This is a genomic window from Dyadobacter sp. CY261 (assembly GCF_021440085.1).
In the GTDB taxonomy this organism is placed as follows: domain Bacteria; phylum Bacteroidota; class Bacteroidia; order Cytophagales; family Spirosomataceae; genus Dyadobacter.
In genome coordinates, this window is sequence record NZ_JAKCPW010000005.1 from 1 (window position 1) to 57,671 (window position 57,671).

At 47.1% G+C, this 57,671-nt stretch carries 45 protein-coding genes and 2 tRNA genes (1 of these 47 running past the window's edge); 28 read left to right on the top strand and 19 right to left on the bottom strand.

The window, feature by feature from the left end; genetic code table 11:
* Positions 1-823: 823 nt before the first annotated feature.
* The 4 genes from LZD49_RS36075 to LZD49_RS15135 all read right to left on the bottom strand — a co-directional run bounded on the left by LZD49_RS36075 (position 824) and on the right by LZD49_RS15135 (position 5,079).
* Positions 824-1,057, bottom strand: a complete 234-nt coding sequence (locus LZD49_RS36075; protein WP_409021327.1) for a transposase — start codon at positions 1,055-1,057, stop codon at positions 824-826.
* A gap of 945 nt (positions 1,058-2,002) precedes the next feature.
* Positions 2,003-2,545: a hypothetical protein gene (locus LZD49_RS15125; protein WP_234668415.1), complete on the bottom strand. Its 543-nt coding sequence runs from the start codon at positions 2,543-2,545 to the stop codon at positions 2,003-2,005.
* 1 nt (position 2,546) lies between these two features.
* A complete protein-coding gene (locus tag LZD49_RS15130; protein WP_234668416.1) occupies positions 2,547-3,251 on the bottom strand; it encodes a TIGR04255 family protein in 705 nt (234 codons plus the stop codon).
* A gap of 622 nt (positions 3,252-3,873) precedes the next feature.
* Positions 3,874-5,079 carry a site-specific integrase gene (locus LZD49_RS15135; protein ID WP_234668417.1) on the bottom strand — a complete coding sequence of 402 codons (1,206 nt, stop codon included), beginning with the start codon at positions 5,077-5,079 and terminating at the stop codon, positions 3,874-3,876.
* A gap of 156 nt (positions 5,080-5,235) precedes the next feature.
* On the opposite strand from LZD49_RS15135, the gene LZD49_RS15140 reads away from it, so the two are divergent.
* The 3 genes from LZD49_RS15140 to LZD49_RS15150 all read left to right on the top strand — a co-directional run bounded on the left by LZD49_RS15140 (position 5,236) and on the right by LZD49_RS15150 (position 10,379).
* Positions 5,236-5,315: transfer RNA gene (locus LZD49_RS15140), tRNA-Leu, on the top strand.
* A 164-nt stretch (positions 5,316-5,479) separates the two neighbouring features.
* A complete protein-coding gene (locus LZD49_RS15145) occupies positions 5,480-7,237 on the top strand; it encodes an ATP-binding protein (RefSeq protein ID WP_234668418.1) in 1,758 nt (585 codons plus the stop codon).
* Positions 7,238-7,436: 199 nt separating this feature from the next.
* Entirely contained in the window at positions 7,437-10,379 is a 2,943-nt protein-coding gene (locus LZD49_RS15150; protein ID WP_234668419.1) for a DEAD/DEAH box helicase, read from the top strand.
* Positions 10,380-10,515: 136 nt separating this feature from the next.
* Here LZD49_RS15150 and LZD49_RS15155 read toward each other — a convergent pair whose 3' ends face one another.
* The 3 genes from LZD49_RS15155 to LZD49_RS15165 all read right to left on the bottom strand — a co-directional run bounded on the left by LZD49_RS15155 (position 10,516) and on the right by LZD49_RS15165 (position 14,805).
* Positions 10,516-11,811 (bottom strand): adenylosuccinate synthase, encoded by a 1,296-nt coding sequence (locus LZD49_RS15155; RefSeq protein WP_234668420.1) that lies wholly within the window; start codon positions 11,809-11,811, stop codon positions 10,516-10,518.
* A 77-nt stretch (positions 11,812-11,888) separates the two neighbouring features.
* Positions 11,889-12,389, bottom strand: coding sequence for a Fur family transcriptional regulator (locus LZD49_RS15160; RefSeq protein ID WP_234668421.1), 501 nt, complete (start codon positions 12,387-12,389; stop codon positions 11,889-11,891).
* 127 nt (positions 12,390-12,516) lie between these two features.
* On the bottom strand, positions 12,517-14,805 hold the full coding sequence (locus tag LZD49_RS15165) for a bifunctional (p)ppGpp synthetase/guanosine-3',5'-bis(diphosphate) 3'-pyrophosphohydrolase (protein ID WP_234668422.1): 2,289 nt from the start codon (positions 14,803-14,805) through the stop codon (positions 12,517-12,519).
* A gap of 168 nt (positions 14,806-14,973) precedes the next feature.
* On the opposite strand from LZD49_RS15165, the gene LZD49_RS15170 reads away from it, so the two are divergent.
* Positions 14,974-15,055, top strand: a tRNA-Leu gene (locus tag LZD49_RS15170).
* 165 nt (positions 15,056-15,220) lie between these two features.
* Complete coding sequence (gene tig, locus LZD49_RS15175; RefSeq protein WP_234668423.1) at positions 15,221-16,573, top strand: trigger factor; 1,353 nt, start codon at positions 15,221-15,223, stop codon at positions 16,571-16,573.
* 51 nt (positions 16,574-16,624) lie between these two features.
* Here the strand turns inward: tig and LZD49_RS15180 are convergent, their stop codons facing one another.
* On the bottom strand, positions 16,625-17,002 hold the full coding sequence (locus LZD49_RS15180; RefSeq protein WP_234668424.1) for a helix-turn-helix domain-containing protein: 378 nt from the start codon (positions 17,000-17,002) through the stop codon (positions 16,625-16,627).
* Between the two features lie 249 nt (positions 17,003-17,251).
* Between LZD49_RS15180 and LZD49_RS15185 the strand changes: the two genes are divergently transcribed.
* The 5 genes from LZD49_RS15185 to LZD49_RS15205 all read left to right on the top strand — a co-directional run bounded on the left by LZD49_RS15185 (position 17,252) and on the right by LZD49_RS15205 (position 22,418).
* Entirely contained in the window at positions 17,252-17,926 is a 675-nt protein-coding gene (locus LZD49_RS15185; RefSeq protein WP_234668425.1) for a ClpP family protease, read from the top strand.
* 249 nt (positions 17,927-18,175) lie between these two features.
* Positions 18,176-19,420 (top strand): ATP-dependent Clp protease ATP-binding subunit ClpX, encoded by a 1,245-nt coding sequence (gene clpX, locus LZD49_RS15190; RefSeq protein WP_234668426.1) that lies wholly within the window; start codon positions 18,176-18,178, stop codon positions 19,418-19,420.
* Between the two features lie 110 nt (positions 19,421-19,530).
* Positions 19,531-20,223 carry an SDR family NAD(P)-dependent oxidoreductase gene (locus LZD49_RS15195; RefSeq protein WP_234668427.1) on the top strand — a complete coding sequence of 231 codons (693 nt, stop codon included), beginning with the start codon at positions 19,531-19,533 and terminating at the stop codon, positions 20,221-20,223.
* Positions 20,224-20,327: 104 nt separating this feature from the next.
* Positions 20,328-21,287, top strand: coding sequence for a 1-phosphofructokinase family hexose kinase (locus LZD49_RS15200; protein WP_234668428.1), 960 nt, complete (start codon positions 20,328-20,330; stop codon positions 21,285-21,287).
* 69 nt (positions 21,288-21,356) lie between these two features.
* Entirely contained in the window at positions 21,357-22,418 is a 1,062-nt protein-coding gene (locus LZD49_RS15205) for a 6-bladed beta-propeller (protein ID WP_234668429.1), read from the top strand.
* A 45-nt stretch (positions 22,419-22,463) separates the two neighbouring features.
* On the opposite strand, the gene LZD49_RS15210 is transcribed toward LZD49_RS15205, so the two are convergent.
* Positions 22,464-23,189, bottom strand: a complete 726-nt coding sequence (locus tag LZD49_RS15210) for a hypothetical protein (RefSeq protein WP_234668430.1) — start codon at positions 23,187-23,189, stop codon at positions 22,464-22,466.
* Between the two features lie 193 nt (positions 23,190-23,382).
* Between LZD49_RS15210 and LZD49_RS15215 the strand changes: the two genes are divergently transcribed.
* Positions 23,383-25,713: a TonB-dependent receptor gene (locus LZD49_RS15215; protein WP_234668431.1), complete on the top strand. Its 2,331-nt coding sequence runs from the start codon at positions 23,383-23,385 to the stop codon at positions 25,711-25,713.
* A gap of 58 nt (positions 25,714-25,771) precedes the next feature.
* Positions 25,772-26,320: a hypothetical protein gene (locus LZD49_RS15220; protein WP_234668432.1), complete on the top strand. Its 549-nt coding sequence runs from the start codon at positions 25,772-25,774 to the stop codon at positions 26,318-26,320.
* Positions 26,321-26,358: 38 nt separating this feature from the next.
* On the opposite strand, the gene LZD49_RS15225 is transcribed toward LZD49_RS15220, so the two are convergent.
* On the bottom strand, positions 26,359-26,769 hold the full coding sequence (locus LZD49_RS15225; protein ID WP_234668433.1) for a Fur family transcriptional regulator: 411 nt from the start codon (positions 26,767-26,769) through the stop codon (positions 26,359-26,361).
* A gap of 191 nt (positions 26,770-26,960) precedes the next feature.
* On the opposite strand from LZD49_RS15225, the gene LZD49_RS15230 reads away from it, so the two are divergent.
* The gene (locus tag LZD49_RS15230; protein ID WP_234668434.1) at positions 26,961-27,356 is read left to right on the top strand and encodes a MerC domain-containing protein; all 396 of its coding nucleotides are present in this window, start codon (positions 26,961-26,963) and stop codon (positions 27,354-27,356) included.
* Here LZD49_RS15230 and LZD49_RS15235 read toward each other — a convergent pair whose 3' ends face one another.
* On the bottom strand, positions 27,357-28,616 hold the full coding sequence (locus tag LZD49_RS15235; RefSeq protein WP_234668435.1) for a serine hydrolase: 1,260 nt from the start codon (positions 28,614-28,616) through the stop codon (positions 27,357-27,359).
* Positions 28,617-28,721: 105 nt separating this feature from the next.
* On the opposite strand from LZD49_RS15235, the gene LZD49_RS15240 reads away from it, so the two are divergent.
* Both LZD49_RS15240 and LZD49_RS15245 read left to right on the top strand, forming a co-directional pair.
* The gene (locus tag LZD49_RS15240) at positions 28,722-30,440 is read left to right on the top strand and encodes an IlvD/Edd family dehydratase (RefSeq protein WP_234668436.1); all 1,719 of its coding nucleotides are present in this window, start codon (positions 28,722-28,724) and stop codon (positions 30,438-30,440) included.
* A 53-nt stretch (positions 30,441-30,493) separates the two neighbouring features.
* Positions 30,494-31,291: an SDR family NAD(P)-dependent oxidoreductase gene (locus tag LZD49_RS15245; protein ID WP_234668437.1), complete on the top strand. Its 798-nt coding sequence runs from the start codon at positions 30,494-30,496 to the stop codon at positions 31,289-31,291.
* Positions 31,292-31,293: 2 nt separating this feature from the next.
* Here LZD49_RS15245 and LZD49_RS15250 read toward each other — a convergent pair whose 3' ends face one another.
* The 4 genes from LZD49_RS15250 to LZD49_RS15265 all read right to left on the bottom strand — a co-directional run bounded on the left by LZD49_RS15250 (position 31,294) and on the right by LZD49_RS15265 (position 35,652).
* Positions 31,294-32,001 (bottom strand): hypothetical protein, encoded by a 708-nt coding sequence (locus LZD49_RS15250; RefSeq protein ID WP_234668438.1) that lies wholly within the window; start codon positions 31,999-32,001, stop codon positions 31,294-31,296.
* A 74-nt stretch (positions 32,002-32,075) separates the two neighbouring features.
* On the bottom strand, positions 32,076-32,669 hold the full coding sequence (gldD, locus tag LZD49_RS15255; RefSeq protein WP_234668439.1) for a gliding motility lipoprotein GldD: 594 nt from the start codon (positions 32,667-32,669) through the stop codon (positions 32,076-32,078).
* A gap of 129 nt (positions 32,670-32,798) precedes the next feature.
* The gene (glmS, locus tag LZD49_RS15260; RefSeq protein WP_234668440.1) at positions 32,799-34,640 is read right to left on the bottom strand and encodes a glutamine--fructose-6-phosphate transaminase (isomerizing); all 1,842 of its coding nucleotides are present in this window, start codon (positions 34,638-34,640) and stop codon (positions 32,799-32,801) included.
* A gap of 205 nt (positions 34,641-34,845) precedes the next feature.
* Positions 34,846-35,652 carry a glycogen/starch synthase gene (locus LZD49_RS15265; RefSeq protein ID WP_234668441.1) on the bottom strand — a complete coding sequence of 269 codons (807 nt, stop codon included), beginning with the start codon at positions 35,650-35,652 and terminating at the stop codon, positions 34,846-34,848.
* 206 nt (positions 35,653-35,858) lie between these two features.
* Between LZD49_RS15265 and panC the strand changes: the two genes are divergently transcribed.
* Complete coding sequence (gene panC / locus LZD49_RS15270) at positions 35,859-36,701, top strand: pantoate--beta-alanine ligase (protein WP_234668442.1); 843 nt, start codon at positions 35,859-35,861, stop codon at positions 36,699-36,701.
* Positions 36,702-36,756: 55 nt separating this feature from the next.
* Here the strand turns inward: panC and LZD49_RS15275 are convergent, their stop codons facing one another.
* Positions 36,757-38,235 carry a Gfo/Idh/MocA family protein gene (locus LZD49_RS15275; protein ID WP_234668443.1) on the bottom strand — a complete coding sequence of 493 codons (1,479 nt, stop codon included), beginning with the start codon at positions 38,233-38,235 and terminating at the stop codon, positions 36,757-36,759.
* 303 nt (positions 38,236-38,538) lie between these two features.
* Between LZD49_RS15275 and panD the strand changes: the two genes are divergently transcribed.
* The 4 genes from panD to LZD49_RS15295 all read left to right on the top strand — a co-directional run bounded on the left by panD (position 38,539) and on the right by LZD49_RS15295 (position 41,219).
* On the top strand, positions 38,539-38,889 hold the full coding sequence (gene panD, locus LZD49_RS15280; RefSeq protein WP_234668444.1) for an aspartate 1-decarboxylase: 351 nt from the start codon (positions 38,539-38,541) through the stop codon (positions 38,887-38,889).
* A gap of 42 nt (positions 38,890-38,931) precedes the next feature.
* Positions 38,932-39,969 carry a lysylphosphatidylglycerol synthase transmembrane domain-containing protein gene (locus LZD49_RS15285; protein ID WP_234668445.1) on the top strand — a complete coding sequence of 346 codons (1,038 nt, stop codon included), beginning with the start codon at positions 38,932-38,934 and terminating at the stop codon, positions 39,967-39,969.
* Positions 39,970-40,047: 78 nt separating this feature from the next.
* Positions 40,048-40,536 (top strand): D-glycero-beta-D-manno-heptose 1-phosphate adenylyltransferase, encoded by a 489-nt coding sequence (rfaE2, locus tag LZD49_RS15290; RefSeq protein WP_234668446.1) that lies wholly within the window; start codon positions 40,048-40,050, stop codon positions 40,534-40,536.
* Between the two features lie 8 nt (positions 40,537-40,544).
* Entirely contained in the window at positions 40,545-41,219 is a 675-nt protein-coding gene (locus LZD49_RS15295; protein ID WP_234668447.1) for a zinc metallopeptidase, read from the top strand.
* Positions 41,220-41,328: 109 nt separating this feature from the next.
* Here the strand turns inward: LZD49_RS15295 and LZD49_RS15300 are convergent, their stop codons facing one another.
* Complete coding sequence (locus tag LZD49_RS15300) at positions 41,329-42,504, bottom strand: VCBS repeat-containing protein (RefSeq protein WP_234668448.1); 1,176 nt, start codon at positions 42,502-42,504, stop codon at positions 41,329-41,331.
* 159 nt (positions 42,505-42,663) lie between these two features.
* Here LZD49_RS15300 and gcvT point away from each other — a divergent pair, with 159 nt between their 5' ends.
* From gcvT to LZD49_RS15335, 8 genes are all read left to right on the top strand, one after another.
* The gene (gcvT, locus tag LZD49_RS15305; RefSeq protein ID WP_234668449.1) at positions 42,664-43,746 is read left to right on the top strand and encodes a glycine cleavage system aminomethyltransferase GcvT; all 1,083 of its coding nucleotides are present in this window, start codon (positions 42,664-42,666) and stop codon (positions 43,744-43,746) included.
* A 33-nt stretch (positions 43,747-43,779) separates the two neighbouring features.
* Positions 43,780-44,490, top strand: a complete 711-nt coding sequence (locus LZD49_RS15310; RefSeq protein WP_234668450.1) for a 2-phosphosulfolactate phosphatase — start codon at positions 43,780-43,782, stop codon at positions 44,488-44,490.
* A 23-nt stretch (positions 44,491-44,513) separates the two neighbouring features.
* Entirely contained in the window at positions 44,514-46,487 is a 1,974-nt protein-coding gene (locus tag LZD49_RS15315) for a hypothetical protein (protein ID WP_234668451.1), read from the top strand.
* A 9-nt stretch (positions 46,488-46,496) separates the two neighbouring features.
* Positions 46,497-48,326 (top strand): two-component regulator propeller domain-containing protein, encoded by a 1,830-nt coding sequence (locus LZD49_RS15320; protein ID WP_234668452.1) that lies wholly within the window; start codon positions 46,497-46,499, stop codon positions 48,324-48,326.
* A gap of 49 nt (positions 48,327-48,375) precedes the next feature.
* A complete protein-coding gene (locus LZD49_RS15325) occupies positions 48,376-49,020 on the top strand; it encodes a uridine kinase (RefSeq protein ID WP_234668453.1) in 645 nt (214 codons plus the stop codon).
* Between the two features lie 29 nt (positions 49,021-49,049).
* Complete coding sequence (locus LZD49_RS15330; RefSeq protein WP_234668454.1) at positions 49,050-49,763, top strand: hypothetical protein; 714 nt, start codon at positions 49,050-49,052, stop codon at positions 49,761-49,763.
* Positions 49,764-49,894: 131 nt separating this feature from the next.
* Positions 49,895-50,047: a lasso RiPP family leader peptide-containing protein gene (locus tag LZD49_RS36080; protein WP_409021328.1), complete on the top strand. Its 153-nt coding sequence runs from the start codon at positions 49,895-49,897 to the stop codon at positions 50,045-50,047.
* A 32-nt stretch (positions 50,048-50,079) separates the two neighbouring features.
* On the top strand, positions 50,080-52,014 hold the full coding sequence (locus LZD49_RS15335) for an asparagine synthase-related protein (protein WP_234668455.1): 1,935 nt from the start codon (positions 50,080-50,082) through the stop codon (positions 52,012-52,014).
* Between the two features lie 10 nt (positions 52,015-52,024).
* Here the strand turns inward: LZD49_RS15335 and LZD49_RS15340 are convergent, their stop codons facing one another.
* Together LZD49_RS15340 and LZD49_RS15345 are read right to left on the bottom strand one after the other, a co-directional pair.
* A complete protein-coding gene (locus LZD49_RS15340; protein ID WP_234668456.1) occupies positions 52,025-55,375 on the bottom strand; it encodes a C25 family cysteine peptidase in 3,351 nt (1,116 codons plus the stop codon).
* Between the two features lie 13 nt (positions 55,376-55,388).
* Positions 55,389-57,671, bottom strand: the 3' portion of a protein-coding gene (locus LZD49_RS15345; protein WP_234668457.1) for a C25 family cysteine peptidase. It continues 672 nt past the right edge of the window; the window shows 2,283 of its 2,955 coding nt (coding positions 673-2,955); the start codon falls outside the window, past its right edge; it ends in the stop codon at positions 55,389-55,391.

The following is a 57,671-nucleotide window of genomic DNA, read 5'->3' on the forward strand; positions in this document are numbered from 1 at the left end:
ATAGGCCGCAGAAAACCAATGAATCTTTACCTGAATGCTGCTTAATTTTAATCAATCATAGCCAACTGCTGGCCTTAAAAATAGGGAGTACTTCAATCTCTCAGCCAAAATGCCACATTAAAGAGAGCGATTAAGGCTGACACTTCAACAAGCCATCCAACCACGCCGACAAATGCCTTCGTGGTATTAATCTTAAATATGCCTATAGCGACGGCAATCGGGAGTTCGAAGTTGTTACCCGAGGCGGTAAACGCGATGGATGCATTTTGCGAATACCCCCCCCAATCGATTAAACTCGCCAGAAACATGACCACAAAGTAGATTGCAAGAGGTATCGCCATCAAAAGCACATTGCCGGGCGATTGAACAATAGACTTCCGTTGAGAGTAAGCATCAAGATAATGGTAGCGACGAACGCAACAAATGGGATCGGTGAAATGAAGGCTATAAGTTAGCCTAATACCACTCCTGTCCCTTCAGAGCAGTAAGCCTAAGACGACTTAATATCCCCGCAGCGAAACGTACCCATGTGGATGTTCGAAAAAGGAACGATAGATATGCTCATTTTTTCTCCAGAAGATATTATCATCTCTCTTGTGGTTATTTTTAGATCATGATTTACGTGAGTAAATGGCACTTCCGCGCGTGCGGATTTCGCCACGTGGTAAGCTCTATTGTACAACGTCGATACCTATGGATGCTGTAAAACGACTGAAAGGCATGGCCGCGTGAGAAGTTATATGGTAGACCTAACGCCCTTTTTAGATCTCGCGGTCGGTTTTTAAGCGCTCATTTTCAGCATGGAGCTTAGCAACTTCCGCAATTAGCTTAGCTGCTTTATCGTTGCCACTTTCGCCGCTATTCGATTTTGTCTTTTTGTTGCAATTCGTCTCCAACGATAGAGAACATTTTCAGTTATTCCAAAAGCCTCCGAGGTTTCCCTGACACTTCTGCCCGCGACGAGCATTCTAATTACTTCTTGTTTAAACTCAGCATCGTAACTCCGACGAGGTTTACCGATTTTTGGTCTTTCATTTTGCGCTATGTCAGAAAACACCTTATGTACAATTTGTCTCTAAGGCAAATTTCCATTTGAAAGGGATAATGCTATAAATGGTGAAAATTTAGGGGCATGTGATAGCCAAGCGGGAAACCTGTCTAGCAATTTCCCTAAACTGAATAGGCATCAGGATGACTGGAACTTGAAATTTCCACAGCAGTATTCCACTTATACACATGCCAATGCAAAATTAAGTTTAAGATGAGCTGACCAATCAGATACTAAATTGCCTCAACACATTTATCATTCGCAAATTCCAATGCTAATTAATTTATCTGAAACACTATACATTACATTTAACATGCTGCTAGCATCATCTTATTCGGCATAGACGTTGTAAGCAGATTCATCTATCGATTGATATATTGGTTCAGTTATTTCAGCTCTCTCACAGATAAAACTTCGCATATTTGCTTTCATTCGCCTCATTCGACCCTTATTCCACGATTCACTTCCTTCTTCATTGTAGTACCATCGCAAAGAGCAGTGCCAGAAATTAGACCGCGTAGGCGTGTGGAGAACCTTACAGAATATTTCCGCCTCACCTTCAATCTGGTTGATTGCTTTGAACGATACTAAATGACAATCCGCGATTGGCAAAAAAATGCATGCTCTCTGCTCCACTATCTCGCAATGCTCATCAACCGGGATAAGTGGCTCACTTCCAATATCCCAAAGTGCAAAGTACTCCTCGTTGTTTCTTATCGTGACATGGATATCCTCTACTTCGAAAACCCCCAAAAGGTTTGTCGAAAAATCTCGCAGGTGATTGTAACTTTCATCTGTTGAAACAACTTCGGGCCGAAGAAGTCCCTCGCCATCTGAAATATCTGTCGCATCAGTGTGTCTGACAAGATATCGGAGACTTGTATTGGTAGAATTGAAGTCTATTATATTAAAATGACGCTGAGGGAGAAGGCGTTCAGGGTATACCATGCACTATTAAAAGACAAAATTCTGCTCGGATTTGATCGCGTTAGTCAATGAGGCAACAACAAAATCAACGTCTCCTGAAATAGATATTTGAGGCACCTTTTCTTCATAAACATTGCATATTAACTCATATCCGTCATCTAACTCTTCGTCAATGGTAACTTCGAAATAGACACTTTTATATCTGGTTTTTCCTTTAATTAAGATACTTTGATCACGAGTTTCAACAACAATCACGCTAGACAAATCTACCTCTTGTCTCAAAAGGAAACCAATAATACCAACAATAACTTTCGAATGTGTTTTCATTGGTAGATCTGGCAATGACTCCGAGCGAGCGACTTTCAAATATTTGGATATTAACTGAAAAATATCGCTGTTAGCAATCTTCTGAATTATTTCCCAAAATTTGCCAAAACTTCCCGTATCTTGAACTGATTTGGAATCACTCTTATCGTTATAATAACTATAAGAGTTACTAATATACTTCGCCGCTAGTTTAGATCCAGATATCGGAAAATTTATCCGTTTGATATTTAATTGCTCCATCATATCAATATACTGGGTTGAGTGACTTTATAAAATCTTCCTTGAGCAACGAAAAAAACACCTCCTTCTGTTCATTGTGACATTCGTTCAGCTTCAACATAACTGCATCAACTGAAAACAAACTAGATCTGAAAGGACTTGAAGTATCAATATCTACCACTGAGAACATTACATTGTTTGACCCATCAATTTGCCTTGTGATCGAGTTTAACAACGTTACAACTACTTTGTGTGGCGAGCGATCCAGCTCGATCGTGAATTGAGCATTCTTTGCTTCCTGGCTCAACGGACTAAAGCTGATCACGGGAGTTATGTTGTTGAAGATCGGCGTCTCGTCGAAGATACTGATGTACCGCACCCCTAAAGTACTAAGTTCACTGTAATGACCCTCATCAAGCAAGCATCGGATGGTCTTTTTAATGAAAGCTGAATATTGGTACCAACCTACGTACCCATTGACGATGTTAAAAGAGATTGCCTTGTCGGTCAGAACTAAACGATATTTCCCCTCCTTATGGATGTAAACTTTGATAAACTCCTTGTTTCCAGCACTAATTTCAGCAGCTTCTGGGACTTCAATTTCCTGAAAATCAGTACCCATCTGTTCAGCGAAAGTGGCAGACACTTGTTCCACCTCACCGACCTTCTCAAATCGTAATTGAATGATAGCGTCCTTCAGACGGTCATCAATTTTACGAGGGATTTTCATTAAGATTAAGGCTATTAGTGTACTTGACGCAAAATGTAAAATAAATTTCTCAATTTCAAAGAGATCACATCTCTATAACAAAATTTATTCCAAAAGTTGCTTAGCTAGCTAAAAAGTTACGTTGCTTAGTGATACAGGCGTGAGCTTCGACACCCAATCCCTGCTTACGTTTCGATGATTTCCATCCAAAGAACGGTCGGGTTTCTACACCTGCACGACCTCCGCCCATATATGAAATTAGGGAAACAATCATTACAAACACTTGGCACATTCGCACACAGTGAGTCGATATAAAAGCATATACCGCCTAACTTAGATGGCCTCGACCACTATTACGAATTGCTATGAAGCACATTTAATTCGAAATGTACCTTCGCGTCGTCAATTATTTGTAAATTTGACCACGTGAAGGTATGTAGGTTAAGAATTTTGACATTGATACTGTCGCTTACGAATTGTTTACGACCGGCTTGATTAATCATTTATCCACCCAAGTAAACAACTGATTAATAGACAATTAACATCAAAATCATGACCCATATTCATTATAAATAAGGATACATTACCCTTTTCCTGCATTCTGCCGCTCAATTTCGTCCATTACAGCCAGGCAGTTAGTATCCTAAATGTTGATCACCGCATCAAGTGCGTCATCCGTAGCTTTGTTGATAAAGTTGCTCTGATAGCCCATGGTCGTCTTGATATCGGAATGACGGTACAGTCGTTGCAGAATGTTCACAGGTATTTTATCTGATGAAATTTGAGCAAATGTATGCCGCGCAATATGCATTGTTAGTGGCTTAGAAAAACCAAGGCCTTCCGCGATCTGCTTCAAATAGTCATTACAACTCTTTACCCTCGTCTTAATATAACTTTGCACGGCGTTGGAATTATTAAGACTAACCAGTCTGCCCAGATCCGGAAATACAAGATTGTGGGCACTATCCCTCGAGTACTGTTTCAAAATCTTCATCGCCTTTTCTGGCACTTTTAAAGATCCGGCTTTCAGGTTCTTTCCCATGGAATAGTATAGCCGGTCGTTCTGAAAATCCGACCACTTCAATCGCAGAACATCCGAGACCCGCATTCCAGCAAAGTAGAATGATATTAACCAGAGATTCCTAGCGTGATGCTGGCCAGCAGTCAATTCGGCATCTTCCAAGAGCTTCACCTCTTCCGCTGTCAATCCAATCCTAGCACTATCAGGGAATTTGATTGCAATCTTTCCTTTACCGAAAGGATAGTGCTTTGAGTCTGCAACTCCTGCGGTGATCGCCTGATTGAACACCGTCCTGATCACTACGAGATGGTTGACCACTGTCCTTTCCGTCACCTTACGCTTGCTGCGAAGATAGGCTTGAAATTGCCGTAAAAGTCCGGGATTGATATCCGCAAAACTGATCTCATTCCCCTTCAAAAACTCTTTAAAGCGGTTGATACGCGGCAAATCAGCCGACTTACGATTGAACTTGCCATTCTTTTCCAGTTGGTCAGTGTAAATTTGTGCCTGAGCGAAGAATCCAATACCGACGTCCCTCTTGATTGTTTTTCTGACGACCGCGGCAGTTGTATCTTTCTTTTGAGTCGCCAGTTGCAAAATCTGATCATTAACCTCTGCCTTTCTCGCCAGGATCAGGTTATTAAGCCAGACTGAGTTCGGATGGGACTTTTTAACTCTTTCACTAGCCGTGTCCCATTCGCCTTCTTTCAAATATTGTTTTAGGTAAATGTAAGTGGATGTACGACCCGTTGTAACACGCAATGCAAGCGGATAACTTCCGTCCTCGCGCTTCTTCTTGCGTAAAACTACCTTAACTGTAGAGTCCATGAAAGTTGTTAGATATTGGTTCAGAGGGCCTAAGGTAAGTATATTCTATCGCAAATTGGTACAACATAGGTACAACAAATGCCGGTTTTTCTTGGTCTTACAAAATTTCTAATTTTGTTAAATAGCTGATTATCAATAATAATAAGACCACATGACACCATATGAAACCAAAAATCGCAGGACTTAAAATCCTGTGGGCCGAAACGCCCGTACGGGTTCGATTCCCGTCCCCGGTACTGAATTTCAAGCAGTTATAAACTTTCGTTTGTAACTGCTTTTTTGTTGGTATAGCATAGGTACGACATACATTCCTGCCATTTCCGAAAAAATAAGACCACCAGTTTACAAATAATTCGAGCTTTCAAACTATGTTAGAAATTAGGATTCAACTGGTCAGCTCATGCAGGAAATTTTAAAGGACTTAAGGAATAAGTATCCCGAATACTGGCAGGAATCGGCTGCCATCGAGCACATCAGAAAAAAAACACTCCAATTTTTATTAATTGCCTATTGCGGAATGGGCGTGGTGTTGTCGGTATTCTATTTCTATCAACAAAGAAATTTCCTGTTGTGGAGGGTCCTTTTCTTTTCTGCTTTATCCTTGGCAGGTTTTCAAATGCTCCGTCGCGGAGTAGCACTGCAACAGGTAGGACACTACGCTTTAAGCTGCCTCACATTAATAATCCTGTCAACTGCATTATTATATAAGCAAGGGCACTATCTGGTCACGTTTCAGTTCATTTTTATTATTCTTTGTTCTGGCTTCTATATACTGGGCGCCGGATGGGGACTGTTTTATTCGCTTCTCAACATCTTCGTTATTGGACTGGTCACAATTCTCACCCAATATTTAAAGATTAAAATCTCTTTTCAGACCTACACGGCCGATCCTAACGCGCTTGCTTTCACGGTGCTTTATAACTACGCCATGCTTTTATACGTACATTTCTTTTTCTTCAAAGAATCCGAGTTGGCAAATGCGAAAGAGAAGACCCTCTTAAAGGAGTTAAAGATTGCCGCCGTTCAGGCCCAGGATCTGGCAGACTACAAAACGAACTTCCTGATTACCATGTCGCATGAGATACGAACGCCGCTGCATGCTATCATCGGAGGTCTCGATCTGATCATCTCTGAAAAACCCCGACCCGATCAGAAAAATAATCTGGAGTCCGTCAGGTTTTCCGCCGACGTCCTCAAATCAATTATTGATGATCTATTAAACCTGAACGACTTAGAGGGCAACCAGACTGAGCTACGCAGGGAAATCTTTCAACCTGTTGCGACAGTGGCCGGGATATTCCATTCATTGAAGGCGACTGCAGGCAAAAAAGGCTTGACGCTATCACTTAGTACTTCTCAGGAACTTAGCGAGTTTTGGGTCATCGGTGACCCTGTACGCCTTGCGCAAATAGTGATGAACCTGATTAATAACGCTATCAAGTATACCGAACAAGGTTCTGTTGAGGTAACGATGCAAACCAAACGAATTACCGACGATCTGGTAGAGATTTTTTTTAATGTATCGGATACAGGGATTGGTATTCCGACGGAAGTGCGTCCATATATTTTCGAGCCATTCAAGCTCATTAATTCCGGCACAAAAAAACAGTACCATGGCACCGGCCTGGGATTACGGCTCATTCAGCGACTTGTGCACCTGCTTGGGGGAAAACTTGAGTTTACCAGTCAGGAAGGGGTTGGCTCGTCGTTCTTTTTTGACATTCCTTATCCGTTGGCCCAGATAAAAATCCCCGTACAAGAATCTGCTCCGGAAAAAGTGTTAGCTCCACTTCAAATAACTGTTCTGGTCGCTGAGGATGATCAGATGAATGCGTTGATCCTAAAAAACTTCCTAAGAAAATGGGGTGCTGAATTCGATTTTGTTGAAAACGGTCTTGCGGCTATCGAATCCATGAAAAACAAAAATTACCACGTGGTGTTAATGGACATCAATATGCCTGTCATGGACGGCATCGAAGCGACTCAAAAAATCAGGGCATTTAAAGACCCGGAAAAAGCAAATGTTCCAATCATAGCACTTACTGCTGCGAACAAAGAATCCCTCGAATCAAGCGGTATCCCGGCGTTATTTGATGATTGGATAGCCAAACCCTTTCACCCGCACGTGTTGCATGGAAAGTTGGCTGCACTAATCTAACATAACCAGGTTGTCGAACTTCCTGGCCCCATCAAGCTACCCAAACTTATTCTACAATATTTTTCAGGGAACGGCGTGGTGCCTCTTTCTTTTCGCCTTCATTTAATTTATATTTGAAGTTTCCCAAATCGAAAGAAACCCTGCTGATTTCCGGGAGGGCTCCTTCGCATCAACACGAATCTCAGCCAACGATATACTGATGAAAGTTTCTCCCTCAGAGCCATTTAAAATTGTCTATTCAATTCTTAACCATGAGTATCTGGGGTATATCTTCGAAGCCTTTGTCGTCCAGCTCACCAGTCAGGGCGACTTTTCGTTTCAGATCCAGAACATTTCCTCCAAAAACAGCAAGGAGTTCCGCTCAGGCCTCGATGCCAGGGACTTCGAGCTTGTCAAACTCATCGACGATATTCAGCAGGATGCGGTCCTCAAAAAATATAATCCAAAGAAAATCAACGCGGTAGACTTTTTCCTAAAAGTCTACGACCCGCAAAAAGGCGATAAGGCCATTCAGGAAACGATCGCCGGCTATCTCGAAAACTGCAAATCACGTATTCTGGAACGACTCGCCGGGAAGGACATCTTCATTATGGGCAACGATGGCAACCCATTGTGGAAACCGGTGGTTTGGGAGGACGCAAAAGCGACAATCCGCTTCCACTTCGTCAGGAATGAGGACAATACGCATTACTTCCCCACAATCAGACATAAAATGCAAAAACTGGAATTCCAGTACAAAAATGCATTCCTGATCTGCGAAGATCCTGCCTGGCTGGTACTTGACGGCCATCTATATCATTTCGAAGGAAATGTCGACGGAAAGAAGATCAAACCTTTCCTGGCGAAGAAGTTCATCGCTATCCCTGGCCAGGTCGAGGAGCAATATTATGGTCGTTTCGTGGCGCCATTGATCGCTTCATATGATGTGGTGGCACGCGGTTTTGAGATCAGAAATGTCTCGTCGGTCCCCAAAACGATCCTTACGATTTCGGAATATTCGTCGAATCCAAAAAAATCAACAGTACTCTTCCAGGACAACGAGGATGTAGAGGTAATGGAAGAAGAGGACAACGACGTTGCATTCGAGCTTTCCTTCCAATATGCCGGTTTCTCCTTTCATTACGACAGTTTTGCGCATGCATCAAGTGTGCATATGGAAAAGAAGGGCAATGACTATTTTTTCAATAAAGTCAAAAGGAGCATAGACGTCGAAGGCCAGCATGTGCGTACACTAAAAGAAATGGGACTGAACATCCGCAACGGCAAGGTTCAGATGCCTAAATCGGAGGCATTTGGCTGGCTCCAAAGTAATGCGATCGCATTGGAAGAGAAGGGCATTAGCGTCCGTCAGAATACCGCTGACACGAAGCGCTACTTTCTGGGTTATTCTTCTTTGGATATTTCGATTCAGGAAGGACGGGACTGGTTTGATATCAATGCAAAGGTGCGCTTCGGCGAATTCGAAATACCTTTTATACAGCTTCGCAATTACATTCTAAATCGTAAGAAGGAGTTTATCCTGCCAAATGGTGAAATAGCAGTGATCCCCGAATGGTGGTTTACCAAGTATTCGGAATTCTTTTCTTTTACCGAAAACGGTCATGAGGATGATCAACTGCGCCTCAGGATGCATCACCTAGCTTTGGTGCAGGAATTGAATGAGGAAAATCTGGCAACGGCAGTGATCAGCCGGAAACTTGAAAACCTGCGTAATTTCCAGCAAATCGAGCCCGCCGAATCACCACTGCATTTCCAGGGCGTGTTACGGCCTTATCAAAAGACCGGTTACGACTGGTTGCGTTTTTTAAAACAATACCGCTTCGGCGGCTGCCTGGCCGACGATATGGGTTTGGGAAAAACCGTGCAAACGCTCGCATTGCTTCAGTCGGAGAAGGAAGGCGGTGCCGAAAAGCCGTCGATCCTGATCATGCCCACATCGCTACTTTATAACTGGCAACTCGAAGCAAGCAGGTTCACGCCTGATCTGCGGGTGCTGCTGTACACAGGGACAAACCGCGAGAAAGACACGGCACAGTTCGACAATTATGACCTGATATTGACATCATACGGCATTATTCGTCTCGATATCGATATTATGGAGGATTACCGGTTTAATTATGTCATTCTCGACGAATCACAAGCTATTAAAAATCCTTCCTCGATCATTACGAAGGCCGTCAGACGGCTCAACTCTGCGCAAAGGCTGGTACTGACAGGCACGCCAATTGAAAACAACACGCTCGATCTCTGGTCGCAAATGTCGTTTGTAAATCCTGGCTTGCTGGGCACACAGGCATTTTTCAGGGATGAATTTCAGATTCCGATCGAGAAAAAGGGCGATGACGAAAAGGCCAAACGGCTTTATAACCTGATCAAGCCATTCATTCTGCGCAGATTGAAGTCGCAGGTCGCGACAGACCTTCCCGAAAAGGTGGAAAGCATTCAGTATTGCGACATGTCGAATGAGCAGGAAAAGACATACGAGGAGGCGAAGGCCTATTACCGCAACCTGATCCTTCAAAGTATCGACTCGGAGGGTATTTCAAAATCACAGCTGGTCGTACTACAAGGTTTGACGAAGCTCCGTCAGCTTGCGAATCATCCGGTAATGGTGGATCCCGAGTATGCATATGATTCGGGCAAGTTTGAAGACGTGCTCTACAAGCTGCAAACCGTTATGAGCGAGGACCACAAAATTTTAATTTTCAGTCAGTACATTAAGCACCTTGATCTCTTCCGGCATTATTTGGATGAAAAGGAAATAAGCTACGCCTACCTTGACGGCGCCACCCGTGACCGTCAGGAGCAAGTCGAGTCCTTCCAGAATAACGAAAACATCAAAATATTCCTCATTTCGCTGAAAGCTGGCGGATTAGGTCTAAACCTTACAGCCGCAGACTACGTATTCATCCTTGACCCATGGTGGAACCCGGCTATTGAAGCACAGGCGGTTGACCGCGCGCACCGCATTGGACAAGACCGGACGGTATTCACCTATAAGTTTATTACCAAAAATTCGGTTGAAGAGAAAATCCTCGCTTTACAACGCTCTAAAAAGCAGTTGGCAGATGATTTGATTTCGAGTGAAGAAGGGTTTATCAAATCGCTTACGCGGGATGATGTGTTGAATTTGCTGTCTTAATAGCGATTAAATCTAATAGATACCTTAAAAAGACTGTCACCCTGAGCGAAGTCGAAGGAAAATGCATCACGCAAACACCCTTCGACTTCGCTCAGGGTGACAATAACGTTTGTACACTCCTGATTTTCAATCAATATCAAGCTTCCGCAGCGGCGGCCTCACGGCTAATCAGCGCTTCGCGATCGGGGCCGGTTGAAATGAATGTAATCGGCAGATTCAACTCTTCTTCCAGAAACTTCACATACGCATTCAGTTCCGCCGGGATCGCGTCGAAGTCGCGAACGCCGTCCAATGAAGTTTTCCATCCTTTGAATTCTTTGTAAACCGGTTCAACCACTTCGTCACAAAGATCGTATGGAATCTGGTCGGTCAATGTTCCATCGGCAAGGCGATATTGAGTACATACTTTAATACTGTCGAAAATCGTAAGCACATCCACTTTCATCATGATCAGCTGCGTTACGCCATTGATCATAATCGCATATTTCAATGCAGGCAGATCGAGCCAGCCGGTGCGGCGAGGGCGACCCGTGGTGGCACCGAACTCCCGGCCTTCCTTACGGATCTCTTCACCTACTTCATCATTCAGCTCAGTCGGGAACGGACCGCTTCCTACCCTTGTGCAATACGCTTTGAAAATACCGAAAACTTCGCCGATCTGACGAGGTGCGATGCCCAGCCCGGTTGAAGCGCCGGCAGTCATCGTAGTCGAGCTGGTCACGAATGGGTAAGACCCAAAATCGATGTCCAGCAACGAGCCTTGCGCACCTTCGGCGAGTACCGTTTTGCCTTGGGCTAATGCGTCATTCACCACATACTCACTGTTCACCAGCTTGAATTGCTTCATAAATTCCACTGCATCGAAGAATTTCTCTTCGGCAGTAGGCAAAGTCTCGGAGTAATCGAACGAATAAAAATCAAGGATTACCTTGTGCGCATCGACGAGTTTATTGTATTTGACCGCAAAATTGGGAGAAAGAATGTCTCCTACGCGCAAGCCAAGGCGCGCCACTTTATCCTGGTAGGCCGGGCCAATGCCGCGCAAAGTCGAGCCAATCTTGGAATCGCCTTTCGACCGCTCGTAAGCCGCGTCGAGCAAAGCGTGGGTCGGGAGGATCAGAGAAGCTTTTTTCGAAACAAACAGGTTGCTGATCAGTTCCAGGTTATATTTTGCAAGACCTTCGATTTCCCTTTTAAATACCACCGGGTCGAGCACTACGCCATTGCCGATAATATTCTGAATATCGCTTCGAAAAATCCCGGACGGGATCTGGTGCAGAACGTGTTTGATACCGTCAAACTCCAATGTGTGCCCGGCATTAGGCCCACCTTGAAAACGGGCTACAACCTGATAGCGTGGCGCCAGGACATCCACAATTTTTCCTTTTCCCTCGTCTCCCCATTGAAGACCAAGTAGTACGTCAACTTTCATTCAAATATTGGATTACTGAAACTTATTATGGTGTAAGCGGCCCGGGAATGTAACATTACCGGGCCTTGTCTTGATTATTATCTGTCTTCATAAACGGCCACTTCGCGTGGTGCTTCGGCGCGATTCTGGCAGTTTTCCTTATTGCAGTTTCCGTAGAAAATAAGCGAGTGGTGCATCACGCTGAAATTCAGCATTTCCCCAACCATATTCTGGATCGACTGGATACGCGGATCGCAGAATTCCATTACTTTATGACAATCTGTGCAGATCAGGTGATCATGTTGCTTGTTGCCGTACGATTTTTCGAACTGCGCCAGATTTTTGCCAAACTGATGCTTCGTGACCAGGTCACAGTCCACCAGAACGTCCAGCGTGTTGTAAACCGTTGCCCGACTCACGCGGTAACGCTTATTTTTCATGCTGATATACAATTCATCTACATCGAAATGATCCTCCCTGGTATAAATCTCTTCCAAAATCGCAAAACGTTCGGGCGTTTTACGAAGTCCCTTGTTTTCCAGGTAAGCCGTCAATATTTTCTTAGCGGCCTCGAAATTTGGTTTGCTGGCTTGTGGCATATCTCTGATAATCTTGCGCGAAAATACGCTTTTTTACTTAAATCACTCTCACATTCGCAAGCATAGTCTTGCTACCTCATTAATTACCAATTCAATAACACGTTGGAGCAACAATGGTTCAAAATGACTACTTGCCGCTCAGATTGGTATCGAAACGCTGGACATTATAGACACCCTCCACCTGCTCCAGCTTGGCGATCAGGATATCCAAGTGCCTGGTATCCTGCACGTAAAGCTTAATATCCCCATTAAAGACGCCATCCTTGGTGTCGATCGTTAGGCCGCGCATATTGATGTGCAGTTCGTTCGAAATGATCCTCGTCACATCGTTCACCAACCCTACCCTGTCCGTACCCGATAAATACAAGCCAGCTAGGAACGCCTCATCCTTACCCGACCATTTGGCCTTGATAATGCGGTTGCCGTGTTTGGACATCAGCTCAGCTGCATTGGGGCAGGTTGTACGGTGTATTTTAATACCTTCATTAATGGTTACGAATCCGAACACGTCATCACCGGCAATGGGATTACAGCATTGCGCCAGTTTATAGTCTATCTTATCCAGATCGTCCCCAATAAGCAATGTATCACTGTCGGCGCGGTCACCGTGGATTTGCTTAAGATACTTCGTGAGCGTTTTGCCATCGCCGCTGTTATTAGGCGGTGCGGAGGTTGCAGCTCCGTTCTCGGAGGCTTTGCGTTCCTTTGCATCCCGGTCCCTTTTAAACTTTTTCAGCTCATCAATCTGAATGTAGCCTTTGCCGATGCGGTAAAAGAAGTCGGTCGTGGTTTTACATTCAAAAAATGCCCTGAGTTGATTCATTACCTCGGCGGTAGCGTCCATTCCCAGTATTTTGAGCTTTTTCTCCACTAACTGGCGACCGTCGGTTTCATAGCGCCGGTTTTCTTCCTTCAGAAAATCCTTGATCCGCGCCCTCGCTTTGGAGGTAACGACAATGCGTAGCCAGTCCTCATTGGGCTTCTGCTTGCTGGAAGTAATGATTTCAATTTGATCACCATTATTCAAAACATAGCTGATCGGCACGAGAATGCCGCCGACTTTTGCGGCCATACAGTGCGCACCCACTTCCGAGTGGATATCGAATGCAAAGTCGAGTGCTGTGGAACCGGCCTGCAGTACTTTCAGTTCGCCTTTTGGGGTAAATACAAATACCTCTTCATTGAAAAGATTGCTCCGGAACTCGTCCAGGAACTCGATGGCCGCGGTTTTATCCCCATAACCATTTTCCAACGTCTCGCGCACCTGCGTGATCCATTGCTCGATATTGCCCTTGACCTTCGTATCGTTGCCTTTGTATTTCCAGTGTGCCGCATAACCCTTTTCCGCAATCTCGTCCATCCGCGAAGTACGTATCTGCACCTCCACCCACTGCCCGCTCTTGCTCATCACGGTCGAGTGCAGCGACTGGTATCCATTGGCCCTGGGCGTGCTCAGAAAGTCTTTAAGCCGGTCGGGGTTAGGCTTGTAATGATCCGTAACTATGGAATACGCTTGCCAGCAAATGGCCTTTTCGCGGTCGCTTTCCGGCGTTGATTCGAGCACAATCCGGATTGCAAACAGGTCATATATTTCCTCAAAGGGCTTGTTCTGCTTCCGCATTTTGTTCCAGATCGAATAAATCGATTTGGGACGGCCTTTAAGGATAAAATTCAAACCTACCGCTTCCAGGTCCTGCGCAATCGGCTCCATGAATTTGGAGATGAATCGATCACGGGTGTTTTTCGTTTCGCGTAGTTTACGTGCAACTGCCCGGTACTCCTGTGGTTCGGTGTATTTGAGATAGAGTTCTTCCAGCTCGGATTTGATGCTGTAAAGCCCGAGCCTATGCGCCAGCGGCGCATAAATGAAGATCGTTTCTGAGGCAATTTTAAGCTGCTTGTCACGCGGCATGCTGTCGAGCGTGCGCATGTTATGCAGGCGGTCGGCCAGCTTCACGAGGATTACCCGCACGTCGTCCGACAGCGTCAGCAGCATTTTCCGGAAGTTTTCCGCCTGCTGCGACGAGCCATATTCAAAACGGCCGGAAATCTTAGTGAGCCCATCGATGATCTTGGCTACTTTTTTACCAAAAAGCCGTTCAATATCGTCGATACCCATATCGGTATCCTCCACCACATCGTGCAGCAATGCTGCTACAATACCCGTTGTACCGAGACCGATCTCTTCCACGACGATCTGTGCCACTGCCAACGGGTGATAAATATAGGGCTCTCCCGACCGGCGGCGCATGTCCTTATGCGCATCGACGGAAGTATAGAAGGCTTTTTTGATTAGTTTAGCATCATTATCCTTTAAAAAAGGTTTGGCTGTTCTTAAAAGCCGGCGGTATTTTTTGAGAATATCCTTACGCTCCTGTTCCAGGTCTATGTTGAGGGATTCAACCAGTTGCTCCACTGCTGTTTCTTATTAGTACGCTTCACCAAAATAACAAATTTTGGCGACATTCTTCAACATACTTTAATCCAAAGATAAATTTTTGCAAATAATTTGCATGTTTTGAAAAAATAGAAATACCTTTGCACTCCCAATTCAACGATCGAGTTGAAAAACGTGGTGAAATGAGCGGGCGTGGCGGAACTGGTAGACGTGCTAGACTTAGGATCTAGTGCCGCAAGGCGTGGGGGTTCGATTCCCTCCGCCCGTACGAAATACAAGGGAATGACGGGGCGTCAGATTCCTGTTTGTTTGGAAAGATGAACTGCTCCGTAGTATTGAAACCCGTCAAATGCCCTCAGGACATCGTTTTGAGGGCATTTTTGTTTTTTTCAAATCAATGTAACAAAAGGTTTTTACCATAGCTTAGCGACACATGGAAGTATTGTTAGAAAAGAGTTCGCCAACATTAGCCTCTCTGAAAGTAACGTTGACCAAGGAAGATTATCAGCCAAAAGTTGATAAAACCGTAAAGGATTATTCCAAACGCGTGAACCTGAAAGGATTTCGTCCTGGCAAAGTACCATCCCATGTGATTCAACGCATGTATGGTAAAAGCATTCTCGTAGACGAGGTGAACAACATCCTCAGCAACGCCGTAAGCACTTATATCCGCGAAAATAAATTGCAGGTTGTAGGTGACCCTATCCCCGATCGCGACAAGGCGGCGGAAGTAAACTGGGATACCCCAAGCCAATTCGAGTTCAGTTACGAATTGGGTCTTGCTTCTGATTTCGAAATAAACCTCTCAGAATTGCCCGCTGTAAAGCGTTACACGATCAATGTGGACGATAATGAACTGAACAAAACACTCGATAGCCTCCGCGAGCGTTTCGCTGACAGCATCCACCCGGAAGTAAGTGAAGCCGGCGATATGGTTTTCGGTGAATTGAAACAGGATTCTACCGAATTCACAACCCGCACCGCGATCCCTACCAAGCAGGTTAAAGAAGAAGCTGCTGCGAAATTCCTTGGCGTTAAAAAAGGTGATGTGATCACTTTTGACATCAACGATACATTTACCGACGAGTCGGCGATTGCCCATGTTACCGGTAAGAAAAAAGAAGACATTGGCGAAGTTTCAGGTGAGTTCGTACTCACTGTGGAAGACGTAACCCGTTCGGCACCAGCAGAATTAAACCAAGAATTTTTCGACAAAGTGCTCGGTCCGGGCCAGGTTGAAAACGAAGAGCAGTTCAACGAGAAAGTTCTTGAAATCATCAAAGGAAACTACGAGCGCGAAACGGAAGCATTACTTCGCCGCGATATAGAGCTTGCACTGCTTGACAGCATTGGCATCGAACTACCAGAGGAATTCCTGAAGAACTGGTTGGAACGCTCGAACGAAGGCAAATTCACCCGCGAGCAGATCGACGAGCAGTTTGCCGATTTCACAAAATCATTGAAACTGAGCCTGATCAAGAATAAGATCGCTGATAAAGAAGAAGTCAAAGTAGAATATCCTGAAATCCTGGCATTTACCCGCGAAATGGTAAAAGGTCAATTCGGTATCTACGGCGACGATGACTCGATGAGGGAAACGATCGACCGTGTGGCGCAGGGCTATCTTGCCGATAAAGAACGTGACAACTACACAAGCGTATTCAACCAGGTGTTCGATAACAAGGTTCTGGAAGTGATCCGTGGCCAGGTAAGCACCGATGAGCAAACCGTAGAAGTAAGCGAATTCGAAAAATTGGCGAAAGGCGAAGTAGAAGCCGAAGCTTAATTTCAATTATAAAAGCATGTTTACACCGCCCGGTTTGTCCGGGCGGTGTTTTCATTTAAATCCAATGCGTTCGCGCTCCTCTCCTATTTGCCGGATAATGCCATCCCCGAACCATTGCTTGAATTTCTGTCTCCATTGATCCAGCTCATTTTGCAACCGCCGGTTCTCAGACAACAGCCGGGTATTTTCCTGCCTTAGCCACGCCGTTTCAGACATGGTCGCGTCAATGCCTAGCAAATCGGGCAGCGGCACGTCCAGCAGTTTAGCCACGTTTTCAAGTCTTGACACGGAGAGTTCCGTCCGACCGCGCTCGATGTCTCCATAAGCCGTTGTGGACAAACCCAGCATGTCTGCCATATTTTCTTGCGACAGTCCTTTTTGAAGGCGGATCTGTCTGATTTTTTCTGATAAATTGGATGTCACGTTCATAATGTCCGATTCTAATGCGCGGGTATAACGTTTTTACGCTGCAATGTAATCACTTGGGGCGTCGCTGGCTGTCGCAATTTTCGATAATTTATCGCCGAAATTGACAAGGATTATTCGGTGAAATAATCAAATTTGTGCCATGCAACCGAGAAACTCGCCGCGATATAAATAGAAACTAAGCTATATTGCTTTTTGTTCTCTAAGCCGGTTGCCCTTTAACTATTGATAAATTAAAATTTAAATTTTTCGATGAATTACGGAAATGAATTTAGAAAATATGCCGTTCACCACCTGGGAATGAATGGTCTGACCGTGGACGGTTACATGAATCACACCGTTGAAAACATGACCCGTTCGGTAATCGAGGAACGTCCAATGAACTTCCGCGAGGTCGATGTATTCTCCCGTCTGATGGCCGACCGTATTATATTTATGGGAACTGGTGTGGACGACAATATCGCCAACATCATCGTGGCCCAGTTACTCTTCCTCGAATCGGCAGATGCCAAAAAGGACATTTTGATGTACATCAACAGCCCCGGTGGCTCTGTGTACGCAGGTCTGGGTATTTACGATACCATGCAATATGTACGTCCCGACGTAGCAACCGTATGTACCAGCCTCGCAGCCTCTATGGGCGCGGTGTTGCTCGCAGGCGGTGCAGCAGGTAAGCGTTCGGCGCTCCCGCATGCTCGTGTGATGATTCACCAGCCATCCGGCGGCGCGCAGGGAACGTCCGTTGATATCGAAATCACCACCCGTGAGATCGTAAAACTCCGCCACGAACTGTATGAAATCCTCGCAAACCACACGGGCCAGACCGCCGAGCAAATCGCGATAGACTCCGACCGTGACAAATGGTTGAAAGCATTGGAAGCCAAAGAATACGGTTTGATCGACGAGGTTTTAACCCGCGATAAATAATCGGAACGATTTTTTGAAGAAACGCCCTGCCAGCATTGCTGTCGGGGCGTTTTTAGTATATGGCCATTACTTGATTTGGTAACCCGGTCAAAAAACCGGAAATTTGCAAAAAAGATAACCGCTAATCGTCAATCGAGAGGAAGATTATGAAACGTAACACTCAGTCTTCTTGTTAAATTGACTTACCACGATTGTTTAGTACGGCTTCATTCAGGCCGGAAACATTCACCAAACTGTTAAATCGAATCGATGGCACAAGTAAGTTGTTCGTTCTGCGGACGTAAGAAAAGCGAAGTAGATTTGCTTCTTTCCGGGATTGACGCTCACATTTGTAACCACTGCATTGCCCAGGGGCATCAGGTTGTTACGGAAGAGCTGGGACCGAAGGAGGATAAGAAAGAAAAGAAATCCAAGCTTCCGAAACTGAAACCCATTCCTCCCACCGAAATCAAGCATTTCCTCGAACAATATGTCATAGGCCAGGATGAAGCGAAACGCTCGCTGGCAGTGGCAGTATATAACCACTACAAACGTCTGAACCAGGTAAGCACCGAGGATGACGTTGTGATCGAGAAGTCAAATATCATCATGGTAGGCGAAACCGGGACCGGCAAAACGTACCTCGCGAAATCCATTGCACGGATTCTGCAAGTTCCATTCTGCGTGGCCGATGCAACGGTCGTTACCGAAGCAGGTTACGTAGGTGAAGATGTTGAAACCATCCTGACACGCCTGCTCCAGGCAGCGGATTATAATGTGGAAGCCGCTGAGCGCGGCATTGTGTACATTGACGAAATCGACAAGATTGCCCGCAAATCGGACAACCCTTCTATTACCCGCGACGTGAGCGGTGAAGGCGTTCAGCAGGCTTTGCTAAAACTGCTCGAAGGATCGATCGTCAACGTCCCGCCGCAAGGAGGCCGTAAGCATCCTGATCAGAAGATGATTTCATTGAATACTGAAAACATCCTCTTCATCTGCGGTGGTGCATTTGACGGCATCGAACGCCACATCGGGAAGCGCATCAACACGCGTCCGATTGGTTTCAACGGCGACAACCGAATTATCGAAATCTTCGATAAGGGTAACCTGATGCGTTACGTAACAGCAATGGATCTTAAATCTTTCGGTTTGATCCCCGAATTGATCGGCCGTCTGCCCGTACTTACGCATTTGAACCCGCTTGACCGCGAAACATTGCGCCGAATTCTTACTGAGCCGAAAAATGCATTGGTGAGACAATACGCCAAACTTTTCGCGATGGAAGGCATTACCCTGCATTTCGAAGACGCGGTACTCGATTATATTGTGGACCAGGCGATGATTTACAAGCTCGGTGCCCGTGGCCTGCGCTCGATCTGTGAATCGATCATGACCGACGCGATGTTTGACCTGCCGTCGCAGAAGGATGTGAAGGAATTCACCCTCTCGCTCGACTACGCAAAGGATAAATTTGAGAAATCTTCAATGGCATTACTTCGCTCAGTGGCCTAGAATTCATTGAATTAGCTTTTTTTGAAGCGCCCTGCTCCTCCCGAGGATGCAGGGCGCTTCTTTTTTCATATCAATACTCCTATTTTTACATAAAAACGCTATATTCTTAAATGGAAACCTGGCTCACAAATAAATCGATCGTAGTTATCGGTGGAACCACCGGCACCGGGCTGTCTGCTGCACAAGCCTTTGTACGTAACGGCGCGAATGTGGTGGTGGTGGGACTCAGCCCCGAAGCCTGCCTGATGGCGGAACTGAACCTGGGAAGCACCGCAAGAGCAAAGCAAGGAGACGCTACTCAGCCTCAGATGGCATTAGACGCTATTCAACTTTGCATCCGTGAATTTGGAAGTTTTGATGCACTTTACCATGCTCCGGAAGCAGCAGAAAATCCCCCGACCGACGGCCCACTCCACAACCTTGATCTGGAAAGCTGGCGAAAAAACCTCGATCTGCATTTGACATCCCTAATGCTTTCCAACCAGGCGGCCGTAAGAACTTTCATGGGCATGAGCAAAGGCGGAAGTATCCTGAATCTGAGCCCTGAAACCTTATCATCGGACAATAACCTCGCAACTCACGCCACAGCAACCTCTAAGGCAGCTGTTATTGGGTTTTCCAAATCTATTGCAGCCGCGTATTCCGGTCACGATATCAGGATCAATGTAATCTCGGCAGACACCTCCGCACCAGCGGACCTGGACGGCGCTGCGGTGTACCTACTCTCGGATTATGCGCGGTATACCAATGGGCAGGTGCTCGTAATTGACGGAGGCCGGAGTGTTTTGGAAGAACAATTTTAGCGGTAGCGCTAACGGTTGTGCTGTGAAGAAATTGCTATGAACGTACGGAGGATCGCTTTTTTTCTTTTATTCGCGTAAAATAGTTCACCAGACACCGTACTCCTATGGCTACCGGACCCATTGTAACGCTTACAATAAATCCCGCGCTCGATAAAAGCTCCAACGTATCGCGCATTGTTCCCGACAATAAACTGCGCTGCGAAACGCCGAATTTTGAAGCGGGAGGCGGCGGTATCAACGTAGCCAAGGCCATTCACCGGCTTGGAGGAAACCCGATAGCGATCTTCACCGTAGGAGGCCCCACCGGCCAGCGCCTGCACAAGCTCGTAAAAAGCGAAGGGGTCGAAACGATGGTGATCGAAACCAAGCAATGGACGCGGGAGAACTTCCACGTGCTCGAAACGAGCACTGGATTCCAATACCGCTTCGGAATGCCCGGCACCGAAATGATGCCCACCGAAGTACGCGCCATTCTCGAAACCATGGAAGAGCTCGATCCAAAACCTTCCTATATCATTGCCAGCGGCAGTCTCCCGCCCGGCGTACCTTCCGATTTCTACGGTCAAATCGCCAGAATAGCCCATGCACAGGGTGCACGCTTCATTGCCGATACTTCCGGCGATGCGCTCCGCTATGCTACCGAAGCAGGCGTTTATTTGCTGAAACCCAATATTTCCGAGCTTAGCGAACTGGTGGGCGTCGACAAACTGGAAATGGACGAGGTCGACGACGCGGCGCGCGCGCTTATTATCCGCGGGCAATGCGAGATCGTGATCGTGTCTATGGGCGCGATGGGTGCCATGCTCGTAACCGAAGACCAGGTAGAACACATTCCCGCGCCGCCTGTGCAGCCTAAAAGCACAGTAGGCGCCGGCGACAGCATGCTCGCAGGCATCATCTGGATGCTTTCACAAGGCAAATCCTACCGCGAAGCAGTGAGAATGGGCGTCGCCTGCGGAACCGCGGCCACTATGAATTTAGGCAGCGAATTATTCCGAATGCAGGACGTAAACCGCTTGCTCGACTGGCTCAACCGCTACGGGAAACGTTATTCGGCCAGTTGATCAAATCCATTTCAGGGAAATAGTAAGAAATCGGAAATGCGGTCTTTCTCCAAATAAAAAGATCTGGTCATGTCCGATACACAATCCCGCCGTCAGTTTGCGAAAGTAACCGCAGCCGCTGCCGCCGCCATTACTTTTAAGCCCTTCTACATCCTTCACGCCAGGCCCAAAGCCGACGGTGAGGTCATTGGTCATGGTAACCACCGCTATAAGGTGCACCAGGGCTGGGGCAACCTCGACGCGTCCCAGTTTCCTGTCAACAACTGCCACGAAATGGTGCAGGACAGTAAAGGCAGGCTCATTATGGTGGGGGATGAAATCAAAAATAATATTCTGGTGTACGACCGCTCGGGCAAGCTGCTTGAAAGCTGGGGACACGATTTTCCCGGCGGCCACGGGCTGACGTTATGGAATGCCAATGGCGAGGAATTCCTTTTCATCAGCGATCCGAACATCGGAAAAGTTTTCAAAACCGATTTGAAAGGGAAAATCCTGCTGACGATCGAACATCCGTCAAAAGTAGGTGCATACAAAGAAACCGACGCATTCAAACCCACCGAAACGGCCATAGGCCCGGATGGTACCATTTATGTCGCCGACGGATACGGCTCGCAATGGATTTTGAGATACACGCCCACAGGCGAGTTCATCGATAAATTCGGCGGCTCCGGCGATGGTGACGCACAATTCTCCACTGCCCACGGCATAGCGATCGACTACCGAGACAAAGCGAGCCCTACGCTGATCGTCACTTCCCGCGCGCACAATGCATTCAAAAAATTTACATTGGACGGCAAATACCTGAGCACGATCTTCCTGCCGGGCGCATTCGTTTGCCGACCGGTTTTCAAAGACGACACGCTGTACGCAGGTGTATGCTGGTCGCGGCTGCGCTACCTGAACCAGACCCCCAATTCCGGCTTCGTAACCATCCTCGACAAAGCGAACAAAGTGATCTCCAACCCGGGCGGCACCAAACCCGAATACAAAAATGGGGAGCTGCAATTGATGTTACAGGAAAAACCGATTTTCATGCATTGCCACGACGTGTGCGTCGATAACGAACACAACATTTACGTGTGCCAATGGAATGCGAAAAAGACCTATCCGGTCAAGCTGGAAAGAGTTTAGAATCAGAATTTGGATTGAAATAGAAAGCTGGTCCGTTAGCGAACACTAGCGGATCAGCTTGATCGTGATCCCGTTCACGACCATCGTGCCCACTGTCAGAATGCCATAAGCCGTGCCGATCGGCATTTGCGGCACCAGCCACGATACTCCTACCAGAAAGGCTACGAACCCGTAGCCGGCCAGCAGCAAGCCATACAAAATCCTGATCGCGGCATCCGAGCCTTGCTGCGAATGCGTGAATACCGCCAATGTGGAGGTCATGATTGGAAATGGCGTGAGAATACCGCTCCATGTCGGGCCGAGGTAATCTGCCGCTTGCGTGAGCATCACCACGAAAAACGTGGCTACTAGCATTCTCAGCGGAATATCCCAGGAAGGCTGTTTCCGAAATTCAGCTTTTGTTCTGGGTTTTGGAAAAAAATATAAAACCAGCGTGAGCACGATCAAATTAAGGCCGACGGCCGCGGGCAGGGAAATATCGCGCCCCAGCGAAAGCAATGCAACGATGAAAAAGGTCCCGTAACTGAGCAATGTCGTGGGCAGCCAGCTTAGCCGTGATGAAAGTGTTGCGTAGGTTAATGCAAACAGCATCGTCCCCACCGAGCCAAGCAATGCCGAAGTGATCGTCGACGCCGCGAAGGCCGCGCCATGTTCCAATGCAATAAAAAAAGAGATTGGACCGGCCACCCAGGGAAATCCGCCGATCCACCCGCCCAGTCCTTCGCCCCATTTACGGACGGCCAATGTCACCCCGGCAATGAGCGGGGGCATTAATATCAGTTTGGCAAAAAGCAGGTCGGACAATGGATTAACGCAGCAAAATGGAGCACAAATTTACATTTAAGACCCTAATCCACTGAAAATTTGATAAAATACTTCCGGATTTTAATTGCAACATAGTTGCAATGATGTTACTTTTGCAACGTTGTAACAAAAACACAATCCGTTCCCGCTCCGATCAGTCATGCATTCTTTCAGAAATCTGCTTCTTACTGTTTTGCTGGCGCTTTTCACCGCAACAGCCTTTGCCCAAAAACCGGCGTGCGAGTGCTTTGTGAAAGGTGTAGTGAAAGACCGCCACACGGGCCAACCCATCGTGGGCGCCACGGTACTCATTGTCGGAGAAAGTAATGGCGTTTTTACTGACCAGAACGGCCGGTATGAACTTAGGAACCTCTGTCCCGGAAACTACACACTCGAATGCCGCATTATCGGTTACAGTCCATTCCAGCAGAAAGTAGACCTCACGGCCGGGCACGAAGAGAACTTTAACCTGCTCGAACAGGAAGTGCATTTGCACGATGTGGAGATTACCGCCCACCGGACGGATGCGCCGTCGTCGCAGCCATTAACGACTATTTCGGGCGCTGATCTGGACAAAACACGCGGGCAAACCCTAGGCGAAAGCCTCCGGGGCGTCACCGGCGTTACCACCCTGCAAACGGGTTCATCGATTTCAAAACCGGTTATTCACGGCCTGCACAGCAACCGGGTGCTCATTATGAACAATGGCATTCGCCAGGAAGGCCAGCAATGGGGCTCGGAGCATGCGCCGGAAATCGATCCGTTTATTGCCACGAGAATATCGGTCGTGAAAGGCGCTGCGGGCGTTCGCTATGGCTCGGATGCCATTGGCGGCGTGATATTGGTGGAGCCGGAAGAGTTGCCGATCGACCAACCGGTGAGCGGCGAGTTGAATGCGGTAGGCTTTTCCAATGGACGCCAGGGCGTATTATCAGGCACGGCGCAGGGCGGACTCGGTTTTTTGAAAGGCTTCGGCTGGCGGGCGCAGGGAACCATCAAGCGCGGCGGTAACATTCGTACGCCTAATTATTTTTTGGACAATACCGGCATTAGTGAAAACAACTTCTCACTTGCGGCGGGATACCGCAATAAAGGTTTGGGAATTGATGTTTTTTACAGCCGTTTCGATACTCAAATCGGGATTTTCTCCGGCTCCCACATCGGCAGCGTCACCGACTTGCTGAATGTCATCCAAAATGGCGAACCGTTTGTAAAGTCAGGTTTCAGCTATGCGATCAACCGGCCGAATCAGAATGCGACCCACGAGTTATTAAAAGCTGAAACACATTACCAATTTCAGAATGGCAACCGGCTGCAATGGACGATTGCGCGGCAGTATAACAACCGCAACGAGTTCGATCTCCACCGCCCCCGCAACGATTCCATAGCGGCCCTCAACCATCCCGAACTGACATTCAAGCTTACTTCATTGACAAACGATGTGGTCTGGGACCACAAACCCATTGCCCAAAAAGTGACCGGACAAATTGGTGTAAGCACATTATACCAATACAACCTCATGAGCGGCCGACCGCTGATCCCGAATTTCAATCAGTTCAATATCGGTGTATTCTGGATTGAGCGTTATGTGACGAGCAAATGGGAGCTGGAAGCTGGCCTGCGTTACGATTACCGGACATTGAAAACCTACCGGATCGTGAACCGGGAGAAAGTCGCCGATCATTTTGACTTTTCGAATTTTTCGGGAACAGCCGGTGCTACGCGCAACTTTTCCGACCGCTTTTCGGCGCGTCTGAATGTTGGAACGGCCTGGCGCGCGCCGAATGTGAGCGAGCTGTTCAGCGACGGTGTACACCATGGTGCGGCCGCTTACGAAAAAGGCGACGCCACTTTGCAGCCCGAAAAAGCGCTCAATTCCATTGCCAGCGTGAAATACGCGGCGCCGAAATGGAGCGTGGAGCTGGGTGCTTATTACAACTACATTTCCGACTTTATTTACCTCAAACCACAGCCCGAGCCCATTCTGACGATCAGGGGAGCATTTCCTTACTTCAAATACACCCAAACCGACGCTTCTTTCAAGGGCATTGATGTGTCGGGAAGCTGGGAATTTGTGAAACGCACAACCGTAACCAGCAAGCTCAGCTACCTGCGCGTGTACGACGAGCGGAACGACGGCTACCTGGTAATGATCCCGCCCAACCGGCTCGATAATCAGTTGAAATACCAATTGGCCAACCACGGAAAATGGAAGGACGGGTTTATCTCAATCGGTAACCTGCTGGTCGCCGAACAGAAACGCGTTCCTGCCAACAGCGATTTCCTTCCGCCACCCAAAGCCTATTCGCTTTGGAGCCTGCAAGCTGGTGCAACATTGCGGGTTTCGGAAAAGCAGCAATTAGAGTTTGGAATCAATGTGCAAAACCTGTTCAACACCGTTTACCGCGATTACCTGAACCGCTTCCGCTATTATGCCGACGATATGGGGCGCAATGCGTCGCTGCGTTTGAAATGGAAGTTTGGGGCCTGATAATGCTAATGTCTGATAGTGAATTTATTACCAATACATAAACCTGTTACGTATGAGAATGAACCGTAAGTTGACCTGGATGCTGCTCGCCGGTATGACAATGGCCTTTGTGCAATGTAAGGATTCGGGAGAAGCGGTGGAGCCGGACGATGAAAACGAGCTGATCACGTCTGTTACCTTGAAATTCACCGAACAAGGGACTTCCAACGTCAGCACTTTTTCGTTCAAAGATCCCGATGGTGACGGCGGCAATGCAGCCACGAAATTCGATACCATTTCTCTCAAACCCAATAAGACCTACACGCTGGCTATTGAACTGCTCGATGAAAGCAAAACACCCGTCAACGACATTACAAAGGAAGTCGAGAAAGAATCCGACGAGCACCTTTTTGTATATACGGCCACACCCGGTGCATTATTGACCTATTCTTACGGGGACAAGGATAAGAATAATTACCCTATCGGTCTCACAGGCTCCGCGGTAACCGGTGCCGCTGGTGATGGAAAGCTAAAAGTACAGCTGCGCCATCAACCCGGAGCCAAAAATGGCACGCCAACACCCGGCAGCGACGATGTGAATCTGGATTTTATTCTGAAAGTGAAGTAAACCAAAAAGGGATCAGCCATTCGACTGATCCCTTTTTGTTAGTTGCATTTCGGACAAACGCCCTGTATCAGCAGATTGAAATTTTCGGGTTGGTAGCCGTCCGGCAGATGCACGGCGGGAATATGCAGGTTTTCGAGGCAATTGGTTTCCCCGCACGAACTGCATTTGAAATGGATATGGTCGTGCTGGTGCTTTTCTTCCGAACAACTGTGCGAGCATAATGCATACCGCAGCCCCTCGTCGTCGAGTACTTTGTGGATAATGCCTTTTTCGAGGAACGTTTTCAGGGTCCTGTATATCGTCACACGGTCGTAATTCTCTCCCAACGCGCCTTCCAGGTCACCGTGCGATAATGCGTTTTTTCTATTGATAAATGTCGAAAGCACGTCTTCCCGGCACGTAGTCGTCCGCAGGTTATGCACTTTCAGCGTATCTCTTAACTGGTCCATTGTTTCCAACAGTTATTTAAATTCCTCCCTTCTAAAACCCTTCCTGCCAAAGTTAAGTTCTAACCCTTTCAAATTCCAAAGATTGGGCTCACACTTTCCCGGCTGATCACTTAACACCTCAAAAATATTCTGCAACTCTGTTGCAAGTTAGCCTTTACCCTGTTATTTTTGCAACATCATTGTATGTAGATATGAAAGCAGTACACTCACATGGCAAGGCCGACTATATTGGAATCCTGGGTTCTGTATTGTGCATCGTACACTGCCTGCTGGTTCCTGCATTAGCTTTCGGCTCTACGGTGGCAGGCCACGGTCATGCGCACATCGGCCTTGTTTCGCTGGATTATCTTTTTATCCTCATCAACGGTGTGGCCGTTTACTATGCCACCCGTGAACACCAATCAATGGGCGTGCGGGTGCTGCTTTGGGGCGCTTTGGCCATTTTCTCCGTTTCGCTGATCCTGGAAGGCCGCCATCAGGCATTTACCTGGCTGGGTTACATCGGCTCTGGTTTGCTCATCATCGGGCACCTCATTAATCTCTACATTTGCCAGATCGCCCCGCGGTTGAAAGTCAGAACCCGCTGATCACTTATCATATTCCACTTCAAAACGGCTGAGATCAGGGCGATTGGGACGCTTCCGGCTTAATTCGTATTCAAAAATCGTTTTCCCCAGATTGGCCATAAACGGGAAACCTACGTTTTCGTAGTCGTACTTATCGTCGTTAAAAACGCCATCCTCATTGCAATAGATTACCGCGGTGAGCATGAATTCAATTCCTTTCTCGAAATCGGCGATGTAGGCATTGTCCAGCAAAAACCCATATGCATCCCCGCATTTATTGAACAGCCGGATATGGCGCGGCAGCCTCGTTTTGGTCGCTCCGAAAAGCAGGAATTTCACATATCCATCATAGTAATCATCCGTATAATTTGCCGGGTAGCTCGTTTCCACGGGGAATTGTGACATATACTGGTACATAAACCGGTAATCTTCTTCCCTCAGATTGAACCGCTGCGAAGCAGGCACTTCGTCCGGGAAAAAGAGCGTTTTCAGCAGCCGGTGTTGTTCTTCAAGCGGGAAGGCATTCTTTTTGGTAAAATCAAATGGCTCATTCACCAGCGCACCGTCTTTCATATAGCCTTTTCCAAGCAAAATCGGGCCGGGTGCATTGTATTCATGCTCATTGTATTTTGCAGGCTGCTCAAATACGATCTTTCCGTCCTTCTCAAAACGGATTGGATTGGTATACCGGTTATTTTCAGGACCAATGGGAGAATCGAGCCGGTGCAGTATGCGACTTCCCTTAAAACCCTTCATGTGGAGGCTATCGTTGAACTCCTGCTGACCTATAAATTCATACAACCGGTTAAAAGCGTCATTATCGCTCGCGAGTAGGATCTTCTTCGCATAATGCGCCACGGAGGGCCTGCCATCCTCCGAACTTGTATCGGTATTTACAGCCGTTTGCTCCGGCCGTACTGCATCTGTAAACATCGGTGTGTACTTGTCGATGCCCAGCTTATTCAGCTTTTCAAATGCCAATGCCACTGCCGGTAGTTTAACCGTGCTTGCCGGATAAAAATATTCTCCGGTATCGATGCGATAAGCGTGCGTAGTAAAGTGTGGGACATTGTTTTTATTCCTGTCAATCCGTGTGTATAAGACCTGTACCTTATACTTTTCAGGATTTGCCAGGATGGCCGAAAAGCGTTCCGGATGCTTTTTTAATAATTTTTCGATGAAATTATCCGCGTTGTGTTGTGCGAGAATCGGCAAGGCTGCCAGCTGTAAAGAGAAGAAAAGCAACAGTTTATAATTTCTGACAAAAAGCATGGATACCATCGGGCACGTGTTAGCCGAATATACGATTTTTTATTTTAAAGGATACCCGGAATTATATTTTACTCCCGGCGTCCTTTTCTGTTCATACATAAACTATGGCTATTAATGGAAGAAAATAAATTGCGCAGCAGGGGCTGGTTTGGTAAGTCGGGAAAAGACGGTTTCATTTACCGCGCCTGGATGAAAAACCAGGGCTATCCTGCCGATGAATTTGACGGAAGGCCGGTAATCGGCATTTGCAATACATTTTCGGAGCTGACACCCTGCAACGGACATTTCCGCGAACTGGCGGAGTCTGTGAAGCGTGGCGTTTGGGAAGCAGGCGGTTTTCCGCTCGAATTCCCGGTAATGTCGCTCGGCGAAACGCTGATCAAGCCCACGGCCATGCTGTACCGCAACCTTGCAAGCATGGACGTGGAGGAATCCATCCGCGCGAACCCGATTGACGGCGTAGTGCTGCTTTGCGGCTGCGATAAAACAACGCCTTCGCTCGTCATGGGCGCAGCGAGTGTGAATATTCCGACCATCGTCGTTTCCGGCGGGCCCATGCTGACCGGCCGTTACCGCGGCAAGACGATCGGAACGAGCGATGTGTGGCGTTTTAGCGAACTGTATCGCAAAGGCGAAATTACCCAGGAAGAATTTGCGACCTCCGAAGCATGCATGTGCCGCAGCGACGGGCATTGCGCGGTGATGGGCACGGCTTCCACAATGGCCTGCATGGTGGAGTCGCTCGGACTCACATTGCCCGAAAATGCCGCCATTCCCGCAGCAGATTCCCGTCGGAAAGTACTCGCGCATTTGTCGGGCCGACGCATTGTGCAGATGGTTCATGAAGATTTGCGGCTCGATCAGATCCTGACGAAAGAAGCATTCGAGAATGCGATCATGATCAATGCGGCAATTGGTGGGTCTACCAACTTTGTGATCCACTTGCTGGCAATTGCAGGGCGCATTGGGGTGGATTTAAGTCTGGATGATTTTAATGATCTCTGCAAAAACGTGCCGCTGCTCCTTAACCTGCAACCTTCGGGCGGCTATTTTATGGAGGACTTTTATTACGCCGGGGGATTACCGGTAGTGATCAAGGAACTAAGCGGCATTCTCCATCAATCGGTGATTACGGCCAATGGTAAAACGATGGCGGAAAACTGTGCAAATGCCGAATGCTTCGACCCGGAAGTGATCGGAACCATGGCTGAACCGGTGAAAGACCTGACCGGACTGGCTGTGGTAAGGGGCAATCTCGCTGAAAACGGAGCGGTGATCAAGCCATCGGCATCTTTGAAACCGGAATTAATGCAGCACCGCGGCAAGGCGGTGGTATTTGAAGATATTGACGATTACAAAACGCGCCTCGACGACCCTGATCTCGATGTGGATGAAAACAGTATTTTAGTATTGAAAAACGTAGGCCCGAAAGGTTACCCCGGCATGCCGGAGGTAGGAAATATGTCGTTGCCTAAAAAGCTCCTCGCGCAAGGCGTGATGGACATGGTGCGCATTTCCGACGGGCGTATGAGTGGTACCGGTTTTGGAACGGTTGTTTTGCACGTGTCGCCCGAAGCGGCCGTGGGCGGCAACCTGGCATTGGTACAGGACGGTGATTATATAGAGCTGGATGTGGAGAACAGGAGGCTGCACCTGGAAGTATCAGACGAAGAACTGGCGCGCCGGCGGCAGCTTTGGAAGCCGCTCGAACTGGGTTATACACGCGGTTACGTGAGTCTGCACATCAGCCACGTAACCCAGGCGCACGAAGGCGCCGACCTCGACTTCCTCATCGGAGGTTCGGGCGATAAAGTAACAAGAGATTCGCATTAATAGGTGGGAATGCGGCCGCGAACGGCCGCATTCCGCCTTAATTCAGCATTGCCATGAGTAGCCAATTATTTGACAATCAGGTCGCGATCGTAACCGGTGCCGGACAAGGCATTGGATTTGAAATAGCCAAGCAGCTGGCTTGCCAGGGAGCAGGCGTTATTTTGAACGATACCAACAAAGCACTCGCCGCAGAGGCAGCCAAAAAGATCCGCAACAAGGAAGGCGAATGTGTGGCTTTCGCAGGCGATGCTTCACAGCCGGAAATTATCGATGCAATGGTGGACGAAGCAGTCAGATGCTTTGGAAAACTGACATTAACCGTCGCCAATGCCGGTATTACGCTTTTTGGTGATTTCTTCGAATATCCGGTCGAAAACCTGCGGAAGGTGCTGGAAGTGAACCTGATGGGTTCGTTTTTACTGACCCAGGCCGCAGCCCGGCAAATGCGAAAGCAGAAGTCTGGCGGACGCATCTTGTTAATGTCCTCGGTAGTCGGGCATCAGGCGCACCAGTTTCTAGGGGCTTATGCCATGACGAAGGCAGGACTTGAAATGCTGGCCAAAAACCTCGTGATCGAACTCTCCCCGCACGGCATTACGATCAACACCGTCGCCCCGGGTGCTACACTCACCGAGCGGACATTGGCCGAGGACCCGACCTATCCCAAAACGTGGTCGGCCATTACGCCGATGGGCAGGCCAGCCATTTGCGAGGACATTGCCAATGCGGCATTATTCCTGCTGTCGCCCCATTCGGGCCACATAACAGGCCAAAGCCTGATTGTCGATGGCGGTTGGACATCCGTAAGCCCATTGCCCGATCTCAGCAATATGAATGTGAAGAAAAACTAGATTTATTCTCCCGAAAAAAGCTGCGCTTCCAAGTCATCAATGCTTCCGTCTTGCGAAAAGAAAAGCTCGCGTGGCTTGGTAGCCGTAGCCGGATTAACGGTCATAAAGCTGCGGTACTGCTCGTCAGTGATGATTTTCAATGCCAACGCCCTTTTCAATACCATCGGAAACGGCACTTTGAAAAAACTAGCAATATCAGAAGCCAGAAAGTCGGGAATTTTTGAAATATCCGTCCTGAAAAAGCTTTCCACTTCATCAAATGGCAATAAAGCTTCGAAAATGAGTTGCTCAGAACGGGCCGCTAAAGAAGTGGCACTCGCGTAAATTGTCTGTAAGCCGAGAGAAACGGTCAGCAAATGAATATGGTAATTGCGTTCGTTGATATCCGAAGCGGCATTCACAAATACCCAACCTTTTTGATGGTAAATCGCTGAAAAGCCTTTGAATTGCGGATCTACATGATGCAGTTGGGCGATTTTGATCCCTTCCGGATAAGGTAGCTTGTGCCCGATCTGGTGCACGATATCCTGTGCGTAGGAAATATCGGCCACCTCGCCCGCCGGTTCGATCATCCAGTCACCATTCACCAACCCTTCAAAAAGCTGATCTGCGACACGTCGGCTTTCCACCTGCCCCAAATGCAGGACGATGCGGTTACCGCGCACTGAGTAATCGAGATGGAGTTGGTTCTTGGGTTGTTTCCGGGGCATGTCTTATTTGTTGTTGAGGTGATAACTTCAAAGATACGTCCTTCCCTTTTTCACAACAACATTAGCCGGTAATTTTATCGCCACTCCAGGGTATTGAGTAATTGCAACATATCGGCCTCTAAATAATCGATTACAGGCGCAAGCGAATCATTTTTAGTAGCAGTTGGGAAGTAAATGGCACCCCGCAGAAAATGCCCGGTACTATCGGTAGTATAAAATTGATAGGGACTGGGTACATCGCCATCGATTTTGAATAACATCGCTGTCCGGCCCGATTTACCCAGAACTCGCTGTTCTTGAATGGACGAGGCCCTGATCTGATGCTTGCTTGCCAGTTTATAACTGTCGTCTATAAATGCTTTCAGTAACGCCGGATTGTTGTTAAGCGGCTTGTAAGTGATTTGGATATTGGCCTTGAATTGTGGATAGCTGATAAAGATCCAATCCTTTTCCGCCAATTTGAACGTATCCGGCTCAACAATGGCAAACCGCGAGACATCGAAGGTGTAAGGGTGTTTTTCGACCAGTTTTTTGTAACTGTGCGCGGGCAGATCAATGCGGTTATAGCCCTTGGGTTTCGGAATATAGGTTTGGTCCTCCCCCTTTTTACAACTTGAAATAAACAGCAGTGAAAATGGTAGAAAAATAGCTATAATGAGTTTGTACATATTCGATAGGTCCCGTTGGCAAAACTTGCGCAAAATTAACGAAAACCGGGAAACATTATTTTTTCAAATCGCTGCAAACAAAAAAGCGAAACCATCATCGACAGTCTCGCTCTCCGGCATCCTCCTCAGTTACTCGACGGTAACCGATTTGGCAAGATTCCTTGGTTGGTCCACGTTCCGGCCGCGCATTACTGCGATGTAGTAAGAAAGCAATTGCAGCGGGATTACAGAAACAAGTGGTGTCAGAATTTCATGTGTATTGGGCACTTCTATCACAAAATCGACCATGCCGGGAATGAGTGAGTCTCCCTCCGTCACGATCGCGATTACCCGGCCTTTGCGCGCTTTCACTTCCTGGATGTTCGACACGATTTTTTCATAGGAACTGTCTTTGGTAGCCAGGAAAACGACTGGCATATCTTCATCGATCAAGGCAATCGGCCCGTGTTTCATTTCTGCCGCCGGATAACCTTCGGCATGGATGTACGAAATCTCTTTGAGCTTCAATGCGCCTTCCAATGCCACAGGAAAATTGAGGCCGCGCCCCAGATAAATGAAGTTGCGCGCATAAGTGAATATGAATGCAATTTCCTTGATTTTGGCGGCATTCTCGAACACCCTCTCAACCTTCGCCGGGATCGTTTCCAATTCAATCAGCAGCTGCCGGTAGGTTTCTTCCGAAATAGTCCCTTTCCGCTTTGCTACGGCGATGGCCATCAGTGTGAGCACAGTCACCTGGGCGGTAAATGCCTTGGTACTGGCCACACCGATTTCCGGGCCGGCGTGTGTATAGGCGCCTGCATGCGTCGCGCGGGCGATGGATGAACCCACCACGTTACATACTCCAAATATCGTGGCACCTTTGGACTTCGCGAGTTCAATCGCGGCCAGGGTATCCGCCGTTTCGCCGGATTGGGAAATGGCTATCACAATGTCGTTTTCTTTGATTATCGGGTTACGATAGCGGAATTCAGAAGCGTATTCTACCTCCACATTGATCCGTGCCAGCTCTTCAAAAAGATATTCGGCCACGAGTCCGGCGTGCCATGATGTACCGCAGCCGACAATTACGACTCGGTCGGATTGGGCAAGCTTATCGAGGTAATCGTTCAGGCCTCCAAGTTGCAGGTGGGCGTCGTCCGCACGCAGGCGGCCGCGCATACTATCGCCTATGGAGCGGGGCTGTTCGAAAATTTCCTTGATCATGAAATGGTCGTAGCCGCCTTTTTCAATGGTTTCGAGCTCCATTTCCAATCTTTGAATGTATGGAATGGTCTCTTTGGTGCTCTCAAGGTGCTGAATGCTCAGCTTGCCATCGTGGATTACCGCTACTTCATAATCATCCAGATAAACGACGTCTTTCGTGTATTCGATGATGGGTGTGGCATCGGAAGCGAAAAAGAACTCGCCTTCGCCAATACCGATAACCAGCGGGCTGCCTTTGCGGGCGGCAATGAGCTGGCCTGGATGGTCCACAGACATGACGACGATGGCATACGCCCCTACCACTTCTTTCAATGCAAGTCGTACTGCACTTTCCAGCGTGTCGCCGGTTTCGTGCTGGATTTCTTCGATGAAATGGATGAGCACTTCGGTATCCGTATCGCTCAGGAACTTGTGGCCTTTCTGGATCAGGTTCTGCTTAATGGCCGCGTAGTTTTCGATAATACCATTGTGGATAATGGATAACCGGCGGTTGTTGGAATAGTGCGGGTGGGCATTCACATCGTTGGGTTCTCCGTGGGTCGCCCAACGCGTGTGGCCGATGCCGATGGTAGCGGGAAGTTGCTTTCCATTTAGTTCAGATTCGAGATCCGACACCTTTCCCTTCTTCTTGTAAATATTCAATTCACCATTTTCGAGCAATGCAATTCCGGAGCTGTCGTAGCCGCGATATTCCAATCGTTTCAATCCTTTTAAAATTAAAGGATATGCCTCTCTACTTCCAACATAAGCCACAATTCCACACATATTCTTAAAATATTTTAATTTTGTGTATGTAAATGATTGGGGCAAATAAATGGTAAACAGTGATGGTTAGCAAGCTAATTTTTAATTAAATACTAAAAAATATCCAATTATTAAACAGTGTTCGAACACGCAAAACATTCTGGTAAAACACAAAAAAGCCGGCGACTGTAGAATCACCGGCTTTCTGCTGTATAAAATTTATCTACTAGTTCATCAAATCGGTATACAGATTGTAGTACGACTCTGAGAAATTCTCATCCTGCTCGTCGAGCTGGACACGTTTCGGTGCGTTGTTAAAAATTTCGTTGAGGCTCGCGCTGCAATGTTCCTCGGCTTTGATGACCGCATCAGCATAAGCACATCCGATTTTGACAAAACCTTCGAAATCAGCTGAATGCAAATGTGCCAGCGCTTCGTCGCTTACGTCCATCGCCTTGGCCTTGCTCTGCAAATCTGCGTCGAATTTATAATCGAAGGCATTATTATGTACGGTAAAAACACTTTTCGTATCCTTAAACATCGGATCATTGCGGTAAGTAGTTTTCAGGTACAATGGAATCAGTGCCGTCATCCAGTCATTGCAATGCACCACGTCCGGAGCCCATCCCAGTTTTTTAACGGTTTCCAAAACACCCTTGCAAAAGAAGATCGCACGCTCATCGTTGTCATCGAAAAAATTATTCTCTTTATCGAAGAAAACAGATTTGCGATGGAAATAATCATCGTTGTCGATAAAATAGACCTGCAACTTCGCATTTGGAATGGAAGCAACCTTGATGATCAGCGGCTTTTCTTCATCTCCTACGGTAATATTGATTCCTGACAGTCGAACTACTTCATGAAGCCTGTTTTTGCGCTCGTTGATCAAACCAAAGCGCGGAACCAGAATCCTGATTTCTGCCCCTCTTTCCTGCATTGCCTGAGGAAGCTTTCTAACATAATCGGCAACATCGGTAGTCTGGAGGAAAGGATTGATTTCACTGGCTACATACAAAATTCGCAGTTTCTCCATAGATCTATTGGCAGTTTGTGAAAAAAAGTTTTGCAAAATTATACAAAAAAAATCTCATTTTCAAAAGATATTCCAAACTAATTGTCATATTGCGCCCAGTTTGGGATTTCCCTACCCTAATGTTTCCAAAACCAGCCTTATACATTGCATCATTCTGAAAAAGCAGTGGTAACGCAAAGGTTACTCCCTCAGATTTCAGAATTTACATGGAAGTATTTACTTCGGTCAAAAGTCTCCGCCAGTTCCTCGATCAGCAAGTTTTACAACAGAAAACCATTGGTCTCGTACCTACTATGGGAGCCCTCCACGAAGGCCATATTTCATTGATCGACGCGGCGAAAAGGGACAATGATATCGTCATTTGCAGCGTATTCGTGAACCCGACGCAGTTTAACAATCCCGAAGACCTGGCCAAATACCCGAGAACGTTGGCAGAGGACAGTATCATGCTCGAAACGGCAGGCTGCTCGGCCGTATTCGCTCCTTCGGTAGAAGAAATGTATCCCGAACAGCCTGTGCTCAAAATCAATTTTGGAGAACTGGAAACCGTGATGGAGGGCGCCTCTCGTCCCGGGCATTTCAATGGCGTTGGCATTGTCGTTTCGAAGCTATTCAATATCGTAAAACCTCATCGCGCCTATTTCGGGCAGAAGGATTTGCAGCAAGTTTCGGTCGTGAGCCAGCTCGTAACGGATCTTGCATTCGGATTGGAACTGATTATATGCCCTACCGTGCGCGAAGAGGACGGCCTGGCTATGTCATCCCGTAACCGCAGGCTCAATGCCGAGGAGCGGGCAATTGCCCCTCATATTTACAGGATACTGGCAGCAGCCGGCGAAGACCTGCGTGGTGGTAAGAAAGTTTATGAGGTGATCGCCTGGGCAAAAGGCCAGTTTGAGAATATCAAAGAATTTACGCTCGACTATTTTGAGGTCATTAATATCAAGAGCCTGCTGTCTGTGGAACATATCGGCCCGCCGGGCAGCAATGCCATTTGCGTAGCCACTTTCCTCGGCCCGGTGAGGCTGATCGACAATATTATCTTTTAAATTTTCAGCATGCATTAAAACAAAGAAGGCCCCTTGCGGAGCCTTCTTTGTTTGCTTATGACAATTTCCAGTCGCCGCGGTATTTGCGTTTTACGAACTGGTTCGCGTCTTCGAAGTTGGTAATCTTCATATTTTTCCCATCCCACAACAACTTCTTGCGGCCTGGGTAATCGAATCCTTTACCATCCGCTTTCGCAGTGCGAAGGTTGTAACTGCGGATACCTAGGTTACCCATGATCACAGTCTCTGTCAACGGACCAGCGTAATCGAAGGAAGAAGTAAGCGCCTTGTGCTCCTTACTGTTGAAACCAGCCTTGCAGGCGTCGCTCCAAGACACGTGGTGGCCAAATTCCGGCATTGGCGTGTATTTGTTGCCAAAATCGCCTTGTTTGTATTCCAGCTTGGTACCGTCTTTGAGGTACACCTTGGGAGCAATACCGTAAGTTCCGCAGGTCATTACCCCTTTTTCACCGATCAGGAGCACACCATTGCTGCTGTCTGGTTCGCCAAGCGGTTCATTGGCAGGGATTAAATCCGGGTGGAATGGACGCAAGCCGCCATCATGCCAGGTAAGCGTCACTTCCGATTTGTTCACCTTGTTGGCAGGGAATTTCAATTGTACGCGTGAAGACGGGGGACAACCTTCCGGAATGTACTCCGCAGTCCAGTCTTTGATGAACACTTGTCCTACCGAGCATTCCAATTCTGTTGGGTAGCCCAGGCCAAGCGTGCGGAACGCAGGGTCGATCAGGTGACAGCCCATATCGCCCAATGCACCTGTACCGAAGTTCCACCAGCCGCGCCATTTAAACGGGTGCCATGCCGGGTTGTAATCCACCCATTCTGCACAGCCTACCCACAATTCCCAATCAATGTCCGCAGGTACTTCGTGTTTGCCAGTTGGAACGGGAATACCTTGTGGCCACACCGGACGGTTGGTCCAGACATGTGCTTCGTGGACGTTACCGATAAGACCTTTGTTAAACCATTCTTTCATCTGGGTCTGCGCAGGGTTAGATGCGCCCTGATTACCCATTTGGGTTACTACTTTGTATTTGCGCGCAGCTTCGGTGAGCATACGTGCTTCGTAAATATCGTGGGTAAGGGGTTTCTGCACATATACGTGTTTTCCGCGTTGCATAGCGGCCATTGCGATGATCGCGTGCATGTGGTCGGCAGTCGAAACGGTTACGGCATCAATGCTCTTGTCCATTTCATCGAACATCTTCCGGAAGTCTTTGTATTTCTTAGCATCCGGGTGCAGCTCGAAATTCTTTTTTACCTGCGCCTGCGACCAGTCCACGTCGCAAAGTGCTACCAGGTTTTCGGCGCCTTTATTCCATGCATTGTTTGTATCCGAAAAACCTTTTCCGCCCACCCCGATACCGGCGATGTTCAGCTTGTCGCTGGGGGCTTTATATCCTTTCCCCAGCACGTGGCGGGGAACAATGAAGAAACTTCCTATGGCCGCTGCGGATGACTTCTGGATAAAGTCCCGGCGGCTAACGTCTTTCGGTTTGTTTTCTGTACTCATCGGTTTTGGTAATAAAAAAATAAACTAAAATAATATAGATGAAAGGAATAACTTGTTATTGGAGTTGGAATACTATTAAATCCCGCTTAAATATAATAATGTTCTTATGAAACATCATGTATCCGGTCATTTCAAATATTACTTCAAATACACTCCCTGTTTGCGTTTCCGGCTATTTACGTGAATAATCTTGCCGCGCACATGCACGGGAACCGACGTACAAGGTAGTATGTTTTGAAGGCTGGGTATTATTCCTGTAACTTTGGGGGTAATGCATTTCATTTAGACCAATACCACCAGGTAATGCAAATCACAGTAATGAAATCGAAGATTCACCGGGTTAAGGTGACTCAGGCGGAATTGAACTACGTTGGCAGCATCACGATCGACGAGGATCTGATCGACGCCGCGGGACTCATAGAGAATGAACAGGTTCACATTGTGAACAATAACAATGGCGAACGTTTTATCACATATGTTATTAAAGGCGAGAGAGGTTCGGGCATGATCTGCCTTAATGGCGCGGCGGCCCGCAGGGTGCAGATCGGCGACATCATCATCATCATCGCCTACGGAAGCATGACCCCGGAAGAAGCGAAGACATTCAAGCCGATGGTCGTTTTCCCGGATCATAATAATCACCTGGTAAGCTAACCTTCTGATTTTACCCTACACTAAACATCTATTTAGCGAAGCATGAAAAATATACTGCGTTACACCATATCGCTTGCTTTGGCAGGCGGTCTGCTCTGGTTTGTGTTTAAAGACATCAACCTGGATGAAATGCTCGACCGTTTTGCCAAATCCGACTGGCGCTGGATTGCCGTATCATGCTTTTGCCTCCTGCTTGCACACATTACGCGTGCGTGGCGCTGGGGAATGCTCATCGAGCCGCTGGCTCATAAGCCGGGCCTCGTTAATAGCACCATGTCTGTTCTGACTGGCTATTTTGCCAACTACATTGTGCCTCGCATGGGCGAAGTAACCCGTTGCGGAACGCTCTACCGTCTCGAACGCATTCCGGTAAGCCTAAGCTTCGGTACCGTTGTGGCTGAAAGGATTTTTGATGTCATCATCCTGGTGATCATGATCGGCCTGAACTTTATTTTCGAATTTGACCGGCTGAGCACATTCTTTACGGATTTCTTTCAAAGCAAAATAGGCGGAAATCAAGGCGGTGGCTCGGGCACCGGAATGCTGCTTAGCATTCTTATCGTGGGCTTGCTCGCCGTGGCAGTCGCCAGCATCGTGATCTTCAAAAATGCCGCATTAAGGAACAAGTTGCAGCAGAATGCGATCGTTTCCAAGATCGTAGGTTTCGCGCAAGGCATGCTTGAAGGACTTTTGAGCGTCCGTAAACTACGCAGCCCCGTCCTTTTCATTTTCAGCACAATTCTCATATGGATACTGTATTACCTGGTTTCCTACGTGCTGTTTTTCTGCATTCCGGAAACTTCTGATCTGGGGCCACTGGCTGGATTGACGTTACTAGTCGTAGGAGCCATTGGTATGACCGCCCCTACGCAAGGCGGCATTGGCGCTTACCACTTGCTGGTGGGTAATGTAATGGTACTATACGGCCTTTCTCAAAATGATGGCATTACGCTCGCAACCTTCATCCACGGCGCGCAAATGCTGTTTATGCTCGCTATTGGCGCGCTTGCATTCTTATATGTGCTGATTGTAAACAAAAAGGCAACCGCGGAACCAGGGCAGGTTTCCGCAGCAAACTAATTGTTGTTTTAATAGTCCCGGTAATTGGAAATGGAGTATGTTAGATTATCCATTTCTTAAATCCATATTGTTTTTACAATGAACTTGACTGAAAGCAAAATCCTGAGATTAGACGAAGCGGTGCCTACCGTGGAAGCATGGCAAAGAGCCGGACAAAAAGTTGTTTTCACCAATGGATGTTTCGATATTGTACACCTCGGGCACATCGATTACCTCGAAAAAGCGCGCGCACTTGGCGATAGATTGGTACTCGGCCTGAATACCGATGCGTCGGTAAGCCGTCTGAAAGGGCCTCTCCGCCCGGTTGTGAATGAGTACGCGAGAGCCCGTTTGATGGCAGCGCTTTCCTTCATCGATGCTGTCATTTTGTTCGACGAACCGACGCCAAGTCAGTTGATCGAAGCCGTAAAACCTGACATTTTGGTAAAAGGAGACGATTATACGATCGAGAACATTGCTGGCGCGGATTTTGTTTTAGGTAGAGGAGGTGAGGTGAAGACGATTGCTTTGGTACAAGGTTACTCGACTACCGCACTGATCGAGAAAATAAAACAAGGATATAAATAGCAATAACTATGGGACTTTTGATTGCTTTGATCGTAATGGGCGTCAGCTTTTACGTGCAATGGCGTTTGAAGAGTAAGTTTGAAGAATATTCACAAGTGGGATTGAGCAATGGCATGAGCGGTAAGGAAATCGCGGAAACCATGCTTCGGGAAAGCGGCATTTACGACGTAAGAGTATTGTCTGTGGAAGGCCGTCTTACCGATCATTACAATCCCCAGGACAAAACTGTGAACCTGAGTCCTGATGTATATTACGGACGTAGTGTAGCTGCTGCGGCTGTGGCCTCTCACGAATGTGGGCACGCGGTGCAGCATGCAACTGCTTACAGCTGGTTGCAATTCCGCTCGCAAATGGTACCATTTCTAAGCATTGCCTCGCAATACATGCAATGGATCATTCTGATCGGTGTGTTGCTGATCAATACTTCCATCATTCCGCTCGCAATCGGCGTGGCGCTGTTTGCGGTGACGACCTTGTTCAGTTTTATTACGCTGCCTGTCGAATACGATGCCAGTAACCGCGCATTGGCATGGATCCAGAAAAACAGGATTGTGAATGAGAAGGAATACGTGATGTCCGCCGATGCATTGAAATGGGCAGCACGAACTTATCTGGTAGCTGCTATCGGTTCCCTGGCCACTTTGCTTTACTATGTGAGCCTGCTCATGGGGCGACGGGACTGAAAGTAGTTTATGAGTTTAGAGTCAAAAGTTTAAAGTTGATATTGTTGTCAGCCTTCGCTTGCGGAGGCTGACATTTTTTTGACACTTTAAACTCATAAATTCTGAACTCCTAAAAAGATTTCTTCCTCTGGTTCCAATACACCACAAGATTATGCGTCGCCCGCCCGGAAGCTATGATATCCAGATCTCCGTCTCCATCCAGATCAGCCGGGATTAAGTCCTCGCAGGCCATTTTGATCTTTTCATCCAAAGTATATTCCGTCCACTTTTTGCCCTCGGCATCATTTCCAACATAAATTCTTACTCCGGTTTCGCCTGATACATTCGGGTTGCGCCAACCCATTACAACCTGGTCGCGGCCCTGGCCGAAGAAATCGGCGCAGGCCAATGCGTGGCCTTCCTTAATGCGGTCGGTGAGGACGGTACGACCTTCTTTAGTATATACGACCAACTCAGTTCCATGCATGGGCTCAATAGTCGCTGTGAATAATTGCTTTTTACTCAAACTTCCCGTTCTGATCTCTCCTACTCCGGCTCCCGGCACCATCCAGTTGCCCGACGGCGCCCAGCCATCGGCTCCATCCAGAAAGACCTGCACCCCTTCCTTTCCGGCAATGGATAATCCGGCCATTCGTCCGGGGATTTCCATCGGCTGAAAATTGTGCGTCATATGCATTTCGGTTTCAATCAGGTTATATGGCCAAATGCCCTTTCTGTTTTCGGGAACGTCAAAAACGATTAGCTTCACACCTGCTCCTACACCGCCTGTATTCCCTTCGCCATGCAATGGCAAAACGGCCAGTTGAAACGCGCCATCGGCTTTCCTTACCCAATGCATCCGGTGGATCGTCACCTCGTGGTGCAGGCGCACCGGCTCCCAGGGCCTGGTACGATCATCGGGAGATACCAAATAGAACACAGCGCCCGACAATTTCAAATCCCTGGTCTCGGAAGGGTTCCAGCCAGCGCCTACTGCCACTTCCACTTTACCGTCGCCATCGATATCTCGCGCGGCAATGCAGACGTTGTCCTGCTCGGTCAAGTCTTTCGCGATGACGTAGCGTGTCCACTGCCCGTCTTTCTTCCCGGGATTTTTATACCAAACAATTTCCTTCTTGTCGGCCAGGAGAATATCAGTTTTGCCATCGCCGTCCACATCGCCCGAGGCCACGCCATAGCCGATACTCACCTTGTCGTCGATCGTTTCGCCATTGAATGTGGCCGTTTGGGCAAAGGCTGTTCCTGCCATTAAAAAAGCCATCGAAAGCAATAGTCGTTTATTCATATCCTGAAAACCGGCAGCCGCCGATTGATAAATGTTTTACCCTATTTTTTAACAATATACTTCAAAAAGGACTCTACGGGCATTGAAAAAAGAGTTTTTTGTGTCGCTTTAATCGCCATTGCCTACTTTTGTAAATTAATGTGAAACCATATACCGTTCATGAAAACAGTCCCTTTACATCAGCTCCATGTCCGTTTGGGCGCAAAAATAGTCCCATTTGCAGGTTTTGAAATGCCTGTTCGCTACTCTTCGGATCTGGATGAACACCATACCGTCAGAAATGCCGTAGGTGTGTTTGATGTATCACACATGGGCGAATTTAGCATAAAAGGGCCTGGCGCGCTGGCATTGATCCAGAAAGTTTCGTCCAATGATGCGACCGCATTGTATGATGGAAAAGTGCAATACAGCTACCTTCCTAATGCGACCGGTGGTGTGGTCGACGACTTGCTGGTTTACCGCATTGCGGAGGACGATTACTTCCTTGTCGTAAACGCTTCCAACATTGAAAAAGACTGGAACTGGATCCAGAGCCAGAATACCGAAGGCGTGGCCATGGAAGACCTATCGGATTCTCTTTGCCTCCTGGCTGTTCAGGGTCCAAAAGCTATCGCCGCACTACAAAAATTAACCGACGTGGATCTCGCTGCCATGGAATATTATACTTTCAAAATCGGGGAAATGGCGGGTATTAAGGACGTCATTATCTCTGCAACCGGCTACACAGGCGCAGGAGGTTTTGAAATATATATTAAGAATGCAGATGCTGAGCAAATGTGGAACGCCATTTTTGAAGCGGGTGCCGAATTCGGTATTAAACCAGTTGGGCTCGGTGCACGCGATACATTGAGACTTGAAAAAGCATTCTGCCTCTACGGCAACGATATCGATGACGAGACTTCACCACTGGAAGCAGGCCTTGGCTGGGTGACCAAGTTTACAAAGGATTTCGTCAATTCCGACGCATTAAAGCAGCAGAAGGAAGCCGGTTTAAAAAGCAAGTTGATCGGCTTTGAAATGATCGACCGCGGTATCCCGCGCGGACATTACGAGCTATGCGATGCAGTGGGTAACAAATTCGGAGAGGTAACATCAGGTACACAGTCACCGACTCTGCAGAAAGGCATTGGTCTGGGTTATGTGCCCACGGCATTCAGCAAACCAGGCACAGAAATTTTTGTAAAAGTCCGTGACCGGTTGCTTAAAGCCCAGGTTGTTAAAACCCCATTTGTTAAAAGTTAACCCTCTCCATTTTTAAGTTCGATTGCATTTTTTATGAAACAACTTGATGTTTGTCTTACCCCGGATTTACTTCATCTGCACAAACTGGATAACTCGATAGTGGTGGTAGCCGACATTTTCAGGGCTACTTCCTGCATGGTAACAGGCCTCGCGTATGGTGTTAAAAGCATTACGCCTGTCGCTAGTATCGAGGAATGTAAATTCTTGCAAGACAAAGGATATATAGCAGCAGCCGAGCGGGATGCCAGAAAAGTGGAAGGTTTCGATCTCGACAATTCCCCTTTCAGTTACATGCACGAAAGCCTCATTGGCGCACAGGTAGCGATGACAACCACAAATGGCACTTTATCGATCGCAAAAGCAAAATCATCGGCTGTAAAAGTGATGGTGGGAGCTTTCCTGAACCTTGGCGCATTGGTCAATCACCTGAAAACCGAGCCTTACGATGTGCTGGTACTTTGCGCAGGCTGGAAAGGCCGTCCGAATTTGGAAGACACGCTTTTTGCCGGTGCTTTGGCCGATGCTTTGAAGGATCAATTTATGCTTTTGGAAGACGGAACTTTGATGGCGCAACGTTTATACCAGCAAAGTCGTGATAACTTGCTCGCCAGCGTCTCGAATTCGTCACACGTGCGCCGCCTGCAAAGGCTGGGCATTCAGAAAGACATTTCATACTGCCTGCAAACCGATCTCTATGATGTGGTTCCTGTCCTAAGAGGCAGCACGCTGGTTTCCATGAACTAAAATACTTACTCAATCAAAACTGCATGTTCCGATTCGTATTTGTCATTTTTCTAGGGTTATTTATGCTGTCCGGCCATGTCGAAGCGCAGCGCAGAACCTCTTCTCCAAGAAGGCAGCTTATTACCCCCAAGAAAAAGGCTCCTGCTCCGGCCAAACCTCAGGCAACCGCCGCGCAAGACACGACAAAAAGCCAGTCGCCCCCCGTCATTCAGGACAGCTCTACTGTGACAAAGGACACACTTGCTGTTCCCGCAGGCCATGCGGACGCATCATCAGACACATTGACGGAGGCCGCCGCCGAAGCCAAACTACCCAAAGAGCCTAAGGCTGACAGCATTCATTCCTACAAAATCACGATCGAAGACATTTCGTATCTTTCGGTTTGCCCCGGAACCAACATTACAATACCTTTCAAGGCAGAAGGACCGTTTGACGAGGATAACACCTTCATCGTTCACATTATAGATGCAACGGGAAAATCAGTTCCTATTTCGCTCCCGGTGAAAAAAAGCCCGATAAAGGCCGTGATACCATCCTACAAAGTAGGCGGTGAAGTATATCGCATTCAAATTATCGCTTCTATTCCTGTGGTAAGAAGTCAGGAAGTGCCTTTGAGGCTTCTGCAAGCCCCGGCAGCGAAAGTCGACCTGATCGACGGAACGCAAACCGTGCGCATTATGCCGGGACAGGAAGCGCATTTGCGCGTGCACCTGACAGGAGCGGCACCCTGGTCATTTCGCCTTTCGGACAGTACTACCGTGCTTCAAACACTTTCCAACCCACATTATATTACGGTCAAACCGAACGACGTGAAAGCTTACCGGGTAACCGCCGTTTCTAACGCTTGCGGCAGCGGCACTACTTCGGGTGAGGCGATTGTGAATGTTAACAACAATCCGGAGCCTAAACTGGAACTGAAAGAGATCGAAAAAATAGCGAAACTTTGTGCAGGTGTGCCTTTTCAGGTGCCATTCAATGCAACCGGAAAATATAAGGAAGGCAATAAATTTATTGTTCAAATCGCTGAACGCAGCGGTGCATTTAAAAATATTTCAACACCCGATTCAACTGGTTTCATCACGACGCAGATCCCTGATAGTTACAAACCAGGCGAATATCGGCTGCGCGTGACCTCCACTGCTCCGTATCTGGTAAGTCAAACCGCGAGCATTTCGATCTTATCGCCTGCCGTTGCAACACTCCAGAAAGATTCTTTGAGACTTGGTGAAAATGAATCGGGTATGCTAACCGTCAAATTCACAGGCGGAGGCCCATGGTTTGTGCTGCTTTCGGATGGAACTTACGAAAACAATATTCAGGAATCGCCGCACAAAATTAAGGTCAAGCCTTTTTATGATACTAATTACCAGATCACGTCTGCGGGCGGTCTTTGCGGCGTAGGCAAGTTCTCGGGCTTGGCAAAGGTGACCGTGAAAAGTCCTCCGGCAAGTATTACGCTTGACAAACTACCTCAGAACATGGTTTGCGCGGGCTCAACAATCGATATTCCTTACAAAACGGAGGGACGTTATAATCCTAACAACAAATTTACCGTCCAAATGACGGACAAATCAGGCCGGTTTGTGAATCTGCCTACCACGGTTACACCTACTGCCATGCAGGTTAAAATCGCTGCGGCATCACCGGGAGACACCAGCAAAATCCAGAAAATACGCATTGTTTCCTCTTCCCCTGCCGTGTCAAGCGTCATTGAAGAACTGGAAGTGATTGCTCCTGACAGAGCGGTTGGAGAAGTTTCCGGAAGAGGTACTATTTCGGCGGGACGTACTACACGTATTCAATTACGGTTTAAAAACGGGCTGCCGCCATGGTCATTCACGCTTTCGGATGGAACGGCGATCAACGGCACATTTCTGAATCCTTACCTGATTTCCGTCTCGCCAAGCAGCACAACAGAGTACACGATAAGTTCGCTCAAAAGCGGATGTGGTGCGGGCACCGGGCGCGGCGCGGCTGTCGTGACGGTAGAAAACTAGCATTGGGCTATGCGCAAAGCGGGGATATTATATGTTTTTATAGCCATTGTGTTCGGGCCGGCGCGCATCCTTGGACAGGTTCTGCCGTTAGGCCAATGGCAAAGTCATTTTAATTACCTCTCGGCAAAGCAGGTCATTCAGGCAGGAACAAAAATCTACTGTACGTCCTATAACGGACTTTTTGCCCTCAACCCCGACAACGGCGAGACACGTATACTTTCCAAAGCCGACGGCCTGAGTAGTACAGGCGTCAGCGCCATGGGTTACCTCCCGGAATCAAAACTGCTGTTACTGGCATACCGGAATGGTATCATCGACTTTGTTTTTCTCAACGAACAATCCGAACCCGACGAGATCGGAACCTGGGATCTCTTGACCAGCACCCAGGGCTTACCTGTCGACAAAGCGATCCGGCGTATCATTTTCAGGGACGACCTTGCCTATATCGCAACCGGATTTGGGATCATGGTTTTGGATACCCGGCTCCGCCAAGTTGAGGAAACTTACCGATATATAGGCACCAACGGTGCCCAGGTGGCTGTCAATAGCCTTGCGTTTTCCGGCGATTCCCTTTTTGTGACAATTTCAGAGGGCGTTGTGCTGGCAACCTCGATGCGACCAGAAGTGAATAGGCAATATTTCGCAAACTGGAAGTCCATTCCGGCCCCAGGAAAAATTTCCAGCATCGTATCCTTTTCAGGCGAGACTTACGCGGCAGTTCAGGAAAAAGGAATTTTTCGATATAAAAATGGCAACTGGACGTCCGTTTATACCAGCAGCAGTCCCGGCCTTCGTATTCTTGATGCGGGAAGTACGCTAATTGCGACGAACGGCAATGCGATCATTAGCATCGACCAGGCAAACAATTATGTCATAACTACAAATCCTTTGTTTCGCGACATTAGTTCAGGATTTCGTTCCGAAACAAATGCGTTATGGATTACGGATCAAAAAAATGGACTTTTCACCAACTATAACTCAGATTTTAAACAGGTTTCCCCAGCACAAGCCGATACAAGCATTTCACTCAGGCCAGATTCGCTGATAACCGATCTCAACGGCTTATCATGGGCACGCCTGCCCGAGGCATTGGGCGGCGGCATTCTGGTTAGCAATGCAGATGGTTCCCGAAAAAAGATACTTTCGACGTCAATTGGAAATGGTAGCCTACCGGCATCAAAAATCAATAGCATTGCCCTTGATCGGGACGGGTATGTTTGGTTTGCCAGTACAAAAGGAGCGGGATATTTCATTCCGGATGGCGTGTTGGAAGCTGGTCGTGTTGATGCCATTCTGCCTCTTTATGGACAGCGCAGGCTTTTCAACAATGAAGAATGCACCGCACTAGCTGTGGAACCAGGTAACCGTAAATGGATTGGAACGCGTACCGGCCTGCATCAATTCAGTGCCGATGGCACCGAGCTCATCCAAAAATTCACTATGGCTGACAGCCCCCTTCCATCCGATGTCATCCGCGCACTTCGTTTTGAAGCAGAAACCGGTCTGCTTTTTGTTGACACACCTGGCGGCATGGTTTCTTATCAGAGCGATGCCAAACAGCCTGGTGACCAGTTGGAGAACATTACCATATTTCCGAACCCTGTTCGGCCAGGATATTCCGGCTCCGTCGGGATCAGCGGGATGACCGGGCAATCAATAGTCAAAATCACTGACCTTGCTGGCCGGCTGGTCTTTGAAACCCGCTCAGAAGGCGGCCTGGCGTCATGGAACCTCAACGACTATACGGGACGCCGCGCGAGAGCCGGAATGTACATTGTATTCGTCGTGTCCGCCGATGGCTCCGAACATCAGGCAGGCAAATTGGCAGTTATTAATTAAAACCATAAATTAAGCCAGGCGCTGATACTAAAAGGCGCAGCATGACCATATGATGTCAGATCAGGAAAAATCGCCCTACATTGTCGGTATTACCGGTGGGAGCGCATCGGGCAAGACCTATTTCATGAAAAATCTCATCAATGCGTTTGGCAAAGATGACATAACCCGCATTTCACAGGATAACTATTACCGGCCGATCCACGAGATTCCCCGGGATGAAAACGGTGTAGAGAATTTTGATTTACCCGAAACCATCGATCACCATCTCTTCGCTGAACATATTGCCGTACTGAGAGCCGGACGCACAGTGCAGCAAAAAGAATATACTTTCAATAATCCACTTATCCAGCCTGAAATCCTGATTTTTGAGCCCAGGCCCATTATTATTGTCGAGGGCATCTTTGTTTTTTACTTCCCGGAAATAGCCCGGCTTATCGATTTAAAAATTTTCGTCGATGCCAAGGAGCATGTTAAAATAAAACGGCGGATTATTCGTGATAATAACGAGCGTGGTTACGATCTCGACGATGTATTATATCGTTGGGAACATCATGTCGCTCCGACGTATGACAAATTTATTCTTCCTTTACGGGCCGAAGCCGATGTGATTATTAACAATAACTCGCGTTTCGATACCGGTTTGCAAGTATTGATCGGTTTTCTAAAGGGGAAATTGGAGGGAAAGCATTATTAGTAACATATCATCACGTAATAATTCGGGCAATGAACCAAACTGTACGCACAATATTTTATCCCTCGCTGATTGTACTATTTGCCTCATGTGCAGCGCTGGTATCCTGTGAAAAGGACACGACAGATCCTGTCGACGTTTATGCATATTATCCGCTCAGGGTGGGTTATTATCAGGTATTTGAGGTTAATGAAGAGGTTTACTCGACCGGACAGACAGCACCCGTGGTAAAAAAATGGCAGGAGCGCGATGAGGTAGAAAAAGTGATCTCCGATTCCGCCGGCGTCATAACCTATCTTATATCGAGGTCCGCCAGAAACTCAACTGCCGATTATTGGCAGAAAACCAAAGAATATACGGTACAAAAATATCCTGACAAATTACTGACCAGCATTGATAATCAAACCATTTTCTCACTCGTTTTCCCGGTGGACACGCGCACGAAATGGAACGGGAATATGTATAATGATCTGGATAAGGAAGAATATTATTACGAAGATGTAAATCAGCCCATAAAAATTGGCGACCGTTCTTTTAATCAATCATTAACGGTTATCGAAAGAAATGATACTTCAATTATCAATAAGTACAAAGGCGTAAAAATTTACGGAAATGGCGTCGGGCTGCTGTCAGACGAACAAACAGACTTCGAATTTTGCCAAAATGAGGAATGCATTGGATCCGGACAAGTGGAATCCGGAACGCATAAAACAAGGAAAATCATTGATTTTGGGGACAGGCAATAGTCAACAGGTGAATACTTCGTTTAACGGAAACTTGTTTTTTTCATATTCAGGGTCCCGAAAGTTTGGTTTTTAATTTTCTGTGACTAAATTTACATCGGATACTGGTATTAATCATTTATAACCTATAAACAATGAGAACAGTGATAACGCACTCTACACAGACAAGAAAGTCTTACCGCAAGCCGGTTTTGAACAAATTAGGAAATGTTGCGAAGTTGACTAAAGGTAAATTCGGAGGTAGTTTTGACATTAAAGATGGTCAGAAGACTTTCAACCCAGACTGATTAACTAATTTGGTGCAGATACCTTTCTTCTGATGGCTTTTGAGGGTTTTTTTTTCATCAAGTCTGAAGGATACAATAAAGAAGTTATATCTGCCAAATATCGCAAAGCAGTTTTCCTACATAGTGGTTATATCGGCATAGATGATGAGCCACTGCTGAAAAATAGAATTTATTCAGTTATAGGAAGCGTCAAAAACAACTCGGGAGAGACAGAAATTGTGAGCAATAAAGCTCACAATTTTGTCTCTTCTTTCTTTTTAAAAGCTACTGTTGATACAATCGGGGCACTTGCTTTTTTTGACGAACGGACAAAGCGTCTATCATTATCCAGAGAACTCTTCGGGCTTTGCCCACTTTACTACCTGGCTGTTCCCGATGAGTTTATCGCGTTTTCAACTGATCTGCGAAGTTTGGTTACGAATGAAAATGTCAGAAAGCACATTTCAATAGATCATCAGCGCCTGGCGTCCTACGCTACATTTTCACATGACGGCGGCGCTATCTATTCGGAAGATACCTTTTACAAAAATGTCAAGTCGGTTCTTCCCGGGCACACGCTCGAACTAAGTCTCAACGGCGAGAAGAAAAACACCCCTTCTTTCACACTACGCCCGTCAAGATGGTCTCATTTAAAAACCGTAGAAGAGTTTGGCGAGGAGTTCCGGCATCGATTCATTAGGTCTGTTAACCAGTGCATTAACGATCCATCACTGTCTATCGCCTCACATCTAAGTGGGGGACTTGATTCCAGCTCGGTAACGAGTGTTGTGAGATTCCTTTATCCTGAGCGAGGCCTGCACACATTATACAATAATTCAAATACCATTGATACCGACGAAAATCTCTTTGTTGACGAAGTAGCAAAAAAGCTTAACACGACACACCATGAGATTTTGCAATCCGAAGAGGATTTTAGCATATTATCTTCACATGTGGGATTAGGTGCCCAACCGTCATCCACGCTGGTAACGCCATCTTTTACTACCAGCTTGCTGCAATATGCCAAAGACCTGGGCTGTGATGTGGTGCTAAACGGAAGTGATGGAGATTCTATCGCAGGAAGTGGGCTAGAACTTATCATTTATTCTTTTCAAAGGCGCGATTGGGCGCTGGTAAAAGATTTGCTTAGAAAAAGGGTCAAGTATTATACCCACGCGTATAAATATCCCGGTTGGAATTCTTTTTCCGAGGAGAAGAAATACCATCTCGTTCTACAGAACTTCCTTTATGCCAGAATAACGTCAAAACTTCTATACAGCTCCCCCGCAGAGTTTCGAAACTTTTATGCAGATGTATCAAAAAATTTTCCCGTCTCGTATCAGTACTTCCTTACGAGGGGAATAGGGAGCATTTTGAATAAATTCCGCAAAAGGCAGATTAGACCATCGGCTCACATATTTAGAAAGGAGTTTATCGCCGAGTTTGGCTTATCCGATGATAACCTGCAGTCTATGGACGGATTGATGGAAACTGGTGCCTCGGCAGAGCAAATACAAGCGTTGCGAGACGTATACAACGCCCAGACAATGTTCTCCAATGAGCAAAGTTTCTTTTTAAGCAAACATCACGGAATAGCCGACGCCTCTCCATTTTACGACAGTGACCTTTTCGAGCTATGCCTCGCTGTACCCGATGTCATGAAGTTCGGGGATGGGATCGGGAGAAGTCATTTTCGGCAAGCAATGAAGGGAATATTGCCGGAAGAAGTCCGGTGCAGAAGTACAAAAACACATGTGGGACATCGTGCACAGGATGTAATATCCAGGATGTATCAGCAAGCTACAAGTCTTTTGGGTGATTCAAACGAGATCTGGCATTACATCGACCCTGCAAGTTTTGCACATCAAATATCTTTGCTTAAAAACGACAAAGTCCCGTATACACACAAAATGAACACTTGGTTTCATATTGCGCGAACTATCTCCATCGCGCTTTGGCTCGAATGGTTAAATGAAAGTAAGACATAGAAGGTCTTGACTACCGTAGCAACACAAGCTTACCTGTAAGTGTCTTCACCGTATTTCCCGATTCTCCTGCCAAAATGACCTTGTAAGTGTATAAGCCCGATCGCTCCAGATTGGGAGTCCAATACCACACATTATCTGGCGACAAGCTTATCAAGCCAGCCTGAAAGTCTCTAACAACGGTACCTAGGCTGTTATAAATAATATATCTTACCGACTTTACTTCTGCACGGGAAACATTCCTGATTTCAAATTTGGCATAGGATAACGCAGGATTCGGGCTCACAATCATTTCAGGTCCCGACGGATCTTGCTCCGCTACTTTGAATTTCACACGGTAAGTAGCCGGACTGACGTTTCCACTACTATCACGAACATTTACAAGCATTTCGTAAACACCTGGCACCAAATCAGTAGTCGACAGCTTTAATTCGAAAGAAGTTTCATCTACAGAGCGCAATTCAATATTTGACTTCGAGTATTCAACCTTATTGAAATCGCAGGAGTCTGTACCGCATCTCTTAATGAAAATGTCTACCAAAGACGTATCAGGTGAGAATCGACGGTCGTCAGTGGCAGTAACCAAAATTTCCGGATTGGGGGTAAAAGTCTGATCTTGGCGAGGAATTTGCGAATTAATTTTTACTGTTAGTAAAGGTGCTATCAAGTCCTTCGCAGACACCAGACTTTCCCCTTTGATCGCATCCCAATTGAATGAGAACATTGTAATATTATTCTGCTCATTCAGCTCAACAATGCTCTTTTTGGGGTCGACAGAAATCCTAACGGATTCTATGTTCTTTGTGTTAGCAAACGACACATTAAGCGTATCGCTGAGTGGAAACGATTTCACCAGCAATTCCCTAGTAACACTGTTCGCCTTCGACAAATACGTAATTTCAACTGGTATAGTAAGTCCTGAAACGTTTTTACCCAAATTGGATACCACTATCCCCACTTTGATAGAATCCGAATTTTCGATCGTCTTGTCCGGACTTTCCGAATACAATGTAAGCCCATCAACCGGGTTTACGGCATAATCGGGCTTGTCGAGTGTCACCAGTTTGAGTACCGGGTCACCTTGCAGCAACGATTGATGAACGTTAGCGACGTTGTACCTATCGTTAGCCTTCGACACGATCACTTTTGCAACCTCGAGTTGTATTTTTCCGATCGGCATGTGGTACGTCTTCTCATTGACAAACATAGCCGCGTAAAGTTGTTGCAAATAGTTGGACGACGGGCTGACAAAGCTCTCGAACGAGTTTGCAATTACTGCAATGGCGCCGCGCTTAGGTGCTAACATCCAGTCCAGCGACAATGTGATACGGTCACTGGCCGTAGGGTTAGGTGGATTTAAATTAAAGCGGCCACTAAAAATGTTACCAACCCCGCACCCATTGAAATACATCATCGGATACTTTCCACGGTTGTTATAGCCCCTGGCAGCATCTGTGATATAACCCATATCAAGGTCCGTAAGAATCGGAGATCCATGACCAAAATAGGTAATCAATCCGACGCCGGTATTGACATTTTGTGTGATGTTGACTGATTCCACCTCTGCCATAGCCCGCTGTTTTACATACGGCGTCACCTTGCCTCCCATCACCCCTGTCTCGACATTGGGAACAAGATCAGCGAGAAGATCCCGCAACTGCGTGATTTCACCGACATTTTTACCACCATTTAAATGGAGTACATTCTTCCTCCATCCATATTCGCCATCTGAATTATCTTCATACTCTTTTACTTTTTCAAGATAGTCTAGTACGTTCTGATTCGTAATGGCTGCAAATCTTCCAACCGGAACCGCTGGAACGTCCCGGGGCGCTCCGGCAAGACCATCGACAAGAAGAATGTCCGATCCCGGATAACCCACGGTCGGCACTTCGTCAGCCAGTTCCCTCTTCATCCGCTCTACGCGTGTGGTCGACTTGCCGATTAGGAAAAGATTCTTATCCGTTCCTCCCTCATTCAGCATATATGCCATGAACTTCCTGATAGCCAGCGGGCTCGGCTCTCCGTAGTTGAACTGATTGTAAATATCGGTAATCTTAACTACAAGCGGCCTAAAAGCACCTCCTGCGACGGAAGCACGATAGGTAGCATATGCATTCGCTCCATCGGCTAGGTTTTCGGACGTCACAATAATGTAATTTGTATTTTTGGGGCTAAATGGTATGAAGGTCATCGCCTTCATCTTGGACGCTGCCACATCTGTCACCTCGCTGGTAACAAGTATTCTTTGCTTTTTACCGATCGTGCGCGGAACCATCAGATTCTCATAAGATCCCTCAAGAATAGCGGGATTATCGTCATCCGCCATCGCTAGCACCCTGGATCCGGCTGTAACGCCCTCAATTCGCAGACGGCTCCAAGCCGAGGTTGCTTCGGCTGCCGACAACCTGAATTCTTTAGTTTTGGCAGTATTCATGTTCAAAAGCTGCCGGTAGCCTATTGAAAAATAAGCCAGAGAAAAACCATCGTATTTTTCGGCGCTGACGCTCTTTAAAGTAAATATTCCCTTCTTCGCATCGTCGACATCACCTGGAGCCAATGCAAATGTGTATTCGGAGCCCGAAAAGCCAGCATTGCTGATCAACCCAACTTTACGCAGGGATTGCGCATCTTTCCCTATGTAGACTTCAATATTGCGTGTGTTATTACTTCGTCCATGAACCAGAAGTTTTACCCAAGCATTGCCTAGATCACTGGTCTGGCCTGTCAAAGTGAAAGCGTTAGTGAGTGTTGTTGCAACTGCCTGAAACTTACCAGTCCGGCTGGCACCTAATTCGAAAAAGCTATTGAAAAAGTCAGCACGGTTTGAACTTTCCGCACTTAGCGAATAGTCTGTTTGAAAGAGAGAGGTGATGACTTCATCATGCGCAGGCAACACTGTAAGCTTACTATCGGGCGCCTGGTTAATAACCGGTGCTCTTTTGCCAGCTTCATCTGCATTGGTAAGGAAATAGGCCCCCTCGTCCGAATACAGACTGAAGTATGGATTCAGACGAGAGCTCATAGGCCTGTAAAGTAAAGAATCGCTTGCACCATCGTTGGGAAGGGCATAAAATAAGATCTCCGTTTTGGATGCACTTAACAGCGATACCTGTTTGCCTCTTCGCCAAAGCTGCAATTTTTCCGGCGCTATCACCTGAAATTCTTTGGGCAGTGAAGCAACCGCAATTCTGTGCACTCCTTTTTTAGTAATTCCTATTTTGACATAAGGTTTACCATAGCTGATCCAATTATTGGCATACGGGGCCGTCCATTGTGCGGAGGCATCTTTGATACTTAAGCAGCCAAGGAGCAACAGAATAATAGAAACTAAAAGCGCTTTTTTGGAATAGACAGTGTGCATCTCGCTCAGAAACTTATTTTTTAATTACTTTTTTAAAGTAGACATCATTATTTGATGTTACTATTTTCAACGTGTAAGAGCCTGTTGGCAAATTCGATAAGTCGGCACTATCTCCTGAACCAGTTCTTCTGATTTTACCCGAATTGTCCACAACACTCCATTTAGACAAGCTAACGGGCGCGTCGATCCGGATATTAAATACATCAGAAGATGGATTTGGGTACACTTTTAACAAACTCGTCCCTTCCCGCTCTACGGAAACAATCCTTGATAATGTCGACTTTCCTTCCACTTCATTACCCTCGGCATCGATGCTCGCCACATCTACTTGTTTCAAACGGTAGTAACTTACGCCGGGAAGTGGCTTGCTATCGCGGAAAGTGTAGGTCGTTTCAACAGATGTATTGCCTTTGCCTTCAATTCTGGCCAGCGTTTCAAAGTTCTTTCCGTTATAACTTCTTTCGAGGACAAAGTGGCTGTTATTCGTTTCGGAAGCAGTTTTCCACGCAACATCCACCTGGTCAACTGTTGCAAGTTTAGCAGAGAACGATACCAAATCCACAGGAAGCCCACCTTCGGTAGAAATTAGAACCCTCAAAGCAGGATCTCCCAACAGCAATGTCTGATGGATCTGCGCCTGGTCCGCAATATATTCGATGTTCAGCCGGGCATTTTCATACCCCACTCGGTAACCGGCGCTCAGTTTCGTTTGAAGCGCAACATCTTTCATCATCTCACCGATGCTCTTCCGGTCCTTATCGCTTTGATTGAAAATTGCAGCGTAGATCCGCTGTAGATAGTTATTGCAGCTGGATGCATATCCAGCCCATGTATTGCCAAAAACTGCTACTGCGCCTTTATTGGCGGTCAGCAGCCAGTCGAGCGACTGAGGGCGCGAAGTGGACTCGTTAACTGTTGTGGCAAAGTTGTTCGAGAAAACGTTCAGGATGTCACATCCATTGTAGAACATAATCGGGTACTTGCCTGGATTGTTAAACTGTTTTGCAGGGTCCGAAACGTAACCGAAGTTATAGTCGGTACGGTATGGAGCACTATGTCCAAAGTATGTGATCATCCCCACGCCAGGGTTTACATATTTGTATAACGTATCCAACTGCTGCCCGTTAAGCGGGTCCGATAGATCCGTTCTTTTCAATGCAACCACATTTCCCTTGAACTTCGCAGGGTTTGTTACCATTCCGGCTACATTGGCCAGGTTTGCTGAATGGTCATCAATTTCCGCTTGTGTCTTTCCCCCACTGAGATGTATGACATTTCTTTTCCATGCAATCCCTGAGCTGGTTTTTTCATAACTCTTGACCTTATCCAGATACGCCAGGGCATCTGCATTTACCACTGCTGGCAGCCGTCCTACTGGAATAGCGGGCACATCCTTTGGCGTCCCCTGAAGGCCTTCGATTAGAAGAATGTCGGAGCCGGGAAATGCAAAGGTTGGGACTTCATTAGGAAGTTCCTTCGTGATCCTGTCGTTACGGGTGACCGATTTACCCATTAACATCAAAAAGCGGTCTTTATTTCCGTCCGAAATCATGTAATCGACGAAACGTCTGATAGCCAGCGGGCTTGGCTCTCCATAATTGAACTGGTTATAAAGATCCCTGATTTTAAATACTCCGGTTTTGAATTTTCTACCGGGAGTTTCGACTTTGCGATATTTGGCAAGAGAATCGGATGCGCTCAGCAACACGTCGTTACTTATTATCAGATAATCGTAGTCTGCCTTATTAATTACACTAAATTGAGTTGAGGTGATTTTAGCTGGGGCTACAATCGTAGTCACATTGGATGCCCATAGTTTCAGGGGCTTTCCATTGGGCCTGGTGAAAATAAGATTATTAGCAGGCCCGTTGATGATCCTTACATTGTACGGATCCGAAACATCGTAAAATTTCGCATTTGATGCAGGTGTTGTGACAACGATCTTGTTTTTTGTTCCTTGTGCGGCAGCCGGGAAATTAAATTCATAGGATGCCAGACCCCGCATATCTATCTCTTGCTTGTAACTGATCGCATAATAGGTCACTGAAAAATAGTCATAATATAACGCCTGAAGCGGAGCATCTGATCTGAAACCAAGCCGTCCTTCATTCGTTGGGCTAAGATCTCCCGGCTGTACGGTAAATGAATACTCACCATAGTTGAAGCCGGAAACAGAAATCTGGCCGTCGTGTCTTAGGGTCGATGCACTCTGGCCAATATAAATGTGAAAATTCCTTGGATTCGCGCCGTTAGGAATGTAATCGGAACGACCAGCCATTAATATTTTTACTGTTAC

What these genes read in the sequence shown, in the direction of transcription:
- LZD49_RS15160 (WP_234668421.1), bottom strand. Translation starts at nt 12,389, where the DNA reads ATGCCACAAGCCAGCAAACCAAATTTCGAGGCCGCTAAGAAAATATTG.
- LZD49_RS15125 (WP_234668415.1), bottom strand. Translation starts at nt 2,545, where the DNA reads ATGATGGAGCAATTAAATATCAAACGGATAAATTTTCCGATATCTGGA.
- LZD49_RS15200 (WP_234668428.1), top strand. Translation starts at nt 20,328, where the DNA reads ATGGCTACCGGACCCATTGTAACGCTTACAATAAATCCCGCGCTCGAT.
- LZD49_RS36080 (WP_409021328.1), top strand. Translation starts at nt 49,895, where the DNA reads ATGAGAACAGTGATAACGCACTCTACACAGACAAGAAAGTCTTACCGC.
- LZD49_RS15230 (WP_234668434.1), top strand. Translation starts at nt 26,961, where the DNA reads ATGAAAGCAGTACACTCACATGGCAAGGCCGACTATATTGGAATCCTG.
- LZD49_RS15220 (WP_234668432.1), top strand. Translation starts at nt 25,772, where the DNA reads ATGAACCGTAAGTTGACCTGGATGCTGCTCGCCGGTATGACAATGGCC.
- panC (WP_234668442.1), top strand. Translation starts at nt 35,859, where the DNA reads ATGGAAGTATTTACTTCGGTCAAAAGTCTCCGCCAGTTCCTCGATCAG.
- LZD49_RS15210 (WP_234668430.1), bottom strand. Translation starts at nt 23,189, where the DNA reads ATGCCCCCGCTCATTGCCGGGGTGACATTGGCCGTCCGTAAATGGGGC.
- LZD49_RS15250 (WP_234668438.1), bottom strand. Translation starts at nt 32,001, where the DNA reads ATGCCCCGGAAACAACCCAAGAACCAACTCCATCTCGATTACTCAGTG.
- LZD49_RS15180 (WP_234668424.1), bottom strand. Translation starts at nt 17,002, where the DNA reads ATGAACGTGACATCCAATTTATCAGAAAAAATCAGACAGATCCGCCTT.
- LZD49_RS15310 (WP_234668450.1), top strand. Translation starts at nt 43,780, where the DNA reads ATGAAACAACTTGATGTTTGTCTTACCCCGGATTTACTTCATCTGCAC.
- LZD49_RS15135 (WP_234668417.1), bottom strand. Translation starts at nt 5,079, where the DNA reads ATGGACTCTACAGTTAAGGTAGTTTTACGCAAGAAGAAGCGCGAGGAC.
- LZD49_RS15335 (WP_234668455.1), top strand. Translation starts at nt 50,080, where the DNA reads ATGGCTTTTGAGGGTTTTTTTTTCATCAAGTCTGAAGGATACAATAAA.
- LZD49_RS15185 (WP_234668425.1), top strand. Translation starts at nt 17,252, where the DNA reads ATGAATTACGGAAATGAATTTAGAAAATATGCCGTTCACCACCTGGGA.
- LZD49_RS15225 (WP_234668433.1), bottom strand. Translation starts at nt 26,769, where the DNA reads ATGGACCAGTTAAGAGATACGCTGAAAGTGCATAACCTGCGGACGACT.
- LZD49_RS15205 (WP_234668429.1), top strand. Translation starts at nt 21,357, where the DNA reads ATGTCCGATACACAATCCCGCCGTCAGTTTGCGAAAGTAACCGCAGCC.
- gcvT (WP_234668449.1), top strand. Translation starts at nt 42,664, where the DNA reads ATGAAAACAGTCCCTTTACATCAGCTCCATGTCCGTTTGGGCGCAAAA.
- clpX (WP_234668426.1), top strand. Translation starts at nt 18,176, where the DNA reads ATGGCACAAGTAAGTTGTTCGTTCTGCGGACGTAAGAAAAGCGAAGTA.
- LZD49_RS15235 (WP_234668435.1), bottom strand. Translation starts at nt 28,616, where the DNA reads ATGGTATCCATGCTTTTTGTCAGAAATTATAAACTGTTGCTTTTCTTC.
- LZD49_RS15240 (WP_234668436.1), top strand. Translation starts at nt 28,722, where the DNA reads ATGGAAGAAAATAAATTGCGCAGCAGGGGCTGGTTTGGTAAGTCGGGA.
- LZD49_RS15265 (WP_234668441.1), bottom strand. Translation starts at nt 35,652, where the DNA reads ATGGAGAAACTGCGAATTTTGTATGTAGCCAGTGAAATCAATCCTTTC.
- LZD49_RS15245 (WP_234668437.1), top strand. Translation starts at nt 30,494, where the DNA reads ATGAGTAGCCAATTATTTGACAATCAGGTCGCGATCGTAACCGGTGCC.
- LZD49_RS15155 (WP_234668420.1), bottom strand. Translation starts at nt 11,811, where the DNA reads ATGAAAGTTGACGTACTACTTGGTCTTCAATGGGGAGACGAGGGAAAA.
- LZD49_RS15330 (WP_234668454.1), top strand. Translation starts at nt 49,050, where the DNA reads ATGAACCAAACTGTACGCACAATATTTTATCCCTCGCTGATTGTACTA.
- LZD49_RS15320 (WP_234668452.1), top strand. Translation starts at nt 46,497, where the DNA reads ATGCGCAAAGCGGGGATATTATATGTTTTTATAGCCATTGTGTTCGGG.
- LZD49_RS15295 (WP_234668447.1), top strand. Translation starts at nt 40,545, where the DNA reads ATGGGACTTTTGATTGCTTTGATCGTAATGGGCGTCAGCTTTTACGTG.
- LZD49_RS15325 (WP_234668453.1), top strand. Translation starts at nt 48,376, where the DNA reads ATGATGTCAGATCAGGAAAAATCGCCCTACATTGTCGGTATTACCGGT.
- LZD49_RS15300 (WP_234668448.1), bottom strand. Translation starts at nt 42,504, where the DNA reads ATGAATAAACGACTATTGCTTTCGATGGCTTTTTTAATGGCAGGAACA.
- LZD49_RS15215 (WP_234668431.1), top strand. Translation starts at nt 23,383, where the DNA reads ATGCATTCTTTCAGAAATCTGCTTCTTACTGTTTTGCTGGCGCTTTTC.
- glmS (WP_234668440.1), bottom strand. Translation starts at nt 34,640, where the DNA reads ATGTGTGGAATTGTGGCTTATGTTGGAAGTAGAGAGGCATATCCTTTA.
- LZD49_RS15145 (WP_234668418.1), top strand. Translation starts at nt 5,480, where the DNA reads ATGCAGGAAATTTTAAAGGACTTAAGGAATAAGTATCCCGAATACTGG.
- LZD49_RS15315 (WP_234668451.1), top strand. Translation starts at nt 44,514, where the DNA reads ATGTTCCGATTCGTATTTGTCATTTTTCTAGGGTTATTTATGCTGTCC.
- rfaE2 (WP_234668446.1), top strand. Translation starts at nt 40,048, where the DNA reads ATGAACTTGACTGAAAGCAAAATCCTGAGATTAGACGAAGCGGTGCCT.
- panD (WP_234668444.1), top strand. Translation starts at nt 38,539, where the DNA reads ATGCAAATCACAGTAATGAAATCGAAGATTCACCGGGTTAAGGTGACT.
- LZD49_RS15130 (WP_234668416.1), bottom strand. Translation starts at nt 3,251, where the DNA reads ATGAAAATCCCTCGTAAAATTGATGACCGTCTGAAGGACGCTATCATT.
- LZD49_RS15150 (WP_234668419.1), top strand. Translation starts at nt 7,437, where the DNA reads ATGAAAGTTTCTCCCTCAGAGCCATTTAAAATTGTCTATTCAATTCTT.
- gldD (WP_234668439.1), bottom strand. Translation starts at nt 32,669, where the DNA reads ATGTACAAACTCATTATAGCTATTTTTCTACCATTTTCACTGCTGTTT.
- tig (WP_234668423.1), top strand. Translation starts at nt 15,221, where the DNA reads ATGGAAGTATTGTTAGAAAAGAGTTCGCCAACATTAGCCTCTCTGAAA.
- LZD49_RS15285 (WP_234668445.1), top strand. Translation starts at nt 38,932, where the DNA reads ATGAAAAATATACTGCGTTACACCATATCGCTTGCTTTGGCAGGCGGT.
- LZD49_RS15275 (WP_234668443.1), bottom strand. Translation starts at nt 38,235, where the DNA reads ATGAGTACAGAAAACAAACCGAAAGACGTTAGCCGCCGGGACTTTATC.
- LZD49_RS15195 (WP_234668427.1), top strand. Translation starts at nt 19,531, where the DNA reads ATGGAAACCTGGCTCACAAATAAATCGATCGTAGTTATCGGTGGAACC.
- LZD49_RS15340 (WP_234668456.1), bottom strand. Translation starts at nt 55,375, where the DNA reads ATGCACACTGTCTATTCCAAAAAAGCGCTTTTAGTTTCTATTATTCTG.